The 57671-nt window shown below is 68.8% G+C and carries 35 protein-coding genes (2 of these 35 running past the window's edge); 8 read left to right on the plus strand and 27 right to left on the minus strand.

Annotated features, from left to right (window positions below; genetic code table 11):
* Positions 1–1218, minus strand: the start of a protein-coding gene (locus Ssi02_RS10395) for an NIDO-like domain-containing protein (RefSeq protein WP_204024259.1). It extends 1386 nt beyond the left edge of the window; only the first 1218 of its 2604 coding nucleotides appear in the window; its start codon is at positions 1216–1218; its stop codon lies off the left edge, out of view.
* A 1199-nt stretch (positions 1219–2417) separates the two neighbouring features.
* Here Ssi02_RS10395 and Ssi02_RS10400 point away from each other — a divergent pair.
* From Ssi02_RS10400 to Ssi02_RS10415, 4 genes are all read left to right on the plus strand, one after another.
* Entirely contained in the window at positions 2418–5816 is a 3399-nt protein-coding gene (locus tag Ssi02_RS10400) for a S8 family serine peptidase (protein WP_239128771.1), read from the plus strand.
* Positions 5817–6262: 446 nt separating this feature from the next.
* The gene (locus tag Ssi02_RS10405; RefSeq protein WP_204024263.1) at positions 6263–9787 is read left to right on the plus strand and encodes a S8 family serine peptidase; all 3525 of its coding nucleotides are present in this window, start codon (positions 6263–6265) and stop codon (positions 9785–9787) included.
* 70 nt (positions 9788–9857) lie between these two features.
* Positions 9858–13394 (plus strand): S8 family serine peptidase, encoded by a 3537-nt coding sequence (locus Ssi02_RS39260; RefSeq protein ID WP_204024266.1) that lies wholly within the window; start codon positions 9858–9860, stop codon positions 13392–13394.
* Between the two features lie 69 nt (positions 13395–13463).
* Positions 13464–16976, plus strand: a complete 3513-nt coding sequence (locus Ssi02_RS10415; protein WP_204024267.1) for a S8 family serine peptidase — start codon at positions 13464–13466, stop codon at positions 16974–16976.
* 136 nt (positions 16977–17112) lie between these two features.
* On the opposite strand, the gene Ssi02_RS10420 is transcribed toward Ssi02_RS10415, so the two are convergent.
* The 18 genes from Ssi02_RS10420 to Ssi02_RS10505 all read right to left on the minus strand — a co-directional run bounded on the left by Ssi02_RS10420 (position 17113) and on the right by Ssi02_RS10505 (position 35831).
* Complete coding sequence (locus Ssi02_RS10420; RefSeq protein ID WP_204024270.1) at positions 17113–17541, minus strand: hypothetical protein; 429 nt, start codon at positions 17539–17541, stop codon at positions 17113–17115.
* Entirely contained in the window at positions 17531–17782 is a 252-nt protein-coding gene (locus Ssi02_RS10425) for a hypothetical protein (RefSeq protein ID WP_204024271.1), read from the minus strand. Before Ssi02_RS10425 ends, Ssi02_RS10420 begins: the two co-directional genes overlap by 11 nt.
* Before the next feature lie 479 nt (positions 17783–18261).
* Positions 18262–18669 carry a helix-turn-helix domain-containing protein gene (locus tag Ssi02_RS39770; RefSeq protein WP_204024273.1) on the minus strand — a complete coding sequence of 136 codons (408 nt, stop codon included), beginning with the start codon at positions 18667–18669 and terminating at the stop codon, positions 18262–18264.
* Positions 18670–18838: 169 nt separating this feature from the next.
* Entirely contained in the window at positions 18839–19300 is a 462-nt protein-coding gene (locus Ssi02_RS10435) for a hypothetical protein (protein WP_204024275.1), read from the minus strand.
* Positions 19301–19464: 164 nt separating this feature from the next.
* A complete protein-coding gene (locus tag Ssi02_RS10440) occupies positions 19465–22857 on the minus strand; it encodes a polymorphic toxin-type HINT domain-containing protein (protein WP_204024277.1) in 3393 nt (1130 codons plus the stop codon).
* Positions 22854–23582, minus strand: coding sequence for a hypothetical protein (locus Ssi02_RS10445; protein ID WP_204024279.1), 729 nt, complete (start codon positions 23580–23582; stop codon positions 22854–22856). The genes Ssi02_RS10440 and Ssi02_RS10445 overlap by 4 nt, the downstream gene beginning before the upstream one ends.
* A gap of 77 nt (positions 23583–23659) precedes the next feature.
* On the minus strand, positions 23660–24490 hold the full coding sequence (locus Ssi02_RS10450; RefSeq protein ID WP_204024281.1) for a hypothetical protein: 831 nt from the start codon (positions 24488–24490) through the stop codon (positions 23660–23662).
* Positions 24491–24987: 497 nt separating this feature from the next.
* The gene (locus Ssi02_RS10455; protein ID WP_204024283.1) at positions 24988–25392 is read right to left on the minus strand and encodes a DUF4279 domain-containing protein; all 405 of its coding nucleotides are present in this window, start codon (positions 25390–25392) and stop codon (positions 24988–24990) included.
* 22 nt (positions 25393–25414) lie between these two features.
* Entirely contained in the window at positions 25415–25933 is a 519-nt protein-coding gene (locus Ssi02_RS10460; protein WP_204024285.1) for a hypothetical protein, read from the minus strand.
* Between the two features lie 11 nt (positions 25934–25944).
* The gene (locus Ssi02_RS10465) at positions 25945–26475 is read right to left on the minus strand and encodes a hypothetical protein (RefSeq protein ID WP_204024286.1); all 531 of its coding nucleotides are present in this window, start codon (positions 26473–26475) and stop codon (positions 25945–25947) included.
* 154 nt (positions 26476–26629) lie between these two features.
* Positions 26630–27988: a sensor histidine kinase gene (locus Ssi02_RS10470; protein ID WP_204024287.1), complete on the minus strand. Its 1359-nt coding sequence runs from the start codon at positions 27986–27988 to the stop codon at positions 26630–26632.
* A gap of 5 nt (positions 27989–27993) precedes the next feature.
* Entirely contained in the window at positions 27994–29343 is a 1350-nt protein-coding gene (locus Ssi02_RS10475; protein ID WP_239128772.1) for a sensor histidine kinase, read from the minus strand.
* A 170-nt stretch (positions 29344–29513) separates the two neighbouring features.
* Positions 29514–30533 carry a M24 family metallopeptidase gene (locus Ssi02_RS10480; protein WP_204024290.1) on the minus strand — a complete coding sequence of 340 codons (1020 nt, stop codon included), beginning with the start codon at positions 30531–30533 and terminating at the stop codon, positions 29514–29516.
* Positions 30534–30536: 3 nt separating this feature from the next.
* Positions 30537–31451, minus strand: a complete 915-nt coding sequence (locus Ssi02_RS10485; RefSeq protein WP_204024292.1) for an ABC transporter ATP-binding protein — start codon at positions 31449–31451, stop codon at positions 30537–30539.
* A gap of 61 nt (positions 31452–31512) precedes the next feature.
* Positions 31513–32283 (minus strand): ABC transporter ATP-binding protein, encoded by a 771-nt coding sequence (locus tag Ssi02_RS10490; RefSeq protein WP_204024294.1) that lies wholly within the window; start codon positions 32281–32283, stop codon positions 31513–31515.
* Positions 32280–33143: an ABC transporter permease gene (locus tag Ssi02_RS10495; RefSeq protein ID WP_204024296.1), complete on the minus strand. Its 864-nt coding sequence runs from the start codon at positions 33141–33143 to the stop codon at positions 32280–32282. The genes Ssi02_RS10490 and Ssi02_RS10495 overlap by 4 nt, the downstream gene beginning before the upstream one ends.
* Positions 33140–34240: an ABC transporter permease gene (locus Ssi02_RS10500; RefSeq protein WP_204024298.1), complete on the minus strand. Its 1101-nt coding sequence runs from the start codon at positions 34238–34240 to the stop codon at positions 33140–33142. The genes Ssi02_RS10495 and Ssi02_RS10500 overlap by 4 nt, the downstream gene beginning before the upstream one ends.
* The gene (locus Ssi02_RS10505) at positions 34215–35831 is read right to left on the minus strand and encodes an ABC transporter substrate-binding protein (protein ID WP_204024300.1); all 1617 of its coding nucleotides are present in this window, start codon (positions 35829–35831) and stop codon (positions 34215–34217) included. Before Ssi02_RS10505 ends, Ssi02_RS10500 begins: the two co-directional genes overlap by 26 nt.
* A gap of 130 nt (positions 35832–35961) precedes the next feature.
* On the opposite strand from Ssi02_RS10505, the gene Ssi02_RS10510 reads away from it, so the two are divergent.
* Entirely contained in the window at positions 35962–36588 is a 627-nt protein-coding gene (locus Ssi02_RS10510) for an Lrp/AsnC family transcriptional regulator (RefSeq protein ID WP_239128773.1), read from the plus strand.
* 350 nt (positions 36589–36938) lie between these two features.
* On the opposite strand, the gene Ssi02_RS10515 is transcribed toward Ssi02_RS10510, so the two are convergent.
* Together Ssi02_RS10515 and Ssi02_RS10520 are read right to left on the minus strand one after the other, a co-directional pair.
* Entirely contained in the window at positions 36939–38165 is a 1227-nt protein-coding gene (locus Ssi02_RS10515; RefSeq protein ID WP_204024303.1) for a retropepsin-like aspartic protease, read from the minus strand.
* Between the two features lie 410 nt (positions 38166–38575).
* Positions 38576–38950 carry an avidin-fold protein gene (locus Ssi02_RS10520; protein ID WP_239128774.1) on the minus strand — a complete coding sequence of 125 codons (375 nt, stop codon included), beginning with the start codon at positions 38948–38950 and terminating at the stop codon, positions 38576–38578.
* 340 nt (positions 38951–39290) lie between these two features.
* Between Ssi02_RS10520 and Ssi02_RS10525 the strand changes: the two genes are divergently transcribed.
* Positions 39291–39992, plus strand: coding sequence for a YoaK family protein (locus tag Ssi02_RS10525; protein ID WP_204024305.1), 702 nt, complete (start codon positions 39291–39293; stop codon positions 39990–39992).
* Here Ssi02_RS10525 and Ssi02_RS10530 read toward each other — a convergent pair.
* Entirely contained in the window at positions 39982–40674 is a 693-nt protein-coding gene (locus Ssi02_RS10530) for a response regulator transcription factor (RefSeq protein ID WP_204024401.1), read from the minus strand. The two genes, Ssi02_RS10525 and Ssi02_RS10530, sit on opposite strands and share 11 nt — an antisense overlap.
* Positions 40675–40703: 29 nt before the next feature.
* Positions 40704–41849 (minus strand): sensor histidine kinase, encoded by a 1146-nt coding sequence (locus Ssi02_RS10535; protein ID WP_204024307.1) that lies wholly within the window; start codon positions 41847–41849, stop codon positions 40704–40706.
* 194 nt (positions 41850–42043) lie between these two features.
* On the opposite strand from Ssi02_RS10535, the gene Ssi02_RS10540 reads away from it, so the two are divergent.
* A complete protein-coding gene (locus Ssi02_RS10540) occupies positions 42044–43456 on the plus strand; it encodes an MFS transporter (RefSeq protein WP_204024309.1) in 1413 nt (470 codons plus the stop codon).
* Positions 43453–45522, plus strand: coding sequence for a DPP IV N-terminal domain-containing protein (locus Ssi02_RS10545; protein ID WP_204024311.1), 2070 nt, complete (start codon positions 43453–43455; stop codon positions 45520–45522). The genes Ssi02_RS10540 and Ssi02_RS10545 overlap by 4 nt, the downstream gene beginning before the upstream one ends.
* Before the next feature lie 48 nt (positions 45523–45570).
* On the opposite strand, the gene Ssi02_RS10550 is transcribed toward Ssi02_RS10545, so the two are convergent.
* From Ssi02_RS10550 to Ssi02_RS10565, 4 genes are all read right to left on the minus strand, one after another.
* Positions 45571–49098 carry a S8 family serine peptidase gene (locus tag Ssi02_RS10550; protein ID WP_204024314.1) on the minus strand — a complete coding sequence of 1176 codons (3528 nt, stop codon included), beginning with the start codon at positions 49096–49098 and terminating at the stop codon, positions 45571–45573.
* A gap of 77 nt (positions 49099–49175) precedes the next feature.
* A complete protein-coding gene (locus Ssi02_RS10555) occupies positions 49176–52688 on the minus strand; it encodes a carboxypeptidase regulatory-like domain-containing protein (protein ID WP_204024316.1) in 3513 nt (1170 codons plus the stop codon).
* Positions 52689–53039: 351 nt separating this feature from the next.
* A complete protein-coding gene (locus Ssi02_RS10560) occupies positions 53040–56579 on the minus strand; it encodes a S8 family serine peptidase (protein ID WP_204024318.1) in 3540 nt (1179 codons plus the stop codon).
* 69 nt (positions 56580–56648) lie between these two features.
* Positions 56649–57671, minus strand: the end of a protein-coding gene (locus tag Ssi02_RS10565; protein WP_204024320.1) for a carboxypeptidase regulatory-like domain-containing protein. Its footprint extends 2469 nt past the window's final position; the window shows 1023 of its 3492 coding nt (coding positions 2470–3492); the start codon falls outside the window, past its right edge — the gene reads right to left on this strand; its stop codon occupies positions 56649–56651.

The raw sequence follows: 57671 nt of genomic DNA on the forward strand, positions 1-57671 counted from the left end.
CGCGCCGGGGCCTCGCTGGGAGAGGCGCGAGATCGTGCCGTCCTGCTCGTAGATGCCGACGCTGTAGTTCGCGGCCTCGGCGCCGGGACCGCTTGTGGTTCCGCAGCCGCCGTCCCAGAGGTCTCCGGAGGGGAAGACCGCGAAGATGCCCGCGGTGGTCCACGCCTCGACCAACGGCTGGTACCACCACGGCGCCCAGCTCTGGGTCTGCCACGAGTTGGAGACGATGTCGGGCGCCAGGTCGGGCCGCGGGTTGTGGCCGCCGAGGTCGGTCGGAGCCAGCATCCACTGCGCCGACGCGAGCAGCGCGGAGTCGCCGCACCTTGAGACCTCGTCGCACGCCTTGGCGGCGATCCACTTCGCCCCCGGAGCTACCCCGACGCGGAAGCCGAGCGCCTCGCCGCCGACCATCACGCCGAGGTTGCCGGTGCCGTAGCTCCTGTCGTCGCAGGGGGCTTCGGTCGGGCACAACCGGTCCGGGTCGAACCAGCTGTAGTTGTGGTCGACCGTGCCGTTGGCCTTCCGGCCGCGATATTGCGACTCCAGCGCGGGGTGGTCGAACTTCGCGCCGCTGTCGATGTTGCCCACGACGATGTTCTCGCCGCGTGTGCCGAGCTCGTTCCACACGCGGGGGGCGTTGATGCTCTCGAGGTTCCAGGAGAGAACGCTTGCCGCCTTGGCCTTGCTGGCCGGCTTGCCTTCCCGCTTGGTTTCCGCCTTGTATTCCGCCTCGGCCTCCGGCTTCGGTTTGGCGGCGGGGGGAGCGGCGTCGGCGGGGAACTCGACGGTCTCGACTGGGTCGATGCCGAGCACCTGCGGCAACTTGGCGATCGTGTCGGCGAGGGCGCGGTCGCCGCCCTTCACCTGAACGGCGTTGACGACCCAGTAGGGCGTGAACTCCGCGCCCGCCGCCGTCAGGAGCTTGCGGAGCTCGGCCTGGGAGGACTCGGCGTGTGTGGTCTTGGCCTCGTAGACCAGGCGGGCCTTGTCGGTCTTGGTGACGGCTCGCTTCGCCGAGGACAGGTCGGCGGAGTTGTTGAGACGCACCCAGAAGGCCGCTTTGCCGTCGCCTGCCAGGTCGGCGTGGACGGACTTGTGGATCTTGTCGGGGGAGAGAGCGGAGGAGCCGGCGAGGGCCGGGGCCTGGGAGACGATGAGCACTAGTGCAGCGGTGGTCGCACCTAAGGTCGTTCTCAAATATCGGCGGGATTTGCTCACACGCACTCCTTCGTAGGGCATGGCTGCCCAATAGGCGATGAATGATGATGAAGAACCCCCGATGAGAATATCGATGCTGTTGTGACCACGTTTCAAGTTGTGAGTTGGTAACAATTGATATGGTGCGCGCAAATGCGGGAAATGTGGTGTCCATATTGGAGTCTTTTCCTGCGCATCGGCCCGCCCCGCCGGCGGTGACGCCCCGGTGACCGCCGCCGCGAGGATGTCGAGGTGTCCCCTCACATGTTGTTGTCGGCTGTCGTGCCGCTCGACGTCGGTGGCTGCGCCGCCGTGGCCGGCCCGCCCGCATCCGTCGACGCCGGGGGAGGTCTGTCCCCTGAGGGCAGGTGCCGACCTCTATGGTGCGCGTGGTGAATAGTGGAGCCAATATGCCGATATTTCAATATTTAATGGTTTAACAATCGGCGAGTGTGGGCTGATGGGAGAAAGGTGCCGTCCCAATTGGGGCGGCTCTGCTCTATCCTGCGATTCGCGCCATGTCAACCCGTAAAAGTCGGCGGCCCCGGTTTGCGGCGGGATTGGCGCCTGCCTGGCTCCGCCGTACGGGGATGCAGGTTCGGCGCTCGTTAGAACGGGCCAATTCCGCCGGCAAGGCCGCGGCGCGAGGGTGGACCGGTCGCTGTCAAGTGTTCGGCGGGCCGGTGGGAGCGTCGCGCCCGGGGTCGCGGTGCGCCGCGCGCCCGCCTGGACCTGGGGAAACGTTATCCGGCCGCACCGCTCCCGAAGGACCGGCGGACTTCGAGTCTGACGCGTGCCTCAGGTTCGATATTTATGCATGTTTCCGCAGACAGCCCTGGTCAGGGGAAGGGGGAGCGTGTCGTTTCCGCAGGTCGCGGATGCCCCGGAGGGAGGGGGCCTGCGGAAATCGGCAATGGTCGCGGACGCAGGACTTCCCAATGAGAACGGTCCATTTTCAACACTTCTTACGACATTTAGATCGTTATCAAAACAAACCTTGAAATGTTGACATATAGGGATCACCATTCTCCACGTGAGTCGTAAAGATCAACAAGACCCCGCGACGGGACACGCCCGCCTCGCCTGAAGGAGATTGTGTGTCCAAATACCCTCGAACTTGGCAATCTGCCCTTACTGGAACAGTAGCGTCGCTTGCTCTTCTGCTCCCCCAGAGCGCGGCAGTCGCGGCGGCCCCCGAGCCCGACAAGATCCACGCGGCGGTGCGAGCCGACCTGGCGGCCGACGACAAGGCGACCTTCTGGGTGCACCTCAAAGGAGCGGCCGACCTCAGCTCCGCCACCAGAGCGAAATCCAAAACGGATAAAGCCCAGCAGGTGTACCGCGCCAAGACCGAGTACGCCAAGGCTTCCCAGGCCGAGCTCATCAAACTGCTCAAAGCCTCCGGCGCCGACTACAAACCCTTCTGGATCGCGAACGCCGTCCAGGTGACGGGCAACGCCAAACTGGCCGATGAGGTCGTCAGGACGCCGCAAGTGGTGCGCATCGACCCGGTGCGCGACATCAAGCTGCCCGACCCCATCCGCGGCAAGGAGACGGCCAAGGTCAACGCGATCGAGTGGAACATCGATCGTGTCAACGCTCCGAGGGTGTGGAACGACCTGGGCGTCCGCGGCGAGGGCATCGTCGTGGGGAACATCGACAGCGGCGTGCAGTGGGACCACCCAGCCCTCGCCGCGAAATATCGCGGCAAGAAGCCCGACAACACCGTCGACCACAATTACAACTGGTTCGACCCCGCGGGCATCTGCTCCGCCGGCACACCCTGCGACAACAACGGCCACGGCACCCACACCATGGGCACCATGGTCGGCGACGACGGCGCCGGCAACACGATCGGCGTGGCCCCCGAGGCCAAGTGGATCGCCGCCAAGGGCTGCGAGACCAACGGCTGCTCCGAGGCGTCCCTGCTCGCCTCCGGCCAGTGGATGCTCGCCCCCACCGACCTCAACGGGCAGAACCCCCGCCCGGACCTCGCCCCCGACATCGTGAACAACTCGTGGGGCGGCGCCGGCTTCGACCCGTGGTACAAGAACATCGTCGACTCTTGGGTGGCGGCGGGCATATTCCCGTCGTTCTCCAACGGCAACGTCACCGGCGCGGGCTGCAACTCCAGCGGCTCCCCGGGGCAATACATCTCCAGCTACAGCTCCGGCGCGTTCGACATCAACAACGCCATCGCGAGCTTCTCCACGCGCGGCAGCGGTGAGAACGGCGAGATCAAGCCCAACATCGCCGCCCCCGGCGTCAACGTGCGCTCCTCGGTGCCCGGCGGCTACGGCGCGTTGTCCGGCACCTCCATGTCGCAGCCGCACGTCTCGGCCACCGTCGCCCTGATGTGGTCGGCCTCGCCCGCGTTGCGCGGCGACATCGCCGCCACGCGCGGCCTCCTCGACCGCACCGCGATCGACGTCGACGACACCCGCTGCGGCGGCACCGCGGCCGACAACAACATCTGGGGCGAGGGCCGCCTCGACTCGCTGGCCGCCGTCCAGGCGTCGCCCGCCGGCTCGCTCGGCGGCCTCACCGGCACCGTGACCAGCGGCGCGGCCCCCCTCGCCGGGGTGAGCGTCGCCGTCACCGGGCCGCTGTCGCGCTCGGTCGTCACCGGCGCCGACGGGACCTTCTCCCTGCCGCGCCTGCTCGTCGGCACCTACCAGGTCACGGCGCGCAAGTTCGGGTACGGCGACGCCACCGCCTCGGTCACCGTCGTCGCCGACCAGACGGCCACCCAGAACCTCGATCTGACCGCGAGCCCGTCGAGCGCGGTCTCAGGCACGGTCACGGTGGTCGGCACACCCGAGGCGGGCGCCACCGTCGAGGTGGCCGGCTCCCCGCTGAGCACGACGACCGACGCCGCCGGACGCTACCGGCTCACCGTGCCCCACGGCGCGCACGACCTCAAGGTCGGCGGCGGCAGCCGGTGCGCGGGCAGCTCCACCGTGGCGATCCAGGTGGCCGCCGACCTCACCAAGGACGTCGACCTGCCGCGCCGCACGGACAACTTCGGCTACATCTGCTCACCGGGCGCCGAGCCGTACATCGCGGGCACGACCCGGGAGGCGCTCACCGGCGACGACGAGACCCAGCCGATCACGCTGCCCTTCGCCTTCCCGCTCTACGGCGCGGCCTACAGCAGCGGGTGGATCAGCAGCAACGGCTACGTGAACTTCGTCGGCCGCTCCAACACCGCCACCAACAGCGCATTGCCCGCCACCGCTGCCCCGAACGCGGGCGTCTATCCCTTCTGGGATGACCTGGTGCTCGACACCGAGTCGGGTGTCTACACCGCCACGCAGGGCACGGCGCCGCGGCGCACTTTCGTCATCGAGTGGCGCAACGTCAGCTTCTACGACGATCCCACCCGCCGTGTCTCGTTCTCCGCGCTGCTCGGGGAGGACGGCTCCGTCGACTTCCGCTACCAGGGCCTCGACGGCGACCTCGAGTACGGCGGAAGCGCGACGGTCGGCGTGGAGAACGCCACCGGCACCGACGGCTTCGAATACTCCCGCAACGCCCCGGTGCTGCGTGACGCCCAGAGCCTGAGGATCATCGCCGGCCGGCACGGACTGGTCACCGGCGTCGTGACCGACGCCAATGACAACGACCCGCTGGCCGGCGCTGTCGTCAGGGTCGGCGAGACGTCCTTCACCACAGGCGCCGACGGCCGCTTCTTCGGCCAGGTGCCCACGGGTGACTACCGGGCCGAGGTGTCCAAGGAGCACTACGGCACCGTCTTCCAGGACGTCTCGGTCACCCCCGGTGCTCTGGTCACCGCCAGCACCGCCCTCATCACCGGCCGGGTCACCGCCGACGTGGACGACGTCACCCTGGTGATGCCGGCCGCCGTCACCCGGACGGGGTCGGTCAAACTCACCAACCTCGGCGGCGCCACCGCCTACACCATCGTCAGCGATTCGGCGCAGACCTGGCTCACCCTTACGCCCACCTCGGGTGACCTCGCCAACGGCGGCACGGTGACGCTGAAGGCCACCGCCTCGTCGGCCGGTGTGCCGCCGGGCACCGTACGCGTCGGGAAGTTCATCGTGCGCTCGGCCAGCGGGCGCAGGCCGGAGATCGAGATCACCGTCAAGGTCGTCGTGCCCAAGCACCAGGTGGCCGTCGAGGTGGGCGGCAGCCGCGACGTCGCCGACTCGGTCGGCGACCGCTGGACCGCCGACCGCAGGTATGCCGCAGGCTCGCACGGCTACATCGGCACCGGAAGCGGCACAAGGGTGCACACCTCCAGCCGCACCATCAAGGGCACGACCGAGCAGGAGCTCTACAAGCGGGCCCGCGAGAACATGCTGGAATATCGCTTCGACAACGTGCCGAACGGCGTCTACACCGTTGAGCTCGGCTTCGCCGACACCAAGTCGTCCCACCCCGGAGGCCGTGTCTTCGATGTGCTCGTCGAAGGCCAGCTCGCCATTCCGGCGCTCGACCTCGCCCTTGAGGTGGGCACCCACACCGCGAGCCCCAGGCAATATACGGTGCGGGTCAGCGACGGACAGCTCAACGTGCGTTTCGCCAAGCGCACCGGCAGCACGATCGTGAACTTCATCCGGATCTCGGAGCGGCCTGACAAGACCATTCCCTAACCCTTTTCGCAGAAATTCGCGGCCCGCACCGCCATACGGTGCGGGCCGCTTTCCTGTGCGTGCTCGGCGTACGGCGAAGCCATATTAGACCGCGACAAGCGGGAGCGCCGCCGTGAGATATGGCCGCACGCTTTCGAATCCCCGCCCCATGCCCAGGACAGGCGCCGGACGGCACGACTGACGTGCCGCCCGGCGACCCGGTCGCGATTTTGGACGAACCACTCCGGCGCCGAGGGTGCGAAACGGCGGCAATCAGGCCCTGTCCAGGGCGTGCCGCAGGAGTTCACCAATAACAACGATCCATATTTCGTTTTCTTACGACGCTCTGATCGTTATCTTGCCGTCCTTGAAAGGGCGGCAAGATCCACTCAAACTCCAACGCATGGCCAGTAAAGATAATCCGCAATTATCCGCGGAACACGTCCACCCCATGTGAAGGAGGGTGCGTGCCCTATTCCCCGCGATATCGGCGAGCGTTTGCTGCCGCAGCCGCCGCCACAGCACTTTCCCTTATGCCTCCCTCGGGCATCGCCCAGGCGGCGGCCCCTGAACCGGGCAAAATCCACGCGACCGTCCTGGCGGACCTGGCCGCCGACGACAGAGCCACCTTCTGGGTGCACCTGAAAGGCGCCGCCGACCTCAGCGCCGCCGCCACGGCGGCCACCAAGGACGACAAGGCGGCGGCGGTCTACCGCGCCAAGACCACGTTCGCCGCGGCCTCCCAGGCGGAGCTCCGCACCCTGCTCACCGCCGCCAAAGCCGATTTCACCCCCTATTGGCTCGTCAACTCCATCAGGGTGACCGGCGACTCCGCACTGGCGGAATCCATTGCGAAATTCTCCCAGGTCACCCGCATCGACCCCGTCCGCACCGTTCAGCTCCCGAAGCCCGAGCCCGCCAAGGCCAAAGCCCGCGTGAACGCCGTCGAATGGAACCTCGACCGCGTCAACGCCCCCCGCGTCTGGAACGAACTCCGGGTGCGCGGCGAAGGCGTCGTCGTGGCCAACATCGACACCGGCGTGCAGTCCGACCACCCCGCGCTGGCTGCGCAGTACCGCGGCACAAAGAGCGACGGCACCGTCGACCACAACTACAACTGGTACGACCCCACCCGGGTCTGCACCGCCGGTGTGCCGTGCGACAACACCGGCCACGGCACCCACACCATGGGCACGATGGTGGGTGACGACGGCGGCGCCAACACCGTCGGCGTGGCGCCCGGGGCGAAATGGATCGCGGCCAAGGGGTGCGCGACAAGCGGGTGCGGCGAGGCCGCGCTGCTGCTGGCGGGGCAGTGGGTGCTCGCTCCCACCGACCTCAACGGCGCCAACCCGCGCCCCGACCTCGCCCCCGACATCGTCAACTTCTCCGTGTCGTGGTGGAACTACTACCCCGGCTACAAGGAGACGGTCGAGGCGTGGAACGCCGCCGGCATCTTCCCCGCGGTCGCCAACGGCAACAGCGGATGGACCTGCCAGAGGAGCGACTCACCAGGTCAGTACGCCCTGAGCTACAGCGCGGGCGCGTTCGACGCGAACAACGACATCATGGAGACCTCCTCTCGCGGCCCCGCCCAGGACGGCGAGGTCAAACCCAACATCGCCGCCCCCGGTGTGGACGTGCGCTCGTCGACGAACAACGGCGGATACGCGTCCATGTCCGGCACCTCGATGGCGGCCCCGCACGTCGCGGCTACAGTGGCGCTGATCTGGTCGGCCTCTCCCACTCTGCGCGGCGACATCGCCGCCACCCGCAAGCTGCTCGACCGCACCGCCGTCGACACGGCCGACCGGCAGTGCGGCGGCACAAAGGAGAGGAACAACGTCTGGGGTGAGGGCAGGCTCGACGCCTTCGGCGCGGTGAAGGCCGCCCCCGCAGGAGAGCCCGGAGCGCTCCGCGGCACCGTCACCAGCGGCGGCGGGCCCGTGGCCGGCGCGACGGTGAAGATCGGCGACAGCCTCGGCACCACCGTCGTCACCGGCGCGGACGGCACCTACACCGTGCCCCGGCTGGCTGCCGGGCAGCACCGCGTCACCGCGGGCGGGTTCGCGCTGCGCGACGCCGCGGAGACCGTCACCGTCACGGCGGGCCAGACCGCCACCCGGGACTTCGAACTGGCGGCGAGCCCGCCCGGCGCCCTCTCGGGCACGGTCACCGCCGGGGGCGCCCCCGTGGCGGGTGCCACGGTGGCCGCGGCCGGCACCTCGTCCTCCGCGATCACCGACGGCACCGGGCGCTACCGGCTCCCCCTCCCGCACGGCACCTATCAGGTGACGGCCACGAGCACCTCCGGCTGCGCCGCTCCCCTCACCGCGACGGCCACGGTGGACGGCGACTCCACCCGCGACCTCGTCCTGCCCCGCAAATCCGACAGCTTCGGCTACGAGTGCGAGCTCGGCACGGAACCCTATGTCGCGGGCACCGATCGGCAGCCGATCACCGGCGCCTCGGCCAGCAGGCCGATCACGCTCCCCTTCCCCTTCCCGCTCTACGAGAAGAGCCATACCAGCGGCTGGATCCACTCCAACGGCTATCTGAGCTTCGGCCCCCGGCTCTCCGAACGGAGCAGCAGCGGCCTGCCCTCGGCCATCACCCCCAACGCCGCCGTCTATGCCTTCTGGGAGATTCTGCGGGTGGACAACGAGGCGGGCATCTACACCGCTACCCTCGGCACCGCTCCCAACCGCACCTTCGTCGCCGAATGGCGCAACGTCAGCGTGTACGGAAATCCGACGCAGCGCATCTCCTTCTCCGCCCTCCTCGGCGAGGACGGCTCCATCGGTTTCCGCTACCAGGGCCTCGACAACGACCTCGAATACGGCGCCACGGCCACCGTGGGCCTGGAGAACTCGACGGGCCGGGACGCCTTCGAGTTCTCCAGCCACAACCCCGGGCTTCGCGGCGTCCAGAGCCTGACGTTCACCCCAAGCAGGCACGGGCTGGTCACCGGCCTCGTCACCGACGCCAACGACGGCGGCCCGCTGCCGGGCGCCACCGTGCGGATCGGCTCGGAGGCCACCGTCGTCACCGGCGCGGACGGCAGGTTCCTCGGCCAGGTCACCGGCGGCGACCACCGGGTGGAGGTGTCCAAGGAGCTGTACGGCACAGCCGCCCGCAACCTCACCGTCGTCCCGCACCGGCGCGTGTCCGCCGACCTCGCGCTCACCACCGGGCACGTGACCGGCGAGTCCGACGAGCTAACCCTGGTCATGCCGGCCGGCGTGACCCGCAGAGGCTCCCTCAAGCTCACCAATCACGGCCGGGCGGCGACGGTGTACACAGTCGTCAACGATCCCGGGCAGAGCTGGCTGAGCCTGACACCCACCGGCGGCGACCTCGCCTCGGGCGCGTCGGTGACGCTGAACGCCACCGCGTCCTCGGACGGCGTGGCGGCGGGCACCGTGCGCACCGGCAAGGTGCGGGTGCGCTCCGCCAGCGGCAGGCTGCCAGAACTCGTGCTCACCGTCAACGTCGTCGTGCCGAGGCACCAGGTGGCCGTGGACGCCGGCGGCGGCGGAGACGTCACCGACGCCGCCGGCGACCGGTGGACCCCCGACCGCGCCTACCAGGCCGGCGGGCACGGCTACATGGGCACGGGCACCAGGGCGCACACCGCGAACCAGGCCATTCTCGGGACCGGTGAACAGGAACTCTTCAAGACCGCCCGCGAAGGCATGCTCGAATACCGTTTCGACCAGGTGCCGAACGGCGTCTACACCGTGGAACTCGGCTTCGCCGACACCCGCGACACCCGCCCCGGCGCCCGCGTCTTCGACGTGTATGCCGAAGGCCGGCCCGCCGTGCCCATGCTCGATCTGGCCCTCAGCGTCGGCACGCGCACCGCCCTCACCAAGCACTACACAGTGAGGGTCGCCGACGGGCAACTCAACCTGCGCTTCGTCAAACGCGCCGGCGACACCCTTGTCAACACCATCCGCATCTCGGAGCGGCCCGACAAGACCCTTCCCTGACCGGCAGCTCTGCGGGGCGGGCCCGCGAGCCCGCCCCGTGTGATCGGGACACCCGCGTAAAGGAGATCGTGTGTCCAAACCCCCCTCATTCCTGCGAACAACTCTGCCCGGGGCCGTAGCCGCTCTCGCGCTGGTGTTCTCTCTATCGCCCTCGCAGAGCGTGGCCGCCTCGGCCGCACCGGAGAGAAGCAAGACCGACCGTGCGGTGCAAGCCGATCTGGCCGCCGACGACCGGGCGAAATTCTGGGTTTTCCTCAAAGGCCAGGCCGACCTGTCCGCGGTCGCCGGGAGCACCGGCAAAATCGCGAAGACCACCGCCGTCTACCGCGCCAAGAAGCAGCACGCCGAGTCCGCGCAAGCAGGACTCCGCCGCCTCCTCACCGCCGCCAAAGCCGACTTCACCCCTTTCTGGATCGCCAACGCCGTCCTGGTGACCGGCGACAGAAAACTGGCCGCCGGCATCGAGCGGCTGCCAGAGGTGGCGAGCATCTCTCCCGACGTCGAGGTCGCCCCGCCCACACCCCTGCCCGGCGCCAAGACGCCGAAAGTCAACGCCGTCGAGTGGAACGTCGACCGGGTCAACGCCCCACGCGTCTGGAACGAGCTGAAGAACCGCGGCGAAGGTGTCGTCGTCGCCAACATCGACACCGGAGTGCAGTTCGACCACCCCGCGCTGGCCACGCAATACCGCGGCAGGAATCCCGACGGCACCGTCGACCACAACTACAACTGGTTCGATCCAAGCCTGGGCTGCGCCATTGGCACCCCGTGCGACTGGAACGGCCACGGCACCCACACGATGGGCACCATGGTGGGCGACGACGGCGCGGGTGACACGATCGGCGTCGCGCCCGGCGCCAGATGGATAGCCGCCAAGATGTGCGACACGGTGTGCAGCAGCGCGGACATGCTCAAAGTGGGAGAGTGGCTGCTCGCCCCGACGGACCTCAACGGCGCCAACCCCCGGCCCGACCTGGCGCCCGACATCGTCAACAACTCGTGGGGATACAGCGGCTACTATCCCTGGTTCCGGGTCGTCGTCGACACGTGGATCGCCGCGGGCATCTTCCCGTCGTTCAGCAACGGGAACGTCGAAATAGCCCGCTGCAACACCAGCGCCTCGCCCGGCCTTTACGTCGGCAGTTACAGCGCGGGCGCCTTCGACGCGGCGGGCACCATCGCCTCCTTCTCCGCGCGCGGCACCGGCGAGGCGGGGGACATCAAGCCGAACCTCGCCGCGCCCGGGGTGAATGTGCGCTCATCGGTGACCGGAGGCGGTTATGCCTCCTATTCCGGCACCTCGATGGCCGCGCCTCATGTGTCGGCCACCGTGGCGCTGATGTGGTCGGCCGCCCCCGCGTTGCGCGGCGACGTGGCCGCGACACGCGCACTGCTGGACCGCACCGCCGTCGACGTGGACGACACCACGTGCGGCGGCACCGCGGCCGACAACAACGTGTGGGGCGAAGGCCGCCTCGACGCTTACGCCGCCGTGCGGGCTGTGCCGTACCAGCAGCTGGGCGGCGTGACCGGCACGGTGACGAGCGGCACGACCCCCGTCGCCGGCGCGGGCGTCACCGTCACCGGCCCGCTCACACGCACGGTCCACACCACCCGCGAGGGCACGTTCACACTGCCGCGCCTGCCGGCGGGGGACTATCGGCTGACCGTGGACAAATTCGGGTACGGCACCGCCGCCGCGACGGTCACCGTCGCCGCCGACCAGACCCCGGCACGCGACATATCCCTGGACGCCCTGCCGTCGGGTGTCGTGTCGGGCACCGTCACCGGCTCGGGCGGCCCCGCGGCGGGCGCCACCGTGGCCGTGCCCGGCACCCCGGTGCGCTCGGTCACCGACGCCTCGGGCAGGTATCGGGTCACCCTGCCACACGGCACATATGACCTTAAGGTCACCCCGGAACAGCGATGCGCCGACGACGCCACGGCGTCCGTGACGGTCGGCGGCGACGTGACCAAGGACGTCCACCTCGGGCAGCGGACCGATGCCTTCGGATACACATGCACCGTCGGCACCGAACCCTATGTCGCGGGCACCGAGCGGCTGGGCCTGTGCTGCGCCTGGCCGAGCCGGGGGACGCAGCTGCCCTTCCCGTTCCCGCTCTACGGGAAGACCTACAGGGACATCGCGATCTACAGCCACGGATTCATGTGCTTCGAGTGCTCGCCTTTCTATCCCTATGACTACCGGTTGCCGTCTCCCACCCGGCCCAACGCGGCGATCTACCCCTTCTGGGATTGGCTCGAAGTCGACGCGAACTCCGGTGTCTACACCGCGACCGTGGGGACCGCGCCGAACCGCACCTTCATCGTCGAGTGGCGCGACGTGTATTTCTACACGGCGAACCACCGGCGGATCTCCTTCTCCGCTCTGCTCGGGGAGAACGGCTCGATCTCCTACCGCTACCGCGGCCTCCAAGGCGACCTGGAATCAGGCGCCACCGCGACCGTCGGCATCGAAAACCACGACGGCACACAGGGAATCGAGTATTCCTTCAACGCCCCCTCACTCCGCGACGGCCAAACCCTGACCTTCACCCCCGGCCGGCATGGAGTGGTGCAGGGTCTCATCACCGACGCCAACGACGGCAAACCCCTCGCCGGCGCCACCGTGAAGTTCGCCGACGGCCAGACCCGCACCACACTCGCCGACGGCAGCTTCCACGCCCAGGTTCCCATCGGCGACCAGCGAGTCGAGGTGTCCAAAGAGCACTACGGCACCGTCACCAAGGACATCTCCGTCGCCTCCGGCGCGGTGGCCGACGCCGGCACCACCCTCGTCACCGGCAGTGTCGCGGCCGGCACCGGCGAGGTCACCCTGGTGGTGCCCGCCGGCGCGCAGCGGACCGGAAACCTGACGCTGACCAACCTCGGCCGCGCCTCCACCGCCTACACGGTGGAGAGCGACCCCGGTCAGACCTGGCTCACCGTGACCCCCGCCACCGGCGACCTGGCCCCGAACGCCGCCGCAACACTCAAGGTCAACGCGTCGGCGAACGGTCAGCAGGCGGGCACCGTACGCACCGGCAAACTCCGGGTGCGGTCGGCCAGCGGCAGGCGGCCCGAATTCGAGGTCACCGTGAAAGTCGTGGCGCCCAAACACCAGGTGGCCGTCGACGCCGGCGGAACCCGCGACGTGGTGGACGCCGCCGGCGACCGCTGGACCGCCGACCGCCGGTATACGGCGGGTGCACACGGCTACGTCGGAAACGGCAACACCAGGGTGCACACCGCCACCCGGCCCATCGCAGGAACCGGTGAACAGGAACTCTTCAAACGGGCCCGGGAACGGGTGCTCGAATATCGCTTCGACAACGTGCCGGACGGCGTCTACACGGTCGAGCTCGCCTTCGCAGAAACCCGCGGCAAACAGCCCGGGCAGCGTGTCTTCGACGTCTACGCGGAAGGGAAGCTCGCCGTCCCCGGCCTCGACCTCGCCCACGAGGTCGGCGTACACACCGCCACCACCAGGCAATACACCGTGTGGGTCGCCGACGGCCAGCTCAACGTGCAGTTCGCCGCGCTGACCGGCGACACCATCGTCAACGCCATCCGCATCTCCGAAAGGCCCGACAAGGTCATCCCGTGATTCCCCCCGGCGCACGGCCCGTCCGCCCCGGGGGCGGGCCGCGCGCCGCTCCAGCCCGAAGGAGACCACGTGTCCGACAGTCGCCGCCGATCACTTCTGATCGGCGTCGTGGCCACCTTGGCTTTACTCGCCCCACCGGGCATCTCGCCCGCCGCATCCGCCCCCGACAAGATTCACCAGGATGTACGGAAGGACCTGGCCGCCGACGACAAGGCCGCCTTCTGGGTGCGTATGAAGGCCACCGCCGACCTCAGTGCCGTCAAGAGCACGGCCACCAAGACCGAGAAAACCCAGCAGGTCTACCGCGCCAAGTCCCAGACCGCCGAGACGTCACAGGCCGCCCTGCGCGAACTCCTCAAGAGAGCGGGCGCCGACTTCACCCCCTATTGGATCGCCAACGTGGTGCGTGTCACCGGCGGCGCGAAACTCGCCGACTCGATCGTGAAACTCCCCGAGGTCGAACGCATCGAGCCCGTCCGCGACATCCCCATGCCCAAGCCCCGGCCCGCCGAGAAGACGGCAAAGGTCAACGCGGTCGAATGGAACCTCGGCAACATCAACGCGCCACAGGTATGGGCGGAGGCGAAGAACCGCGGCGAGAACATCGTCGTGGCCAACATCGACACCGGCGTGGAGTTCGACCACCCCGCCGTCGCCGCGCAGTATCGCGGCAGGAAAGGCGACGGGCGCGTCGACCACAACTACAACTGGTTCAACCCCTTCCGTGACTGCACATCCGGCAAACCCTGCGACGACACAGGCCACGGCACCCACACGATGGGCACCATGGTGGGCGACGACGGCACCGGCAACACGATCGGCGTCGCCCCGGGCGCGAAATGGATCGCCGCCCGGGCGTGCTACAACGATTGGTGCTACAGCGAACAGCTCCTCGCCGCCGGCCAGTGGATGCTCGCCCCCACCGACCGGAGCGGCGCCAACCCCCGGCCCGACCTGGCCCCCGACATCGTCAACAACTCCTGGGGTGGGACCCGGATCGACCCGTTCTACAAACAGGTCACCGAGGCGTGGACGGCGGCGGGCATCTTCTCCGTCTTCTCCGGCGGCAACATTGATGTGATCGGCTGCAACTCCGCCTTCTCCCCGGGCGCCGACCTGTCCAGTTACAGCGCGGGGGCGTCCAACGTCAGGAACGGCATCGCGAGTTTCTCCGCACGAGGCACCGGAGAGGCCGGGGACATCAAGCCCAACATCACCGCCCCCGGCGTGAGCGTGCGCTCATCGGTGACCGGAGGCGGTTATGCCTCATACTCCGGCACGTCCATGTCGGCCCCTCATGTGTCGGCCACCGTGGCCCTGATGTGGTCCGCCTCACCCGCCTTGCGCGGTGACGTGGCGGCGACCCGCGCACTGCTCGACCGCACCGCGATCGATGTGGACGACACCAGTTGCGGCGGCACGGCGGCCGACAACAACGTGTGGGGCGAAGGCCGCCTGGACGCGTATGCGGCTGTGCGGGCTGTGCCGTACCAGCAGCTCGGCACGGTGACCGGGAAGGTGACGAGCGGCAGCGAGCCGGTGGCCGGCGTCGAGGTGCAGATCCTCGGCCCGCTGAACCGCACCGTCAGCACCACCCGCGAAGGCACCTTCACCCTGCCCCGCCTGCCGGTCGGGAATTATCGGCTGACGACCAACAAATTCGGGTACGGCATCGCCAACGCGGCCTTCACCGTCACCGCCGACCAGACCACCACCAAGGACGTGACCCTCACCGCGCTGCCCACAAGCGTCGTAACCGGCACCGTCACCTCCCAAGGCGCCCCCGCCGAGGGCGCCACCGTGACCGCTGTGGGCACACCCGTCAGCGCGGTCACCGACTCCGCCGGCCGATATCGCCTCACTCTGCCGAGGGGCGCCCACGAGGTGAGGTTCGCCGCCTGGCATCGCTGCGTCGACACCGTCACCGCCTCGATCGAGGTGAACCGCGACCTGATCCGCGACACCGACCTGCCGCAACGTGTCGACCGCTTCGGCTACACCTGCACGGTGGGCAACGAACCTCACGTCGAGGGCGTCGACCGGGTGTGGATCTTCATGGACGACGAGAGGGAGCAGGTGGAGCTGCCCTTCCCCTTCCCGTATTACGGCAACACCTACACTCGCGCCACCGTCGGCGGCCGGGGGGGCCTGAACTTCAAGGGATTCCTGCCCAGCGGTTTGTGGGGGCTCCCGTCATGGGCCGGCTCCGACCTCATCGCCCCCTACTTCGGCAACGGCGGCGTGGATCCGCACTATTCATCGGTCTACACCGCCGCACTCGGCACCGCACCGAACCGCACCTTCGTCATCGAATGGCGTGAGTTCCAACGGGGGAACCGCCCCTTCGGGCGTGTGTCGTTCTCCGTCCTGCTCCACGAGAACGGCACCATCGGATTCCGATACCGCGGCATCAGGACCGAGGCCGACTCGGGGGTGTCCGCCATCATCGGCATCAGTGACTCCGACGGGGTGCAGGCATTCGAATACTCGAACAACCAGTCGTCGTTGCGCGGCGACCAGAGCCTCACCTTCACCCCCAGCCGCCACGGCGTCGCCACCGGCGTCATCACCGACGCCAACGACGGCAAACCCGTGGTGGGCGCCACGGTGAAAATCGACGGCACCCCCACCTTCACCACGGGGGCCGACGGCGGGTTCCGAGGCCTCGTCCCCATCGGCAACCACCGCGTGGAGGTGTCCAAAGAGCACTACGGCACGATCATCAGGGACATCACCGTCACCCAAGGCACCCTCAGCCGCGTCGACAACGCCCTGCCCACCGGTGACCTCGTCCCCAGCGCCGACACCGTGACCTTGGTCATGCCCGCCGGCACAGAACACACCAGCCGTTTCCGCCTGACCAACCGAGGAACCGGCGCGACCGACTACACAATCGCCACGGACCCCACCCAGCCATGGCTGACCGTCACCCCCGGAACGTCCACGTTGCCTCCCGGCGCCACCGGCACCGTCACGGTCACCGCCTCCTCCTCCGGCATGCAACCGGGCACCGTACGCACCGGCAAACTGACGGTGAGCTCGGCCAGCGGCAGAAAACCGGAATTCGACGTGAACGTGCGGGTAGTGGCCCCCACCACCCACGCCGCCGTCGACACCGGCGGCACCCGGGAGTTCGTCGACCGCCTCGGCGAACGCTGGTCGGCGGACAAGGCATATGTCGCGGGAGGTGAGGGCTATCTCGGCAGCGGCACCCGGGTACACACCTCCACCGCTCCCATTGCCGGCACCGCAGAACAGGAACTGTTCAAACAAGCCCGCGAACGCATGCTTGAATACCGCTTCGACAATGTGCCGAACGGCGTCTACACCGTGGAACTCGGCTTCGCCGACACCCGCGCGAGCCGCCCCGGCCAACGCGTCTTCGACGTCACCGTGGAAGGCCAACCGGCCGTCTCCGCCCTCGACCTGGCCACGTCAGCCGGCCCCCGCACTGCCGTCACCCGGCAACACACGGTGACGGTGGTCGACGGCCAGCTCAACGTGCAGTTCGGCAAACGGGTGGGGGACACGATCGTGAACACCGTGCGTGTGTGGAAGTGGCCCACGGGGGTCACACCGTAGGCGGCTGTCCCACGGCCAGCCCTACCCTGTTCGGGGTGGGGCCGGCCGAGTCGTATCTTTCGAGCGTAGAAGCAAGTCGGTGGCCGGAAGGGGATAACTTTCCGGCCGCCGGACGATGGCTGTCCTCAACACGGTGCTAATCGTCGAGCTGAGACACCTCAACGACTACCAACTGTCCCCCTAGCGCCTGCACCGTGGACTTCCAGCGGGCGGCGTCAGTCGTCAGGATCGGGCAGTTGCGCAGCACCGCCTGAAGACAGGTCTGCACGTCCCACAGCTCATCGGGCTGATCGCCCTCCAGCCGCATCCGCGCCAGATCGGTGGCATCGTCAAAGGCTGTGAGCCCAGCGAAGTCGGCGGCGTCCAGTCTCCCGACGCCCCGGATGACGGCGAGCTGATCGTTGGTGGCTGCGGCCTCCACGGTGGCACCGGTGACGGCCAGCGCCGGAACGATCAAGGAGACCTGTGCGGCGTCCAGTTGCTGCAGCAAGGCGATGACGTCGCCGTCGCCGTGCCCCGCCTGGGCGAGCAGAGCCGCGTCCAGGACGTAGCCGTCAGCGGCCATTCAGGATCTCCTGCGCTTTGCGTGCCCGGCGCCGAGCGCGCTCGACAACGGCGGGGTCGGCATGTGCTCTGTCGACGGCGGCTCGCCAGGCGAGGTCGGCCTGCCGCTCGGTGTCCATCCGGTGCAACGCGGCCTCGTTGAAGTAGGCCGACACCGAGCGGGCCCGCCCGGCCTCGACCTGTCCTTGCACGTAGGCGTGGACGGTCTCGTCGACAGTGATGGTGATCGGCTTGGTGCTCATATAATCATCATATGCCAGAGGGTGACGTCGCTGGAGGAAACCCGGACCCAGCTGACCGCTCGTCGCCCGGCGTGTGCACCGGCCGAACTGGTGACCGGTTTGACAGGCGGTGACCTTCGCCGTGCTCGCCAATAGGCCTTGCTTCTCCCGTCCGCGCGCCCCTGGTGAAACGGCGGCCGCCTGTGGGGGGCGACCTTCTCAACGTGAAACTGCGTCCTGCAGCCACTCTGCCTTTCGTCGGTAAAGGTGCCTACGTCGCAAGGCGATGACATCGCAGTCGCCGTGTCCCGCCTGGGCGAGCAGGGCCGCGTCCAGGACTTAGCCCTGCAGTTGTGCAACACGGAGCAGTGACCTGTGGCTTTTGGTGCTGCAGGCCGCGCCATTCGCACGATACATACCAGGACCAACTCTCCACACTCTCTGCGAGGCCGAGGGCATCGCGCTGCGCTCGGGCCGCACCCTCCGCAGGCCCGAAGTGTTCAACGAGCTATTGACCAGCGGGATTGCTTCCACCAGCTGAGGGCAGGTATAGCTGACTGCTTGCCAAGCAGTGCAGGCGATAGAACTCGACCGCCTGAGCGGTCAGGCTGAGACCGAACTTCCCCAAGGGAAGACCATTTCCTGCTCATCCTGTCACGAGCGAACTCATGCAGCCGATTGTTCCGTACGAGTTTCCGGAGTTTTGGGCGTTTCCGCGTTTCGGGGGCGCGCTGTTGTGCCGCTGCCGCTCGATATTCGGCTGCTCCGCCGTTCCTTTCCACTTCGCGGGCGATGACGGAGTGGTGCCAGCCGAGGAATCGACCGATTTCCCTGCAGGATCTCTGAGTGGTGAGTTCTCGGGAAATAGCCTCACGCTCTTCCGCCGAGAGTGGGGTATTCCCTTTCATGGGGGACAGCTTCAATCAAGTCGAGATATTAGACATTATCTCACGACCGTCACAGTCGCCGCTTGAAACCAAGATCCCATAGAAGTTCGACTCGACGGGAAGGGCAGAATTCCCCCCACCTCCGCCGAGCGAAGAAGTGCTCCCAGTGCGAGGTTCCTTTTTGCCTGCTTTATCGGTTCTTGCGTGCTAGGAGTTCCTGAATGTCATTGCGTAGACTTGCGTACCATCCGCTAATTCTGTAGCGCGCGTTGAATTTCAGTGACCACATGCGTAGCCATAGCGGCAGAGAGCCATGTGCGACGTAGATACATATGTCTGCCGCGTAGAGCTCCGCCGTCTTCCGTAGATCCTTGTCCTTGAGCATGAGACGCAAGTGTGCGAGTGACCCCTTGTCGACAGAGTGATTTATTCTCACCATGTGAGACAGGGCAGTAAGTCCCTGGTTGATCGTTTCGGGCCTGCCCGAGGCGAGTGCGCGGACCGCCCGTGGAGCCACGATGGCGACATCCGGGCAGTTCAACGCGAGTCCTATGACCGCAGCGCCGACATGGTGTTCCTTGCGGTCGAAGGCGGCATCCACCTCGCTGGGGTCGTCGCATCCGATCAACCCTTCGCCGGTCATCCAGTTCACGTTGCTCCGTTATTTTGGCGGTAATTTAATTATATCATAATTAGCACAACCCCCTCCCGGCCGGCCTGACCCTGTTGGCAGTGGAACACTGTTCCCGATCGGAGGCGAGCCAGAAGGGGGATGCACCTCATTGTTGCAAGCGTTTCATATTGGAAGGAGCGCTGCTATCTTAGCTTCCCGTTGGATTTGAATATTTTGGCCTTTATGAGAGCGGATCTCGAAGTTTGGTCCAAGAGATTCCAGGTGACCACATAGCCATGCCATGTGGCATCCCTTGTTTGGGCGAATACTATAATTTCGCCGGTGGAGCGGTCGTAAGCGACTCGCCTTCTCACGCTGATGTGTAACGAGCGATTGAGCATGGCTTGTGCGTTCGTCGGTTCTGGCCCAATCCTGCTACCCAACTTTCCGTTGGCGTGCTTGGGGTTCGCCTCGTAGTGCAACTGCGGCCCGAAGGGCATATCGTTGCACGGATCGGAGTTGTGTACAAGAATGCCAGAGGACCCGGCTCGAACATAGTACGTATGAATATCGTCGACCGTCAGGTTGTGGACACGCTGACTCTGAGTGCTCCACTTGGCGATGGCCACGACCTTGACAGAGGCGCCTGCCGTGTTCTGGAGCCATGCCCCGGAGGGTAGGCTGGTGGCTTCGACCCATTCCTTGCGGTCTTGTAGCCAGAAGGGATGGTTATCGGTGGCAGTGATCACCCCAATGGCACTGCCAGCCTTGCCGTCAGCGGCGACGGTGATCTGCACGAGATTCTTAGCACCCTTGCTGCTGATGAGCGCAGTAACGGCTTTGGCCCCGGTTTTACCTGTTTTGGGGTCGGTGGCTAGGACCTTGTCGCCAACTTCGATATTCTCGATCGGCTTTCTCGTGCCATCGGCCATGACAACGACCGTACCCGGCACAAAACTGGACTTGCAGGCCTTGTCGAATTCACGTTGAGCGCTACTGGCCCGTACACGGGCCGCCTTGAGTCTGTCGGTGGCTTTCCACCAGCCTTTAAAGGCGCTGACTGCTGTGGTGAGGTGACGTCCGATCTTCTTGGCGAGTCTGCCTGCGGCTGCCCACTCCGTGGGCAAAATGAATTTTCGGGCGATCTTGGCAATAACGCCGCCCGCGAGTGAGGACAAGACATTGAGCATGGTGTCGAAGCAGGCGTTGCGACTGAACTTGGTGAGGCACTCGATGCCCGCGGTGACGCCGAGTTCATCCATGAGGATCTTGCCGAGGGACTTGAGCGCCTTGACCAGACGGTCCCATTGGCGGTTCATTTCGAGCTGGGCTTGGCGTGCGTCCCACTTGGCTGCCTTGAGCAGGCCCGCTTTGCAGCGTTTGCTGTTGCGGTCGGTGCAGGCGTACTCATCGTCGTGGCGGGGGGCCAGACCGTCGGGGTCGGACAGGCCGATGGGGTTGTTGCCCGCATAGGCGTAGGGGTTCATCCACTGCGGCCGGTCCAGCACCAGCAGCGGGTCGGTGGAGATGAACCTGGCTAAAACCGGGTCGTAGTAACGGGCACCCAGGTAGGTGAGACCGGTGGAGCCGTCCTCGGTCTTGCCGAGGAAGCCCCGGTCGGTAAAGGGCAGGTCGTCGGTTCCGCGGCGTTTGCCGTACGGCAGGTAGCGCTCACGGGAGACAGCGGCGGTCGGGGTGTCGTCGATGGCTAGCTGGGTGGTGCCGTGCAGGCCGGAGGCGAGCCATTTGAGGGTGCCGGGGCTGCGCAGGGCGACGGTGGAGCCGTCGGGGCCGTTGTAGTAGCGGGTGGCGGTGACAGTGCCGGAGGCGAGCCGCAGTTCCATGGAGCCGAGGTAGAGGGTGGTTCCGCCGGGGTCGCGGCGGATCAGGCGTTCGCCGTCGGTGTCGTACACCATCGACGTGCTCTGCCCGGCGACGGTCGCACTCTCCAACTGGCCCAGGGCGTTCCACGCGTAGGTGGACTGGGTGCTCGCGACGGTGCTGGCGGTCAGCCGGCCGGCGTTGTCGTAGGCGTAGGTGTCGGTGTGCATCGACCCGGACCCGAAGACGTCGATCTGGGTGACGGCGTTGGGACGGGCCGCGCCTGGCGTAGTGGGATAGGTGTAGCTGTAGGAGTAACCCAGGATCGGGTGAGTCGACGCGTTGCGGGAGGTGATGTTGCCCGTCTCGTCGTACCCGTAGCTTTCGCGGTAGGGGTCGACACCTTGGTAGTCCGCTCCTCCGCCGCAGGCTGCCGCGCGGGTGGTGTAGGCCTGGGTGAGCCGGTGCAGACCGTCGTAGGTGAAGCATTCGGATTGGCCTGGGCTGCCGCCTGCGGCGGAGGCGGCATCCAGGATGCGGGTGATCTCTCCCCCGGCGTTGTAGGTGAACTGGTCGTCCTGGGCGGTGGTGGGAGTGGCCGTGTCGGCCTTGGCGGTGGTCGTCAACCGGGTCAGGTAGCCGGTGCCCTCGTTCCAGGTGAAGTCCCGCTTGACCTGGCCGTTTGAGCCGTAGGAACGCTCGGACAGGCGGCCGGTGGCGGTGTAGAGCGAGTCCTTGACATAGGTGGTGGTGCCGCCCAGATTCGAGGTGAGCCCCTTGGGCAGGCCGAGCCCTGTGTAGGTGAGGGTGAGGTTCTCCGCCGACAGCCCGCCCGCCGCGGGCATGCCGTACCCGGTCATGTTGCCGGCCTTGTCGAAGCTCGCGCTGAAGTCGTAGTTTCCGGCCAGCGCTCCTTCGGCGGCCGGGATGCTGGTGCGGGTGGAGGTGGGCCGGTAGGCGTGGTCGTAGGCCAGGACGCTGTCGGTGTAGGCGTTCCCGCCCGCATAGCGGGTGGCGCTGGTGAGGTGGCCGTAGGCGACGGTGTCGTAGACCCATTCGGCCAGCTTGGTGCCGGTGTTCGGCTCGCCCGACCACTGCGAGGTCCGGCGGCCGAGCTCGTCGTAGACCGTGGACACCTTCGCCCCGGTGCCGTCGATGCTCCACAGGGGGCGACCGGCGGCGTCGTAGCCGGTGCTGCTGCTGCCTGCGTCGGGGTCGGTGGCCGCGGTTCGCTGCTGGAGCCAGTCGTAGGTGAACGTGCGCACGTTCCCGCGCGCGTCGGTCACCGAGGTGAGGTTGCCGCTGTGGTCGTAGGCGTAGGCGGTGTCGTGGTGGACGACCGCGTCCTTCCACTCCTCCTTCTTCACCGTCTGCCCGGCCGCGTCCGTCACCGTCACGTTCTTGCCGCCGACCGGCGGGGTCGTCTCGACGCGGTTGGCACCGGGATAGGCGTGCGTGGTACGGCGAAGCTCGGTGGACAGGTGGTAGTCGATGACCGCGGTCGGGCGCTCCAGCCCGTCGAACTCGGTCTTGGCCCACTGCGGCAGCAGCGTGAGGGTGGGGTTGAGCAGGCCGCTCCCGGCCGCGGAGCCGTTGTGCGCCGGCCCGGAGGTCACGGTGATGAGACCGCGGCCGTCGTAGGCCGTGACGGTGACGGCACGCCCGCCCTGGGGGGATTCGGTCTGCGTCTCACGGGTGCGGCCCAGGCCGTCCTCGTAGGAGTGGCCGGCGGTGTAAACCGCACCGGCACCGGTGCCCGACAGAAGCCGTCTCATGGTGGTCTTGATCGGCCGGACGGCTGGGCCATCCACCCGCCCGAAGGAATGTCATAGGCCACCGTGGCTGTAGCCGTACCTCCCGCGCGGGGCTCGCCGGGACCCCACAGGGCGGTGGTGCGGCCCAGGTCGTCGTAGTCGATCTCATAGGAGTAGTTGTTGGCGTCGGTCACGCGGGTGGGCAGGCCGACCAGGTAGGAGGAGACCGTCTTGGTGATGTGGCCCCGCGGGTTGGTGACCTTGACCTCTGTGGCGGGCCAGCCGACAGCGGGGGTGTAGCTGGTGGTGGTGGTCTTGTTGAGCGGGTCGGTCGAGGTCAGCGGGCGGCCGTAGTCGTCGTAGGTGGCCTTGGTGGTGGAGGCGGTCGCGGCGGCGGCGTGGTTGCGGGTCTCGGTGACGTTGCCGTCGCTGGGGGAGTTGGTGGCGGGGTCGGTCCCGCCGTCGTAGAGCGTGACGGTTTTGCCGATGAGGGTGCCGGTGGAGCAGTTGTCGCCTGTCCGCCGCTCCTGGACCGAGGGGTAGTCGATCAGCCATGCGGTGGTGTTGCGGGCGTAGGTGGTGCTCACACAGGTGTTGTCGGCGGCGGTCGAGGTGTCGCCGCGGTCGTTGACCTGGCTGGGCTTGCCGTAGGAGTCGTAGGTGGTGAACGAGTCGCTCCACCGCCACGCCGGGCGCTCCCCGTTTCGCTGGCGCTCCAGACCAGGCCGATGTTGGGGTCGTACCAATTTTCCACGTGGCAGCGGCGGAACTTGCGCTCGATGAACCCGGTGTTCAGGTCCCACCCGATGCCGACCGTTCCGGACTAGTTGTTGGTCCAGGAGCCCTGCCCGTCGACCGAGGACGCGTCGTACTGCAGAGCCAGGTCGGGCCCGGTCCCGGCGGGCGAGGGAGCCTCAGGCAGCGGCAGGCTGTAGGTGAAACCGCCGCCGGAGGTGCCGGCCTGCCAGGTGCCTGCGGGTTTGAGGTCGGTGGCCCCGAAGTTGCCCTCCGAGCCGGACATGCCCGCCATCAGCATGTAGACCGAACCCGCCTGGAGCGAAGCCTCTTGAGCGGCCTTGGCGCGAGTGGCCTTGTCCTTGCCCTTGAGGTCTTCAGCGGCTTTGGCGGCGGCAGGTTTGGCCGGGTCGGCCTGGATGTCGGCGATCAGGCGCCCGTTCTTGCGATCGTGCCGGGTCTTGACCACGTGATGTCCGACGGCGCAGGTGCGCGGCTTGGGAGTGGCCATGGCGCAGGCCGGCAGACGCACCAGTTGCAGCCGGTCGGCGAAGTTTCCGCCGTGCGCCTCGCGGAAGCCCTGGTAGGCGAAGGCCACCTGCACCGGTCCGGGCTCGGGAGCCTCATCGGCGCGGGTAACGCGCGCCGCGACACCGATGCCACCTAACTTGGCGATCTGCTGAGGTTCGTAGGTCTGTACGGCGACGCGATCGGGAGCCTTTCCGGCGGCTTTGGCCTTGACGCCCTTGCCCGGGGCCGCGACGAGAACGGGAAGGTCCGCGGCCTGGCTGAGCGTGCCCCGGACGTCGACCTGGGCCTGGCCGGCGGTGGGCCACACGGGCTTCTGGGGTTTGGCCTTGGGGGTGAGGTGTTCCGCGCCTTTGGGAAGCTCGACGGGTTTGATGCGCTTGCCGTCCACGGAACGTTCGGGTGCTGGTGAGTCGGCTGCCTTCGCCTGAGGTGTAAGGCGATCGGGCACAGCCATTCCGGAGAGGATCATCACAGAGCTGATGCCTACGGCGGCCAGGGGTAGCAGTAATCGAGGTCGTCGATGGCGCATACCTGTCCTTCATTCAGTTGTCGGGCACGCTGCCGCCCACTCCGGGCAAGGGACTTTCACCTATAAAGTGGACATAAGGGCGTGATCACCGTGAATGTTGATCGCATTGACAGGGGTGGTCAAATGCCGGACGGTGTCGTTCCCGATACGCTCCGTGGTGGGCGTGTATCAGTCGGAGGTGCCTGAGTCGATCACCAAGAGGGGGTTACGCAGCGCAGTCTGAGGGATACATTCGCGAAAGCTGTGTGATTTACATCACATGGATTTGAAGGCGGATGGTCCTGCGGATTGCGGTTGTCCCTATCTGGTCAGGCAGCCTTTCCCCTCATCTCCGGGGTCTGCCCGTGCGAGGCCGCTCAGACGAATAAGTACTGGTCGATCTCCAGACTTGCCCCGGCTGCGGCAAGCCAGGAAATTGCCGTGGAGGTCAATGATATTCCCTTCTCGTGTGGATCGTCGGCATCGCGGATTTCTTGAATGATTACCAGCGATGCCTCCCAGTTGTCGGACAGGCAGATCTCCCGGAATGAACGGGCTGTGTTGAGCCCCCATGAGCACACTTCGGCGATGGCATCATCGATGCCATCGGTCTCGGACTCCTGTCCGATTGATTTACTCCACTGACTGAACCTGTACTTCTTCCCGGTCCTCGTGGAGGTTTCTCCGGCTCTGAAGCTGCGATTAGGCGGTATTCCAGTGGCCCCGGTGACGGCGGCCGGATCGCCGTTGTCGCTTACCAGTCTGAGTCGTACTCTAAACAATGGGTGCCAATCCTGAGTCCATCTACAAGGCAGGCAGAGCGAAGGTGCTCATCTCTATAGCCCAAATATCGCCATTGCCAGGATAATCATTCCTCTCGGTGTCGCTATCGTCCACGGTCAGGGCGATGGTGTGCCCTTCATCCACGCTAAACGATCTATTTCCCGGCCCTGATCTGAACTCCTGAGGCTGTGGAAAGGCGTAGGTGACGTCAAGCACCGACAATACACCGGACCAGGGCGTGTAGTTCTCAAAAGCAATGCCATGTCTCATGAGTGCCTCGTGCAGGAGGTTCTCTTGTAACGCCAGCCTGTGTAGCTCTATGCGCATCCAGGTGCAGGTCCATTCGCGTTCTTCGCTGAACGTCGCCTCGATGAGACCATAGTCGCGACGCATGACGCGCAGGCCTGAACGCCCTCCGACCTCTTCGGCAAAATCCCGGCCAAGGCCTTCTGCAATAGCCTCCCTGCTCGCTCCGGCCGACACTCCAAACACTTCCCCCGTGACGAGCGTTCGAGCCAGTAGTTCGGCCCCTGTCATCATGACCCCTCATTCTATTGATTATCAAAAACCACTACATGATATCCCTCCTGGCCGTGCCTGATGAGCCGCCAGTTTTCGATGGGGAAGGACGTGGTCGGGATGGCCTCCAGTCGAATATCCGGCGTGATTTCCAAGGTGAGGCTACCCAATTGATCGACTGCTGCTCTGGTGACGAGGTGGTGGCTAGAGAGAAGAGGGCGGATAACCGACACCTGTTGGTCGAACCAGTTTGCCCCCTGTCTGTCCCACTCGAAGGCGTCCAGGTCAAAGCTGGGATCCCAGTAGGATTGTGGGTCGCGGGCGGGGTAGTCCATGTCGTTAGAGGCAATTAGCGTCTCGGTCGAATTGCATATCCGCCATGGACATTGAATATGCAGCGAGAACCGGTTGACAGTCCTTCGTGTGCCGCGGTGATTGGTAACGATAACCTCGTCACCGAATCCGAACCACGCCATCGAGGCGGCACGTCCAATGTCTCGCCACGCTAGACCGACGAGCGCGGCGCAGCCTTCCGATGGCGACACAAACTTATGTTCCGACATGGATGGCGGCCTTCATCTTCACCGGGAACCAAGGCGAGTTCAGGGTGCACCTGGATCGACGATCACAAACTCCTCAAAAGATCGCGAACGAGGCCCTCACCGTACCGAGGTAGCACGTGTTGCCGCCATCCAAAATGCCGCAGCAAGGTGCCCCCTACTCCTGCCGCAAAGGCACCCGCAACACGAACCGTGCCCCCGACATGCTGTCCTCCGCCGTGAGGATCCCCCCGTGGGCCTCCGCGATCTCACGAGCGATGGGAAGCCCCAGCCCCGTCCCCCCGGCGTCCCGGTTGCGGGCCGCGTCGAGCCGAGTGAAGCGACGGAAAACCGTTTCCCGCTGATCGGGAGCGATGCCGGCCCCGTCGTCCAACACCTCCAAGACAGCCGTCTCCCCATCGGTCCGGACGGTGACCCGGGCCTGGCTGACGGCATGCCGCTCGGCGTTGTCCAAAAGGTTAGTGAGCAGCCGAAGAAGCCGAAGCTTATCCCCAGTGACCCAAACATCCGGCTGAAGGTCACGAACGATCCCAATACGCCGATCCCGCCGCTGATCAAGCTCCGCCGTGACGATCTCCGTGAGGTGGACGGGGTCGCGTTGCCCGGGGGTGCCCGCGTCGAGGCGGGCCAGCATGAGGAGGTCGGAGACGATGGCCTGGAGGCGGTCGAGGCTGCCGAGCATGGCGCGGGCGGTGTCGGGCCAGTCGGCGTCTTCGGGGTGGAGGAGGGATTCCTCGACCTGGGTGCGCATGGCGGTGATGGGGCTGCGGAGGTCGTGGCTGGCGTCGGAGGCGAAGCGGCGTTGTTGTTCGACGGCGGCGTGGAGGCGGTCGAGGGTGCGGTTGACGGTGAGGGCCAGATGGCCGATTTCGTCCTGGTACATGGGGACGGGGACGCGGCGGCCGAGGTCGGTGGCGGTGATTTCGGTGAGTTCGGAGCTGATGGCCTCGACGGGGGCGAGGGCGCGGGCGACGGTGCGGGAGATGCCGGCGGCGGTGAGGCCGGTGATCAGGGTGCTGGCGCCGACGAGGCCGGCGACGAAGACGGGGCTGACGTACGGCGGGGGCGCCTCGGTAGCGGCGTAGACGGTCCATTGGCCGTCTTGGGCGTAGATGCGGAAACCCACGATGATCAGGCAGGTTTTGGGGACGGCGGGGCTGTCGCAGGATTTGATCACCGAGCGGCTGTCGGTGCCGGCGGGATTGACGGTGGACAGTGGGGGGCGGCCGGTGAGGGGGGCGCTGGAGCGGACGACGCGGTCGTTGACGTCGAGGATCTGCACGAGGTTGATCTGTTCGACGGGTGTGGGGTTGAACTGCCGGGCCAGGCCGTACCTCTCGACCTGGGTGGAGATGCGGCGGGCGGTCGCGGCGACGCGTTCGGTGGCGTGTTCGGTGGTGATGGCCTGGCCGGTGAGCATGGCGAGGACGGAGGTGCCGAGGCAGAGCGCGCCGACGATCAGTGTGGAGAGGAAGGTCAGCCTGCTCCGCACCGACCAGTTGTAGCGTCCGAACATGCTGATCATTCCTCCGGGTGGAGAGGAAGCCGGAGGACGAAGAGGGCACCGCGATCGCTGTCCTCGACGGTGAGGATGCCGCCGTGGGCCTCGGCGATCTCGCGGGCGATGGGGAGGCCGAGCCCGGTGCCGCCGGCGTCGCGGCTGCGGGCGGCGTCGAGGCGGGTGAAGCGCTGGAAGACGACTTCGCGCTCGCCGGGGTCGATGCCGGCCCCGTCGTCCTGCACTTCGAGCACCGCCGTCTCCCCGTCGGGGTATACGGCGATGCGCACGTGATCGATCGCGTGGCGTTCGGCGTTGTCGACCAGGTTCGCGAGCAGCCGGGAGAGCCGCAGCTTGTCGCCGCGCACGGGCACGCCCGGCTGCAGGTCGCAGTCGAGTTTCTTCTTGCGGGGGCGGCGGTCGAGCTCCTTGGCGACGAAGTCGGTGAGGTCGATCATGTCGGTCTCTCCGGGGGTTCCGGCGTCGAGGCGGGCGAGGAGCAGCAGGTCGGACACGATGGCCTGGAGGCGGTCGAGGCTGGTGAGGAGCGCGTTGGCGGTCGCCTGCCAGTCGGTGTCCTCGGGAAACATGAGTGCTTCCTCGACCTGGGTGCGCATGGCGGTAATGGGACTTCGGAGGTCGTGGCTGGCGTCGGAGGCGAAGCGGCGTTGTCGTTCCACGGCTTTTTCGAGCCGGTCGAGGGTCTCGTTCACGGTGATGGCGAGGGCACGGATCTCGTCGCGGTAACGGGGGAGGGAGACACGCTGGCCGAGGTCGGTGGCGGTGATCTCAGCGAGTTTCTGGCGGATCCGGGCGACGGGGGCGAGGGTGTTGCCGACCGTGCGATAGGTGCCGAGCGTGGTGATGGCGGTCAGGAAGAGGGATCCGGCGATCAGGGCGGCGAGGATCTGCGGCCCGACGAACCAGGGCACGACTGGGTCGGCGGCGTAGATCGCCCAGTCGCCGTCGGGCTGGTAGATGCGGAAGGTCACCATGATCATGCATTGATCGGGGAAATCGGGACTGTTGCAGACGATCTTGTCCTGGCGGGCGGAGAGCTCGTCGGGCCGGAAGGACGCCATGGGAGGTTTGTCGAGGAGGCCGGGGGTGGCGGAGATCACGGTGCCGTGGGCGTCAATGACCTGGATCGCCCGGATGTCGTCGATTTTGAGCAGCGCGGGCAGCACCCCCCGCTTGGTGAGGTGCACGACTTTCAGCGCCTCGGCCACGATGTGGTTGGTCCGTACATTGACGGCCTGATCGTGGAGCCCGAGCATCGCCAGCACCGACCCGGCGGCACACACCAGTGCCATGACGACACCGGCCGCCAGGGTGAGGCGGGTCCTCACGGACCACGCGAAGCGTGTGATCACACGAAATCCCCCCGAGATCTGGTGATCACACTAAGGGGACACCGTTCGAATTGCCGGAGATACACCGGCAAGACCTGGCAAAACTACAGGTCACAGGCGTAAAACCTGCCAGTTTGCCGGTTCAACGCTCATATCGCTTATGTCCTGGAGATCACCTGGCAAGGCAATGTTCAGCGCTCCAGAACCGGCAACGACCCCGGTAGCGGGTTCAACGCCTGGGCTGGCCCGGAGTCCATGCAGACCACGGTGAACCTCACCACCGCCCCATACAGCTCAGGCAGCACCACACCCGGACCGATCGACAGGGCCATCCCCGCCGCGAGCGGCGTGTCGTCGCCGGGCACGAGCCACGGCGCCTCCTCGGGCGAAAGGCCGACCCCGTGCCCCGCACCCGCGGTCGCGTAGTCGCCGAACCCGCTCCCCTCGATGGCCTCCCGGGCCGCCAGGTCCACCTCGGCCGCCATCGCCCCCGGCCGGACCGCCTCGCAGGCCGCCGCCGACGCCGCGATCACGACGGAGTGCATCGCCTCGTAGTCCTCGGGCGGCTCGGCGACGGCCACCACGCGGCTCGGCGAGGCGACGTAGCCCTCCCAGCGCCCGCAAACCCCGACGAGTACCGCATCGCCGGGATTGATCACCCGATCGGTGGGCGCCCGGTCCGGGCAGGACGTGTGCTCGCCGGACGCGACCCGCACCCCCAGCACCTCCTCGCACCCGGCCTCCGCCAGAAGCATCCGCAGCGTGCGCGCCATCCGCCGCTCCGACACCCCGAACCACGGCAGCTCCAGCGCCGCGTCCAGCACCGCGTCCGCCGCGAGCGCGGCCCGCTCCAGCGCCGCGAGCTCGGGTGGCCGTTTCCGCATCCGCATCGGGGCGAGTACGGCGGAAGCCAGCACAAGGTCACCCTCCAGCCCAAGCGCGAGCAGCTCCGACGCCCGCATCTCCGGGTCGATGCCCACCCGCCGCGCCGCCCCCAGCAACCCGGCCACCGGCTCCGGCCCGTCCACCTCCACCGGCGGCCCGGAGGCGGGCACCACGAGGAACCCATCCCATCGGCCACCCAGATAGCGGAAGTCGGGTGACGGCCGCAGCACCAGCGCGTCGATGCCGGAGGCGGCCATGCGGCCCTGGAGCTCCACCCAGCAGGCTTCCGCCGTACCGGTCTCCGGCAGCTTCCGGAAGTCGTCCATCGCTCAGGCCGGTTCGTGGAGCCAGCAGGCGACGGGCGTGAAGTCAGGCTCCTTGGCGCGGCACACGTCCATCGCCACCGGGCACCGCGGGTGGAACCTACATCCACCGGGCGGGTCCGCCGGATCGGGGACGTCCCCGGCGAGTTCGGCGGGCAGGTGGCCCGCGCCGTCGGCGGCGGGGATCGCCCCGAGAAGCGCCTTCGTGTACGGATGACGGGGGTTGGCCCACACCTCAGCGGTCGGCCCGGTTTCCACGATCTTGCCGAGATACATGACCGCGATGCGGTCGGCGATGATCCGCACCACCGACAGGTCGTGGCTGATGAACAGCAACCCCGCGCCGGACGACACGGCCAGTTCGCGCATGAGGGTGGCGACCTTGGCCTGGGCGGAGGCGTCGAGCGCGGAGATCGGCTCGTCGCCGATGAGCAGGGCCGGCCGGGCCGCGAGCGCCCGCGCGATGGCGATGCGCTGCCGCTGCCCGCCGGAGAACTCGTGCGGATGGCGGCCCTCGAAGCCGCGCGGCAGCCCGACGCGTTCCAGCAGGTCGGCGGGGGTGGTCGTGGTGTCGCCCGCGACGGCGAGGCCGTCGGCGATCTGCGCGCCGATCTTGCGCCGCGGGTTCAGCGACGAATAGGGGTCCTGGAACACCATCTGGATGCCGAGCAGCGACCGGTGCCTGCGGCGCAGCCCGAGCGGGCGCACCGGGCCGCCTTGGAAGGTGATGTTTCCCGAGGTGGCGGGCACCAGCCCGCACACGGCGCGGGCCAGGGTCGACTTGCCGCACCCCGACTCGCCGACGAGTCCCACGACCTCGCCGGAGGAGACGGTGAGCCCGGCCCCGGCGACGGCGCGCACGGCGGGCCGCCCGGGGGTGCGGTGCTCGACGACCAGGTCGTCCACGGTGAGCAGGGTCATGCGGTCTCCCCTGGCAGTGCGTCGAGCGCTGCCGGGACGGGGGCCGGCTTGGGCGGGCGGGTCATGCGGTCTCCCCGGGCAGTGCGTCGAGCAGGGAACGGGTGTAGGCGTGCGACGGGGTGCGCAGCACCCGCTCGCGCGGCCCGGTCTCCACGACCAGGCCGTCCTTCATTACGCTGACCTCGTCGGCGACCGCCGACATGACGCCGAGATCGTGGGTGACGAGGAGTACGGCGAGGCCGAGATCGTCGCAGAGGCTTCGCAGCAGCCGCAGGACGCCGGCCTGCACGGTGACGTCGAGCGCGGTCGTGGGTTCGTCGGCGATCAGCACCTTGGGCGAGCAGGCCAGCGCGACCGCGATCGCGATGCGCTGCCGCATGCCGCCGGAGAACTGGTGCGGATAGCGCTTGAGCGCCGCCTCCGCGCCGGGGATGCGCACTTTGCCGAGCAGTTCGAAGGCCTTGGCCCTCGCCGTGGCCTTGTCGAGGCGAAGGTGGTGGCGCATGTGCTCGGTGAGCTGGCGGCCTACCGTCAACATGGGGTGCAGGCTGGTGGCGGGGTCCTGGAAGACCATGGCCACCTCCTTGCCGCGCACCTGGTTGAGCTCGCGGACGGGCATGGTGAGCAGGTCGCGCCCGGCCAGATCGACGCGGCCGGACGTGGTGGCGCCGTGCGGCAGCAGCCCGAGGGTGGCGAGGCCGGTCATGGTCTTGCCGGAGCCGCTCTCGCCCGCGAGCCCGTGCACCTTGCCGGGCTGGAGCGCCAGGTCGACGCCGCGCAGGATCTTGGCGCCGCCGATGGACACCTGGAGGTTCGAGATGGTCAGGGTCACAACGCACGCACCTTGATCGCCCTGGCGGTGCGCGGGTCGAGCGCGTCGCGCAGGGTGTCGCCGAGGAAGTTGAACGCGAGCACCACCGTCAGGATGGCGAGACCGGGGAAGGTCGCGACCCACCAGCTGTCGAACACCTCGACGCCGGAGGAGACCATCGCGCCCCACTCGGGGGAGGGTGGCTTGGCGCCGAGGCCGAGGAAGGACAGTCCGGACAACAGCAGCAGTGCCGTACCGATGTCGAGGGTGGCGAGCACCAGGATGGGGCCGGTGACGTTGGGCAGCACGTCGAGCCGGAGCGACCGCCAGGCGGAGAAGCCGAGCAGCCGCCCGCTGAGCACGAACTCGCGTTCGCGCATGCCCATGACCAGGCCGCGGGTGACGCGGGCGTAGGACGGCCACGCGACGACGAGCACCGCGAGCACGGCGTTGGTGAGGCTGGCGCCGAGGGCGGCGGCGACGACCATGGCGAGGATGACGGTCGGGAAGGCGAACACAAGGTCGGCGAACCGCATCACCGTCTCATCCACCCACCTACCGAAATAGCCGGCGCAGGCGCCGAGCAGGCCGCCGATCAGCACCGACAACACCACCAGCAGCAACGTCAGCGGGATCGACACCCGGGCGCCGTAAAGCACCCGGCTGAAGATGTCGCGCCCGAGCTGGTCGGTGCCGAACCAGTGGTCCGGGCCGGGCGGTGCGAGCCGCGGCAGCTCTTGCGCCAGCGGGTCGTACGGCGCGAGCAGCGGAGCCGCCACCGCGACGATCAGCCAGGTGAGCGCGATCACCCCGCCGACGACCGCCAGGGGACGCCGCCACGCCTCGGGCAGGCGGCGGCGCCTGCGGGAAAGGCGGCTCACGACAGCCTCACTCTCGGGTCGATCACGCCGTACAACACGTCGACGATCAGATTGATGACCAGGTAGACGGCCCCCACGACCAAGCCGACGCCCATGACGGCGGGCAAGTCGAGCGCGGTGGCGCTCTTGTAGGCGTATTGCCCGATGCCGGGCCAGGCGAAGATCGCCTCCACGAGCACCGTGCCGGACAGCAGGCTGCCGAACGCGAGACCGGCCACCGTGATGATCGGCACCAGCGCGGAGCGCAGCACATAGCGGAACAGGATCGTACGGCCGGGCAGCCCCTTGGCCCGCGCCGCCCGCACGTAGTCCTGCCCCAGCACCTCAAGCACCGCCGACCGGGTGAACCGCGTGAGCAGGCCGATCGTGTAAAGCGCCAGCACGAGCGCGGGCAGAGCCAGGTGGCCGGCGGCCGAGGCGAACACGTCCCACTGCCCGGCGAGCACCGCGTCCACCGTGTGCAGGCCGGTGACCTTTGGCGGCGGCGTCATGCCCGGGTCGAGCCTGCCGCTGCCCGGGGCGATCTGCAGCCGGAAGAAGAAGATGTAGAACGCCACCAGCGCCAGCCAGAAGGTCGGCACCGAGATGCCGATGAGGCTGGTGACGCGGAGCACCTGGTCGGCGAGGCGGTCGCGGCGGAGCGCGGCGATCACACCGAACGCCACACCGAGGATCAGCGACACGACGATCGCCGCCCCCGCGAGCTCGATGGTGGCCGGCACGAACTCCGCGAGGTCCTCGGCGACCGGCCGGTGGCTCTGCTGGCTCGTGCCGAGATCGCCTTGGAGCACCCCCGACAGGTGGAGCAGATATTGCTTGGGCAGCGGCTCGTCCAGCCCGTGTTCGGCCCGCCACTGCGCCACCAGCGCCGGGTCGCCGAGCGCCCGCTGGCCCAGGTTGGCCGTCGCGGGGTCGCCCGGCACGAGGTTGGTCAGCACGAACGTGACCAGCGTGATGCCCACGGCCAGCAGCAGCGCGGTGGCCACGCGGCGGACCAGGAACCTCGTCAGCGGATGGCGGTGCACACCCGGGCGGGCGGCACGGCGACCAGCCGTGCCGCCCGCCGGGGCCTTACCTGGCGCCGAGGTCGGCGACATCGACGGTCCACACCGGGTGGTACTCCAGCCCGGTGACGGAGGCCGCCGTCACGATGTTCTGGGTGGGCTGGATGAGCGGGATGAACGGGCTCTGCGCGTTCAGCTTCGTCTGCAGGTCGGCGTAGGCGGTCTTGCGCTTGTCGTCGCCGACGATGGCGGCGACGCGCTCGCCCTCGGCCTCAAGGGCCGTGTCCGCGCCCTCGGCCCAGCCGGCGCGCAGGCCGACGAGCTTGCCGGGGAGGAAGACCAGGTAGTCGCTGGGGTCCGGATAGTCGGGACCCCAGTACCACAGGCCCATCTCCTCCTTGCCGTTGCGATAGTTGTCGAGCGCCGTCGTCACCGGGGCCGGGGTCAGGTCGACGGTGATGCCGACCTCCTTCAGGTTCGCCTGGATACGCTCGGCGAGCGGCTGGAAAGACAGGCCGTTCACGGTCAGCTCGCTCGGATACTCCAGCTTGACCGTCGGGTTGGTCAGGCCGCTCTCCTTGAGCGCCGCCTTCGCGCCCTCGACGTCGCGTGTGGCGCCGGCGTCGGGCGGCAGCGCGCCGAGCATCATCGACGGGATCACGCCGGGCGCCTGCACGGAGCCCTCGCCCGCCAGCTCAAGCAGGCCCTTGTAGTCCACGCCCTTGCGCACGGCTTCCACGAACTTGGGGTTCGAGGTGATCTTGCTGATCTTCGGGTTCTGGCTGTTGAGCAGGAAGATCATGTTGGCCGACGGGGTCTTCTTGACCTGGAGCGTCGCCGGCATGTTCGCGACCTGGTCCCCCGACAGGTTCAGCGCCACGTGGCTGTCGCCGCGCTGCACGTTCAGCCGCTGCGTGGCCGCCTCGACGTTGCGGAGCACCACCTTGTCATAGACCGGCTTGTTCTGACCCCAGTAGTTCGTGTTCTTCTTCAGCACGACCTGGCCGGTCAGGTTGAACGACTCGATCATGTACGGTCCAGAGCCCGCCGAGGCCGAGTTCAGATACTTCTCGGCCTTGTCCGAAGCGTCGGCGGTTGCGCCGTTGGCCTTGGCGACCTTGGAATTGAGGATGCCGAGCCCCGGGTTCGGCAGGATGTACGGCAGAGCCGGGTTGGGCTTCGCCGAGGTCAGCGTGACCGTGTCCGCGCCGGGGGAGGCCACCTCGACCCCGTCGAGCAGGAACGACGGGCTGCCCTTCATGTCCCGCACCCGGTTGAGGGAGAACACCACGTCCTCGGCGGTCACGGGGGAGCCGTCGGAGAACGTCGCGCCCGGGCGCAGCTTCAGCGTGACGGTCTTGCCGTCGCCGGACAGTTCGTAGGACTCGGCCAGGGCGGGCACCGGCTTGGTCACATCGGCGCCGTCGAACGTGAGAAGTGTCTCGTATGTCGCCTTGCCGATGATCAGGCCGGTGGGCTCGTAGGTGCGCCCGGGGTCTGCCGTCTTGAGATCGAACGACGTGTCGATCACGAGGGTCTTGGCCCCGGAGCCCGCCCCCGCGCCGCCGCTCGCGGGCGCCGTGGAGGAGCCGCCGCCTGAGCAGGCGGCGAGGGCGAGCGCGCCGGTGAGCATGACCGGCAGAAGCGCCGCCTTCGTTGCCAGGCGCCGCGAACGGGTCGCCATATTAGGTCCTCCGAACAGGTGGGTGATTTAGACGTTTCGTGGTGGATCGTCCAGGATTGTCCCTCGGAAAGTCCAGGACATATGTTGAAGTCAAGACGTATGTGTCATGGAGAGGTGTCAGATGGGTGAAATGTCGCGAACGGATCCGCCGGGGGCCGGTAGATCTGGACGGATCGGCATCGGGCTCCAGCTCGACGCCACACACCTCAAGATCCTTGAGGTCCTGCGCGAACACGGCCGCATCTCCGTCGCCGAACTGGCCGAACGCGTCGGCATCTCCCGCGCCAACGCCTACACCCGCTTCGAGGCCCTCCGCGCCGACGGCGTGATCAAACGCTTCACCCTGGAGGTCGACCACGTCCGGGCCGGGCTCGGCATCACCGCCCTGATCTTCGTGACCGTCCGGCAGCAGATGTGGAAGCAGTTCCGCGCCCAGCTCGCCCAAATGCCCGAGGTCGAGTACTGCGCCATCACCACCGGCCAGCACGACGCCATGATCCAGGTGAGAATGTCCGACGTCGCCGCCGTACACGCCATGGTGACCGATCGCCTCGCCAACATCCCTGCCGTCAAGGCCACCGAGACCGTCTTCATCCTGGACGAAGTGCTCCACCGCCCTTACGTCCTCCCCAGCGACCAGCCGGCCCGCACGGCCACCACCCCCCGCCCGGAACCCCGCCGCCGCGAACCGGTCCCGTTGGGCAAGATGCGCTTCGTCGGCGCCGCCGAGGGCCGCGCGACCCTCCAGCGGGACTGAGAGCGGTCAGTCGGTCACGTTTCTGGGGGGATTCGGCGCCTGCCTGGGAGGTCTGCCCCAGCAGGGCGGCGAGCCGGGTCACCTGCTTCGCACCCGCGTCCACGAGGCCGTCTGCGCCCCTCGCCACGGCCTGGTCGCATGGGACGACCTGCCTTGACCCGCCCTGGTGCCCTGTCTCAACGAATCTGGCCCAAGGGCATGCCCGCGACCTGGGACGGACCAGTCTCCATGAGACACCGTCGGTCCAGTCGTCTCCCTGAAGGTGGTCCACCGTAGGCCTGATCGCCAGCCTGATCAGTCAAGGAACGGCTGTCGCCGCATGTCCGGAATGTGCGGGCATGACGTGGGGGTCATGCGGGTGTGGCGGGGTGTCGGAAGGTGTATTCGTGCCGGTCGAAGTCGAGGGTCCAGGTGTACTTGTCGAGGAAGGAGTGGGACAGCAGGCCGTCGATGCGCACACCTCCGAACGACGCCCAGGGCATATGCCGGGTCGGTGTCGTGGCCACGAACTGATCGCTCTGGCGCAGCGGGCCCAGGTGGATCGGCTCGTCGACGCTGAAGTGCGGGCGGGCCGCGCGAGCCCGGTGCACACCCCAGGAGCGGTATCGCCGCGCGGTCGTGTAGAGGCAGGCCTGGCGGGGCGGTGAGCCGTCCTCTTGCCCGATGTAGACCAGTCCGGAGTCGATGAAGAAATTGAGGTCCTGCCGGGTGCCGAAGCCTCCGCGGGCGAACATGTAGTGGTCCGCCCACAGGTAGAAGGGGATCCGGGCGACCTCGGGCCGGCCGTTGAGAAGCGCGAGGTGCTCCGCCGCCTGCTGTGGGTCGCGGCGTGGTGACAGGAGCAGGCGCCGGCGGGGATAGTCGATGGTGGTGAGAAAACGCTGCAGGACGTTGGTGCCGATGATGACGAGGTCCTGGTCGTCGCTTAGCGTCGGCATGGCGTCCACCGGCACATTGGTCAAGACGGCGTCGCCAAGCGTCAGTTCCTTGGCCGTCCCGGTGTAGCGGTCGGTGCGGGTCGTACCGTGGTGGTTCCTTCCGCCGTAGGTCAGCTGGATGCCCAGTGCGTCGGCGCGTGTGGTTCCCATGACGAGGAATGTGCCGCCGGTATCGATGTGGGCGTGCACCGGGTGGCCGTTGACCGTGGCGTCCACCGCGGGCAGATAGGGCGCCAGCACGTGATCGGCGAAGGGAAGAGCGGCCGTGTGGTCGAGCCTACTGCTCAGTGGGTGATTCATCCGCGACACGAGGCCGGGAGGCGTCGGCCGCTTCCCCCGGCGCCGCTGCATGTGGTCGTAGGCCTCGGCCGGCCGGTCCAGATGCAGCAGAGCATGCGCCGCGGGTTCGTCCAGTTCCGTGCAGGCCGGATCCAGGTGGTGAAGGGTGTCGTAGTGGGTGAGCGCCTGCTCGTAGTTTCCGCGCACGTAGCCGGTCAGGAACCGGAGGTGTGCCTGCTGCCGATGGCCGGCATGTGCGGCCAGGCGCTCGGCTTCGTCGATGTCCCCACGCGCCCAAGCCCGCCACGCGGCGCGGGCGGGCGCTCCTCGGGCGAGCCACCCGCGGGAGACCCGGCTCATGTCCCGGCCTCCTTGGCTGCCTGATCGCCTCCGGCGCTCAGGTTCTGGGCGGCCGCGATGGCGGTGAGCAGTGGGACCGGCGCCTGGGCGGCGAGTCGCTGCCTTGTCGTGTCCATTGGCACTCTCAGATCCATCGAGAGATTATCTGAAATTCCGGAATTCCGGAATAGTGTACAGGTGCCTATCGTGCGGGGGCAACGACCTCGACCTGCGCGACCGGCGGCTGTGCTCCGCGGCGGCGTTCAGGTTGCCGGTCAATGTGAGACGGCAGGCCTTTGGCCGGGCTCGGCCAAAGGCCTGCGAGCGAGACGAGAGTCTGCCCCGCGACTCTTCAGTCCTCTACACGCCCGCATGTGCTTGCGGGGTTTGAAAGTCGAGCCGGGAACGTCTGATCGGCTGTGCCGTACAGGTCAGCGGAGTTCGTCGCAAATGCTCTCGTGCAGCTTGTCGTCGCCCGCGAAGCGGAACTCCTCCACCAGGCGCAGCCGTCCGTCGCTCAAGGGCTCGATCCGGCTCGTGCTGTGCCCGCCGCTGCGGCCCCCGGCCTTCAGCAGGTGCACGTAGTCGATCTCCAGCCGGTCGCCGGCGCGCGTGCCGACGAAGCGGCCGATGGTCACGGTGTCGCCGGTATAGGTGCCCCAGACGACGCCGTCCTGCTCCTCGTAGACGAACTCGGTCGGTGTGCGGGGGTTCACCGCGCTGGCGGTGGAACTCACCATGGCGAACCGGCGTCCGTTGAGCAGGTGCCTCTCGTTGTGGAAGGCATGAGGTACATGGGAAGTCATAATGCCCATAGTGATGATATTTCCGGACACTGTTCTCAGTCCTGGACGTTCCTCCTGTCAACCGCCCCCCGGCGCAGCATCCGTCCAGCCGGGCGGGCCCTCCCGGCCCTCACACGATAAAGATCTTCGTACGGCAGAGGCCTCGTTGGCCGTTCCCGCCCGTACGAACATGGCCGTGCCGTAGGAACGTGGTGCCTTCGCCGCCCGCAGAGTCCGGCCCGCGCTCGCCCCTGGGGGTGGAAAGGATCCGTCGGACACCCTCTCGCCGGTCGTCTCCTGAGAGCCTCGTTCTCACGTCCCGCACGGTCGCGGAGGCGTCGGGGCGAGCCTGGGAGGCGAGATGGCGTCCGATAGCGGTGGCGCGTCGTCCGTTCCCACGCGGCACCCGCTGTCGATTTTGCTGATCACGTTGACGGTGGTCAGCGGGTTCGTCGACGCCACCAGTTATCTCGGGCTCGGCCACGTGTTCACGGCGAACATGACAGGCAACGTCATCATCGCCGGGCTCGCCACCGCGGGTGCGTCTGAGTATTCCGCGGTCAACAGCCTGCTGTCGCTGGGAGTGTTCATAATCGGCGGCATCGGCGCGGGCCGTTTGCGGGTCTTCTTCCGCGAGCGGTCGCGGGTGGCGTGGGTCCGGTGCGCGCTGGTCGCCGAGGCGTCGCTGACCGCGGCCGCCACGGTGGTCGCCTTCGTCGCCGAGGCGGCGACCTACGTGCTGATCGCCCTGCTGGCCCTGGCCATGGGCATCCGCAACGGCACCGTGCGGGCCCTCGCCGTGCCCGACCTCCCCACCACCGTCATCACCCGCACCCTGGCCGGCCTCGCCGCGGAGTCCCCCCTCGGCGGCGGCACCAACATCCGCGCGGGCCGCCGCCTCCTGGCCGTCACCGCGATGTTCACCGGCGCCCTGACCGGCGCCGCCTTGCTCCTGACCTTCGGCCTGGCCTGGCCCCTCCTGGCCGCCACCCTGGTGGTAACCACCGCCGCCCTCCTCTACCACGAACCCGAATCGCCCCACCCACCCCCGACTACCGGCTGACCAGGCCCGCGTCGTAGGCGAGGAGGGCGGCTTGGGTGCGGTTGGTGCAGTGGAGTTTGGACAGGAGGCGGGAGACGTAGCCCTTGACAGTGGTTTCGCTGAGGTGGAGGCGGGTGCCGATTTGGGCGTTGGAGAGGCCTTCGCCGAGGCAGGTGAGGACTTCGGTTTCGCGGGTGGTGAGGGTGGCGACAAGGGAGCGGGCCTGGTGGCGGGAGGGGGCGGCGACCGAGAAGGCGGCCAGGAGGCGGCGGGTCAGTGTGGGGGAGACGATCGCGTGGCCTTCGGCGGCGACGCGGACGATGTCGATGAGGTTTTCCGGGTCGGTGTCCTTGAGGAGGAAGCCGGCGGCGCCGGCGCGGAGGGCGCGCAGGGCGTATTCGTCCAGGTCGAAGGTGGTCAGCATGACCACCTTGGGGGAGTTCGGCAGGGCGCAGATGCGTTCGGTTGCCGTCAGGCCGTCCACGCCGGGCATGCGGATGTCCATCAGGACAACGTCTGGCTTGTGCCGTATGACGGCCTCGACCGCTTCGGCGCCGTCGTGGGCCTGGCCGACGATCTCCAGGCCGGGGGCGCGGGAGAGGATTGTGTGCAGGTGAGCGCAGACGAGGCGTTCGTCGTCGACCAATAGCACCCGGATCGGCGCGCTTACGGTGCCCGCAGGCACGCGGGCCGGCTCGTTCATGCCGTCTTCGGGCACGCGGGTCGGCTCGGTCACGCCGCCTCCGGGAGGGTCGCGACGACCTCGAAGCCGCCGTCGGGGGTTGTGCCGGCCTGGAAGCCGCCGCCCATGAGCTCCACCCGCTGGCGCAGGCCCAGCAGCCCGGTGCCGGAGGAGGCGGGCAGGCCGAGGGGCGGGCCGCAGGTGGGGGAGTTGCTCACGCTGACCCGGATGAGGCCATCGTGGCGCTTGAGGCGCACGGCCACGGCGGCGCCGGGGGCGTGTTTGCGAGCGTTGGTGAGGGCCTCCTGGACGACGCGGTAGGCGGTGCGGCCCAGCGCGGGCGACAGGGTGATGCCGTCGTCCTGGTGCAGCTCGACCCGCATGCCCGAGTCGGTGACCAGCCGTGACACGTCAAGCAGCGACGGCGGCGGGGCCAGGGCGGCGGGGCCCGGGTCGTGCAGCACGCCGACCACCTCCCGCAGCTCCGACAGGGCACGCCGCCCGGTGGCGCGGAGCTCCTCGGCGGCGTCGCGCACTTCGCCGGTCGGGGCGGTCATCCGCAGGGAGCCGGCCTGGAGCACCATCAGGCTCACGTGGTGGGTCACCACGTCGTGCATCTCGCGGGCGAGCCGGGTGCGCTCCTCCGACCTCGCCTGCTCGATCAGCATCATCTGCTCGCGTTCGGCCCGTTCGGCCCGCTCGGCGAGGGCGCGGTGCAGCCGCCGCTGGCTGTCGACGTAGAGGCCGAGCAGCGTGGCCGGCACGACGGCCAGGCCGGAGACCGAGATCAACTGGACGGCGGCCTCCACACTCGTCGTCTCCCACAGGTGCGCCGTGACGACCAGCGTCAGCACCGCCATCGTGATCAGCAGCCGCCGGTCCCCCCGATAGGCCCCGAGCGAATACAGCGCGAACGGCAAAGCCACCGGAACCGTCGCCGCATATCCAAGCGGCACTATCAGCGCCACCACCGCCAGTGGATGGCGCCGCCGGAACAGCAGCGCCGCCGCCGCGATCACCTGCGCCCACACCTCCAGCCCCGGAGGCGTCGGGACCATCCGCATCGGCACCGCGCCGCTGATCACCAGCGTCGAGGTGACACCGACGAACCCCACAGCGGTCGCGAGCGCGGCGTCCGCCGTGAACGCCCGGAGATCCGGCCACGGCAGGGCTGCTGGGCTGACATGCGGCTTCACGCCGCCAAGGTACCTGCCCGCGCGGCGGAGCGGAGAGCCCCGGTGGCGCGGACACGACGAAAGTAGGTGGCCTCTCCACACTTTCGCGTGCCCGCCTCACGCCTTTCGCGGCTCGTGAAGCCCGGCGCCGCCACGGGATTCTCGGTGGACATCCCTCCCAAAGCCCCCGGGTCACCTCCGAGAAGGAACCGCTTATGCACGAGCCCCCTCCCGAGGCGCGGATCTCGCGTGACGACCCCCCTCCCGAGGCGCGGATCTCGCGTGACGAGGCCCGTGCCGTACTCGGCGTGACCGGCGCCGACGACGCCCCGCCGCTGATGCGGACGCTGCGGGAGCACGGCACCGGACTCTACTTCGTGTCGGCCCTCGGCCTGCTGGCCGTGGTGGACAATTTCATGACGCAGGCGTTCGGCGTGGTAGCGCCGGAGGTGTCGCGTTCGCTGGGCGTCGACGCCGGCACCCTGTCGGCGATCGTCGCGGCGCAGAGCATCGCGGCAGGGGTGGGCCCGCTGATACTCGCCGCTGCGTTGCGGCGCTATCCGCGGCGGGTGCGGATCGCCCTCGCCACGGCCTTCGGCTGGAGCATCACCACCCTGTTCACCGGGCTCGTCCAGGGCCCGGCCGCGCTCACCGCGCTGATGCTGATCAACGGCGTCACCACCGGGGCGGTCGCCGTGCTGCACCCGCCGCTGCTCATGGACGCCTACCCGCCGCCGGCGCGGGTGCGCGTCATGTCGCTCTACGCCGCCTCGTCGCCGCTCGCGGGCATCCTCGCGCCGCTGCTGATCGCCGCGCTCGCCGCGTGGTCCGGGCTGGACTGGCGGGGGGTGTTCATCGTGCTCGGCGCGTTGTCGCTGGCCGCGGGGCTGTACGCCGTGGGCCTCAAGGAGCCGGAACTCGGCCGCTGGGACGCCCTCGAACTGACCAGACGGGCCGGCACCGGCCGCGTGGTCGAGGCGGAGGGGCTGTTCCGGACCCTTCGCCGTGTGTTCCGCGTCCCGTCGATCCGCCGCATGGCCGTGGGATTCACCGCGATCGGCGTGCTGGCTGTGCCGTACGGAATCTATGTTTCCACCTTCCTCGACTCCAAGTGGCATCTCACCGTCGCCGAGCGCGGCCTGTTCACCGGTGCGGCGGCAGCCCTCACGATCGTGGCGCTTGTGCTCTTCGGCAACCGGGCGGAACGGGCCTTCCAGGCCGGGCCCTCACGGTTCATGCGGCTCAGCGGCGGCGCGCTCGCCGTCGCCGCGGCGGCCTTCGGGCTGTCCACCGTCGCACCCACCTTGTGGCTGGTGTTGTCGCTGCTCGCGCTCGGGCAGGCGCTCATGGCGGTCGTCGGGCCCTGCCTGTTCACCGGGGCGCTGTCGGTGATCCGGCCCGCCGACCGGCCGCACGCGATGGCGGCCATCGGCCTCATCCTCGCCTTCGGCGGCCTCCTCGGCGCCGGGCTGCTCGTGCTCGCCGAGCTGGCCGTCGGCATCGAGGGGGCGTTGACGCTGCTTATCGTCCCGGCAGCCGCCGGATCGCTCTTCATCGCCACGATCCACCGCACGCTCATGCACGACCTTGACGCACTGATCAACGAAACGATTGGAGAATCCTCGTGATCGACAGATATCGCCGGGCGGAACGCCTGCACATGTCGCGCCACGACCAGCTTGTCTTCCGCGCGCTGGTCACTCCTCACTGGGAGGGCGACTCGTTCTGGTACAAGGTCAACACGCCTGAAGGGCCGGAGTTCGTCCGCGTGTGGCCGGAGAAGCGGGAACGGCAGGTCATCGCCGACCCCGGGGCCGAGGAGGCCCCGCCGCCCATGATCACCGGTTTGGTGACCTCACCCGACGGCAGGTACGCCGTAGGCGTCGAAGGCGAGAACCTCACCGTCAACGGCACGCCCGTCACGGCGGACGGGGTCGCCGGCTGGGGCTACGGCCTGCCCAGCGACCAGAGTCGCATGCCGGTCGTCGCCCGCCAGCAGGGCCTCCGGACCCCGCCGCTGGTCGTCTTCGCACCCGGCGGGCGCAGGTTCGTCACCTGCCGCGTCGACCAGCGGCACGTGCCCACCCTCACCCTCACCCAGTCGTGCCCGCCCGGCGCCGGGCAGCCGAGACCCCTCGTGCACACCATGCACTATGAGATGCCAGGCGACGAACCGCCGACGATCACCCACCTCATCCTGGACGCCGAGACCGGCGAACGCGTCGACGTGGACATCGAACCCCTCACCTTCACCCACGACGCGCCACTCGGCGTCGAACGGGTCTGGTGGAGCGACGACGACACCCTCTGGCTGCTTTACAGCACCCGCGGCTACAAGAGCGCCCGCCTCTACCGCATCGACGCCCGCACCGGCGCGGCCTGCGTCGTGCTGGAGGAGACGGCTGAGACGATCATGCACTACAGCCCGACCGTCATCGACTTCCCCCTCGTGCGGACCTTCGGCGACGAGGTGCTGTGGTTCTCCGAACGCGACGGCTGGGGCCACCTCTACCTTTACCGCGACGGGGAGCTCGTCTGCCAGGTCACCCGGGGCGAGTGGCTCGTGCGGGCGATCGTCCACCTCGACGAGGAGCGCCGCGAACTCTATTTCCTCGCCGGCGGCCACGACCCGAACCCCTACCACCGCGGGCTCTTCCGCGTCGGCCTCGACGGCACCGGCCTCACCCGCCTCACCCCCGAACAGGCCGACCACGACGTCACCGCCTCACCCGACGGCCGCTGGTTCGTCGACACCTACGCCACCCCCGCGGAACCACCCGTCACCGTGCTGCGCGACCGCGACGGGACCGTCGTGCTCGAACTCGAACGCGCCGACATCCGCCGCCTTCTCGAAGCCGGCTGGCGTGCCCCCGAACCCTTCACCGTCAAAGCCGCCGACGGCGTCACCGACGTGCACGGCCTGCTCTACCTGCCCGGCGACTTCGACCCGTCGGCGAGCTACCCGATCCTCGACTCGGTCTACAACGGCGGGCAGCTTCCGCGGCTGGCCCGCCTCAACCTCCGCGGCTATCCCGTCGATCCCTACCTCCTCGACCAGGCCGCCGGCGCCCCCATGTTCGCCCAGCTCGGCCTCGCCGTGGTCGTCCTCGACGGCCGCGGCACGCCGTACCGCTCCAAGGCCTTCCACGACGCGGGGTACGGTGACCCGACGCTTCGCGTCGGCCTCGCCGACCACGTCGCCGCCCTCACCCAGCTGGCCGCCGACCGTCCCTACCTCGACCTCGGCCGCGTCGGCATCGCCGGCCACTCGGGCGGCGGCACCGCCACCGCCGCGGCACTCCTCCACCACCCCGGCGTCTTCCACGTGGGCGTCGCCTCCGCCGGCAACTACGAGACCGCGGGCTACTACGCACTGTGGGGCGAGACGTACGGTGGCCCGCCGCCACGCGACTACGACCAGTGGTCCCTCGTCCCCCACGCCGCCGGCCTGAAGGGGAAGCTGCTCCTCCTGTGCGGCGAGATGGACGACAACACCCACCCCACCCTCACCCTGCGCCTGGTGGACGCCCTGATCCGCGCCGACAAGGACTTCGACATGCTCATGGTCCCCGGCGCCGCCCACGGCTACCTGCACGCAGAGTCCCACGTGCTCCGCCGCCAGTGGGACTACCTGGTCCGCCACCTCCTCGGCGAGGAACCCCCCACCGGCTTCACCCTGACTCTGGAGGGCTGAAAGAAGGGGCCCGCCCCCGTTGGGAGCGGGCCCTCGGGGTGGGCGGGGCTAGGGGGTGACCATGTCCGGGCGGTCGGAGACTCGGATGGAGTTGAGGATGGGTTTGCCCGTCCGGGGCAGGAAGCGCACGTTGAGCTGGCCGTCGGTCACCTTGACCGTGTACTGCCGGACGGTGGCGGTGCGGACGCCGACCTCCTGGGCGAGGTCAAGGGCGGGGACGGCCAGGTCGCCTTCGGCGTAGACGTCGAAGACGCGGCGTTCGGGGCGGGTGTTGCGGGTGTCGGCGAAGCCGAGTTCGACGGTGTAGTAGCCGTTCGCCAGGTTGTCGAAGCGATACTCAGACATGCCCTCACGGGCGCGCTGGAACAGCGCCTGGTCGGCGGTGCCCTTGATCACGGCCCGGGTGGAGTGGGTGCGGTTGCGGGTGCTGACGTAGCCGTGGCCGCCTGCGGTGTGGGCGCGGTCGGCGGTCCAGCGTTCGCCGGCGGAGTCGGTGACGTCGCGGGTGCCGCCCGCGTCGACGGCGAGGCGGGTGCCGGGCACGACCATGGTGACCGGGATGTCGATCTTCGGGTTGCGCCCGCTGTCCGACCGCACGGACAGGGTGCCCTTGCGATAGGTGGAGGCCGGCACGCCGGCGCTGTTCACGGTGAGTTTCACGGTGGTGGAGGCGCCGGGGGCGAGGGTGCCGTCCGCGGGGGTGGCGGTGAGCCAGCCGGCGGCGGGCTCGGTGCGCAGCGCGAACGGCGTGGCGCTGCCGCCCAGGTTGGTGAGCACGAGGTCGACGCTCTTGGCGGAGTTCGCCGGAGTGAGCAGGTCCGCTTCGCCGAGGGAGGCGCTCACCCGGCCGGTGATCAGTTCGGTGTCGAGCCACGTGTAGCCGCCGGTGGCGAGGGACAGGGGCCGGCTCTGCGCCCCGTAGTGCTCCTTGCTCACCGTGACCTGGTAGTCGCCCACCGGCACTTGGGTGAGATAGGTGCCGTCCTGACCGGTGGTGGCGGTGAGACCGTCGCCGACGGCGACCTTGGCCCCGGCCAGCGGCCTGCCGTCGTTGGCGTCGACCACGGTGCCGGCGAGCACGCCGTGCGGGCTGGCGAAGGTGATGCTCTGTCCATCGGCGAGCACGGCGGCCTCGTGCACGAAAGAGAACGACCTGGAGTCGCGGTGCTCGAGGCCGATGGTGGCGGTCGATCCCGTGGTCAGCGCGTCCTTCACACCGCGGTAGTGGAAGCTGATCGAGCCGTTCTCCCCGAGTGCCGCCGACACCGAGAAGCGCACGTCGCGCCGCTCGCTGAAGGTGACGTCACGCCACTCGACGACGAAGGTGCGGTGCGGCGCGGTGCCCAAGGTGGCGGTGTACATCCCGGCCTGGCCGTCCACCACCAGGTCGTCCCAGAAGGGCATAATGGCCGTCGAGCGATAGGGGCTGGGCAACTGCCAGTTGCGCCACGCGCGGTCGTTCCGGTCGAAGTCGAGCACTCCGCTGGTGCCGGCCCACACCTTGGTGTGGTTCTCACCGTAGAACGGGAAGGCGAACGGCAGAGCCACCGAGGCGGACATGCCGAAGCCGGAGAGCGGCAGCTTCTCGGTGCCGGCGACGTAGGGCCGCTTCCCGGCGACGCAGCCGTGGCCGAACGGGTCGGTGCGCCGGGGCAGATCGATGTCCCTGACCGTGTCGCCGGCGACGGTGACCTGCACGTCGACGGCGCGGCTGCACCGTCCGGCGGGCGGGGTGAGCTTGAGGGTGTAGGTCCCGGCGGGCAGGGACAACCGGTAGCCGCCGGCGGCGTCGGTGGCGGTGCTCTCCGGCGTGCCGGCGGCCACGACCGAGACGGGCGAGTCGGGGGTGCCCGCGTCGGTGACGGTGCCGGTCACGTTGCGCCGGGGCTGCAGGGTGAGGGCGAGGTCCTGCACGGCCGACTGGCCGGCGGCGATGGTCAGGGTGGCCGTGGCGTCGTCGTAGCCGAACTTGCGGGCCGAGAGTTCGTAGGTCCCGGCTCGCACGTTGGGCAGGGCGAAGGTTCCGTCGGCCTTGGAGACGATCTTCCGCTTCGACGGCCCGGTGAGGGTGACGACGGCGCCTTCCAGCGGTGCCGCCCCCGACGTTAGCGTGCCCCGCAGCCCGGCGTTGATCTGCGGCGCGTCGCGGACGGCGGCATACGCGTCGAGCTTGCCCTCGCCCCACACGTTGTTGCGGGCCGCGGTGCCGCCGCAACTGGTGTCCTCGACGTCGGCCGCGGTGTGGTCGAGCAGGTCGCGGGTGGCCGCGACGTCGCCCTTGACGTGAGGTGCGGCCGACCAGATCAGCGCCACGGCGGCGGCCACGTGCGGCGAGGCCATCGAGGTGCCGGATTTGCTGATGTAGCCGCTCCGGTTCGCCGAGCGCACGTTGACACCGGGGGCGGCGATGTTGGGCTTGATCTGGCCGTCGCCGCTCGCCCCGCGGCTGGAGAACGGCGCGATGGCGTTGTAAGTGTCGAACGCCCCGGCGCTGTAGGCCTCGACGTTGTCACCGGGTGAGCCGCTGGTCGCGCATTCCGGGCCGCCGTTGCCATTGGAGAAGGCGGGAAATATGCCCGCCGCGATCCACGCGTCGAGAATCGGCTTGTACCACCACCGGTTGACCGGGTTGCCGCCCCAGGAGTTGTTGACGATGTGCGGGGCGAGGTCGGGCCGGGGGTTCCGCCCGGTCCTGTCGGTGGGGGCCAGCAGCCACTGCCCGGCGCCGATCATCTCCCACTCGGAGCAGTGCTCGAAGTCGCAGATCCCGGCGGCGATCCATTTGGCGCCGGGGGCCACACCGATGGTGTCTTCGGGGGTGCCGCCGACCATGGTGCCCATGGTGTGGGTGCCGTGGTTGCTCCAGTCGCAGGGCTCGCCGGTGCGGCACTCGGAGCCGCCGTACCAGTTGTAGTTGTGGTCGAAGGTGCCGTCGGCCTTGCGGCCGCGGTACTTCTCGACGAGTGCCGGGTGCTTGTACTCCACGCCGGTGTCGATGTTGGCGACCACGATGCCTTCGCCCCGGGTGCCGAGCTCGTTCCAGACGCGGGGCGCGCCCACGCGGTCGATGTTCCACTCGACGGCGTTGACCTTCGGCACCTCCGTGCCGGGCGCCGCCTCTGGGAGCGGCAGGTCGCGATCGGCCTTGATGCTCTCGACCTCGGCCAGGGCGGCGATCTCACGTGCGAGATCCGCGTCGCCCTTCACCTTGATCGCGTTGACGATCCACAGCGGGGTGAACTCGGCCTTGCGCGAGGTGAGCAGCTCGCGCACCCCGGCCTGGCTCTTGTCGGCGTAGGCCGACTTGGCGGCGAGCACCTGGGCGCCCTTGTCGGCCTTGGTGACGGCCTTGGCCGCCGCGCCGAGGTCGGCGCCTTCCTTCAGGCGGACGATGAACTCGGTCCGGCCTCCGGCCGTCAACTTGGGCAGGAGGGATGACTCGATCTTCGCCGGCAGCGGCCCGGATTCGGGGACGGGGGCGGGCGCGGCTTGTGCTGTACCTTGCGGGAGCAGAAGTGAGAGGGCGGTGAGGGTGCCGAGCAGCACCGGTCGCCACCGCCTGGGGGAGCGTGACATATGGGTCTCCTTGCCGCACAGCGGGAGAGGACACGGCCGCGCGGAGGGGGCCGGCGGCCGTGCCGGTGTGCGGTCGCCTACGGCGCGGTCTTGTCGGGTCGTTCGGTGACGCGGAGGGTGTTGACGAGCGGAGCGCCCTTCTGCGCGGCGAAGCGCAGGTTGAGCTGCCCGTCGACGACCTTCACGGTGTAGCGGCGCGTCGTGGCGGTGTTCTGGCCGGCCTCCTGGGCGATGTCCAGCACGGGCACGGCGAGCCGTCCCTCGGCCAGCACGTCGAAGACGCGTGCGCCCGGCTGAGCGCCGCGGGTCTCGGCGAAGCCGAGCTCGACCGTGTAGACCCCGGCGGGCAGGTTGTCGAAGCGATATTCGGCCATGGCCTCGCGTGCGGTCTTGAAGAGCGCCGGATCGCCTGTGCCCTGGACGGTCCCGGCGGTGGACACCGCCCGGCTGCGCGCGCCGAGATAGCCGTGGCCGCCTGCGGTGTAGGCGCGGTCGGCCGACCAGCGCTCACCCTCCGAGTCGGTGGTCTCGCGTGTGCCGCCGGAGTCGACGGACACCTGGTGCCTCGGCACGGCGAGGGTCACCGGGATCTCCAGCGGCGCGCCTCCGCCGCCCGAGCGCACGAGCAGTTCGCCGCTGCGGACGGCGCCGGGGGAGAGCCCCGCGGCGGCGCCGGTGACGGTCACCGTGGCCGACGCGCCCGGCGCGAGCTCGCCGCCCGCGGGGGTCGCGCTCAGCCAGCCCCCCGAGGGGTCGGTGGCGACGGTGTAGACGGCGGTGGTGGTGCCCCTGTTGGTGAGTTTCACCTTGCGGCTCTTCGTGGTGCCCGCCGCCGCGGGAAGTTCCACCTCGGTGGCGGAGGCGACGAGGTCGTCGGCGGACAGGGCGGCGTTGAGGCGGGTCCAGGCGCCGGCGCTGACGGTGGCCGTCCGGGTGACGCTGCCGTAGGGCTCCTTCTCCACGGTGACGCGGTGGTCGCCCACGGGCGCATGCCCGAGGAAGGTGCCGTCGGCCTCGGTGGTGAGTACGGCGTCGCCGGCCTTCACCTTGGCTCCGGCCAGCGGCCTGCCGCCCGCGTCGGTGACGGTGCCGGTCAGCAGGCCGTGCCGGGTCGGGGCGAAGGTCAGCTCCTGGCCGTCGGCGACGACGTTCCGCTGACCCTCCGAGAAGTCGAAGGCGTCGGTGCCGGCCTCGTTCTCCAGACCGATGAGGGCACGATGGCCCGCGATGCCCCGGCCGCGATACTGGAATTTGATCGAGCCGTCCTCCCCGAGCAGCATCGCGAACCCGATGCGGTTGGTGAGGTCGCGGTTCACGTAGTGGTCCCGCCATTCGATGACATGTGTGCGGCCTGGTGCTGTGCCGTACGTAGCGGTGTAGACGCCGGCGTCGCTGGTGTTCCCGGAGGCGCCGGTGAAGGGGAACAACACCGCGTTGGGCACGGCCACCGACGGGATGCCGCGCTGGTGGATCTGGTCGAACTCCCCGAAGCTGACGTATCCCTCGTTGGTGACCCAGATCTTCCGATAGGTCCCTCCGTAGAAGGGGAAGGCGAAGGGCAGCGACGCCGTCACCGGCGCCCTGTTCCACCACTCCCCGGGCAGCCGGTCGGTGCCCTGGACGAACGGTGCGGTGCCGCTCGTGCACGCATATCCGAATTTGTCGGTACGGCGGAGCATTGCGATGTCCTTGACCGTGTCGCCGGCCACGGTCGCCGCGACGCTGGTCGGCCCCGTGCAGATGGCGGGCGGCGGCACCGCCTTCAAGGTGCGGGTGCCGGCCGGCAGTTCCACCCGGTAGCGCCCCGCCGCGTCGGTGGTCGCCTCCACCGGTGTGCCCGGCGAGGTGACGACGACCCCGGCCATCGGGGCGCCGCCGACGGTGACGGCGCCCGATACCGCGTGCAGCGGCACCGGCGTGAGCACCGCGTCGCCCGTCGCCGGCTGGTTCTCCGTGACGGTGACCGCCGCCGTGGCGTCGCCGTACCCGTATTTGCGGACGGTGATCCGGTAGTCGCCGACCGGCAGGCGCGGCAGCGTGTAGACGCCGTCGGCACCCGTGGCGATCGTGCGCTTGACCGGCCCGGTGAGGGTGACGACCGCTGTGCCGACCGGGGTGCCGCCCGAGGTCACCTTGCCGGACAGCAGGCCGATGCGGCCGATCGGCGCGGCGCGCACCGCGGCGTGGACGTCGAGGCGGCCTTCGCCATAGACGTTGTTCTTGGCGGGGGTTCCGCCGCACGTGATGTCGGGGACGTCCACCGCGGAGCCGTCGAGCAGCGCGCGGGTGGCCGCGACGTCGCCCTTCAGGGCGGGGGCCGCCGACCAGAGGAGCGCCACCGCGCCCGAGACGTGGGGGACCGCGGCGAAGTCGCCGCCGGAGACCTCGTAGCCGCCGTCCGCCGTCGACGTGCGCACGTTGAGGCCCGGGGCGGTGAGGTTGGGCTTGACCTCGTCGTTCTGCCCGGAGCCGCGGCTTGAGTTGGCCCACGCCTTGTCGGCCTGGTCGATCAGGCCCACGGTGTAGGCGTTGGCGCCCGCGGCGGGGGAGTGCACGGTCTTGCAGTAGTGCGGGGTGTAGGTGGAGGAGGTGAACGCCGGGAAGATGCCGGCGGCGATCCACGCGTCGATCAAGGGCGACGACCAGGAGTCGATGCCCCAGTCGCTCCAGGTGTTGTTGACGACGTCGGGAGCGAGGTCGGGCCTCGGGTTGCGCCCGTCGAGGTCGGTGGGGGCGAGCAGCCACTGGGCGGCGGCCAGCAGATGCGAGGTGTAGGTGCCGGGGTGGACGGCGATCCACTTGGCGCCGGGGGCCACGCCGATGGCGTCGGCGGCGGTCCCGCCGACCGCGACGCCCATGGAGCGTGTGCCGGCGGCGTAGAACGTGTCGCACGGGGCCGCGGTGGCGCAGGCCCGTGTGGGGTCGAACCAGTTGTGGTTGTGGTCGAACGTGCCGTCGGCCTTGCGGCCGCGATATTTGGTGACGAGGGCGGGGTGGTCGTATTGCACGCCTCCCACGCCGAGGTTGGCCACGACGACGCCGTCGCCGCGGGTGCCGAACTCGCTCCACACCCGGGGGGCGCCCACGCGGTCGATGTTCCATTCGACCGCGTTGACCTTGGGCACCTCCGTGCTCTGGGCGGCACGCATGGGGTTGGGGAGGGCCCGGTCGGGCTGGATGCTCTCGACTCCGGGCAGCTTCGCGATCTCGGCGGCGAGGGCGGCGTCACCGGTCACTTTGACCGCGTTGACGATCCAGTAGGGCGTGAACTCCGCCTTCTTCGCCGTGAGGAGTTCGCGGAGAGGGGCCTGTGAGGTGGTGGCGTGGGCGGATTTGGCCTTGAGCACCTCCGCGCCCTTGGCGGCCTTGGTCGTGGCCTTGCTCACGGAGGCTAGAGCGGCGTCTCCGGAGAGACGCACCAGGAACGTCGCGGGCGCCTTGGCGAGGGCCTCGGCCAGAGTCTTGTCGATCTTGCCGGGGTCGGGCGCGGCCTGGGCCACACCCGCCGGCAGCGTGAGCGCGAGGAGCAGGATGAGAACGGCGGCGGTTCCGGTCAGGAGCGCCCGCCACCGCAGGGGGGTGCGCGGCACACGGCCTCCTTCAGAGGGGATGGTGTTCCGCCGTCGGCGGTGACTTGGAATGATCTTCATAAGTCATGCGGAGAATGGTGGAGGGGGTGGTGTTGATATTTCAAGCCGTGGACCGTTGGAAGAACATTGCGTTTCGATAATTAAGGTTGTGGGAGCGTTCTCGGGAAATCGCTGACTTCGCGCGGGGCTCTGATCGGCTGATTTTCCGATTTATAGGTTGAGAATGGCGATCTAAATCGGTCCCATCGGTTGATCGAATCGCCGGTCCCCGTGGTTGATTTCGTGTTTTGCGCAGACACTCCAGAGGCCGTCCACGTCTATTCGCGCGGACGGCCCCTGGTCATGCGTTGCCTATGGGGTGGTTTTGTCGGGACGGTCGGAGACGCGGATGGTGTTGAGGATGGGCGTGCCCGTGCGCGGAGTGAAGCGCACGTTGAGCTGGCCGTCGGTCACCTTGACCGTGTACTGCCGGACGGTGGCGGTGCGGACGCCGACCTCCTGGGCGAGGTCAAGGGCGGGGACGGCCAGGTCGCCTTCGGCGTAGACGTCGAAGACGCGGCGTTCGGGGCGGGTGTTGCGGGTGTCGGCGAAGCCGAGTTCGACGGTGTAGTAGCCGTTCGCCAGGTTGTCGAAGCGATACTCAGACATGCCCTCACGGGCGCGCTGGAACAGCGCCTGGTCGGCGGTGCCCTTGATCACGGCCCGGGTGGAGTGGGTGCGGTTGCGGGTGCTGACGTAGCCGTGGCCGCCTGCGGTGTGGGCGCGGTCGGCGGTCCAGCGTTCGCCGGTGGAGTCGGTGACGTCACGGGTGCCGCCCGCGTCGACGGCGAGGCGGGTGCCGGGAATCACCATCGTGACGGGGATGTCGATCCTCGGGTTCCGCCCGCTCGCGGAGTTCACACTCAGCGTGCCCCTGCGGTAAGTGCCCGCGGGGATGCCCGCGCTGTTCACCGTGACCTTCACGGTGGTGGAGGCGCCGGGGGCGAGGGTGCCTGCGGCCGGAGTGGCGGTGAGCCAGCTCCCTGCGGGTTCGCCGCTCAGGGTGAACGGCGTGGCGGTGCTGCCGAGGTTGGTGAGGAGCAGGTCGGCGCTCTTGGTGGAGTTCGCCGGGGTGAGCAGGTCGGCCTCGGCGAGGGAGGCGTTCACCCGCCCGGTGATCAGCGCCGCGTCGAGGCTGGTATAGCCGCCGGCGGTGACGGTCGCGGGGCGGCTCTGGGCGCCGTAGTGCTCCTTGCCGACCGTGACCTGGTGGTCGCCCACCGGCACCTGGACGAGATAGACGCCGTCCTGCCCGGTGGTGGCGGTGTGGGTGTCGCCGACGGCGACCTTGGCCCCCGCCAGCGGCTTGCCGTCGTTGGCGTCGGAGACGGTGCCGGCGAGCACGCCGTGCGGGCTGGTGAAGGTGATGCTCTGCCCCTCGCCGAGCACGGGGGCGTTGTAGGTGAAGGGGAAACCGGTGCCGTCGCGGTGCTCAAGCCCGATGGTGGCCGAGGATCCCCGGGTGAGTTCGTGGCCGACGCCGTGATACCTGAAGCTGATCGTGCCGCTCTCCCCGAGCACCGCCGAGAAGGAGAACCGCACGTCGGGCTGTCCGTTGAAGGTGACGTCTCGCCATTCGACGATGAAGCTGCGGCGGGGCGCGGTGCCCTGAACGGCGGTGTAGACCCCCGCCCGGTCGTCGACGACCACGTCGTCCCAGAACGGCAGGACGGCGGCCGTGCGATGGTTGCTGGGCAGCGGCGAGTTGCTCCACGAGCGCCGGTTCTCGTCGAAGTCGAGTGTGCCGCCGATGCCGACCCACACCTTGGCGTGGTTCACGCCGTAGAACGGGAAGGCGAACGGCAGAGCCACCGACGTGGCCGCGCCCCGCCCCATGAGCGGGAGCTTGGCGGTGCCGGCCACGTGGGGCTCCTTGCCGATGACGCAGCCGTAGCCGAAGCGGTCGGTGCGCCGGGGCAGCGCGATGTCCTTGGTCGTGTCGCCGGTGACGGCGACCTCCACGTCGACGGCGCGTCCGCACCGGCCGGCGGGCAGGGTGAGCTTCAAGGTGTAGGTCCCGGCGGGCAGCGACAGCCGGTAGCGCCCGGCGGCGTCGGTCACGGCCTTCTCCGGGGTGCCCGCCGCCTCGATCGAGACCGTGGAGAGGGGGGCGCCCTCGTCGGTCACGGTACCGGTCACGGCGTGCCGGGGCTGCAAGGTGAGCGTGAGGTCCTGGACCGCGTTCTGGCCGTCGGCGACGGTCACGGTGGCCTCGGCGGGGTCGTAGCCGAACTTGCGCGTGGTGATCCGGTAGGTGCCGGCGCGCAGGTTGGACAGGGCGTAGGTGCCGTCCGCCTTGGTGACGGCCTTGCGCTTCGACGGCCCGGCGAGGGTGATGGCGACGTCGCCCACCGGTGCGGAGCCCGAGGTGACGGTGCCGCGCACCCCCGCGGTGAGCGCCGGCGCGGCGTTGACGGCGGCGAAGACGTCGAGCTTGCCCTCGCCCCACACGTTGTTGTTGGCCGCGGTGCCGCCGCAGCTGGTGTCGTCGACGTCGATCGCGGTGCTGTCGAGCAGGTCGCGCGTGGCCCCGATGTCGCCCTTGAGCCTCGGCACCGCGGACCAGATCAGCGCCACGGCGGCGGCGACGTGCGGCGAGGCCATAGAGGTGCCGGAACGGCTGTAATACGCGCTGCCAAGACCGGTTGAGCGCACGTTGACGCCGGGGGCGGCGATGTTGGGCTTGACCTCGCCGTCGCCGCTCGCGCCCCGGCTGGAGAACGGCGCGATGGCGTTATAGGTGTCGAACGCGCCGGCGCTGTAGGCCTCGGCGTTGTCCCCGGGGGAGCCGCTGGTCGCGCAGTTCGGGCCGCTGTTGCCGCCTGAGAACGCGGGGAAGATGCCCGCCGCGACCCAGGCGTCGAGAACCGGTTTGTACCACCACGGGTTGGGCGTCCGCCAACCGCCCCAGGAATTGTTGACGACGTGCGGCGCCAGGTCGGGGCGGGGATTGCGCCCGTTCAGGTCGGTGGGGGCCAGCATCCACTGCCCGGCCTCGATCATCGCCTCTTCCGAGCAGTATTCGAGGCCGCAGACCGAGGCGGCGATCCACTTGGCGTCCGGTGCGACCCCGACGGCGTCAGTGGGCGTGCCGCCGACCATGGTGCCCATGGTGTGCGTGCCGTGGCCGAGCCAGTCGCACGGCTCCGTGGGGGTGCGGCAGTCGGAGCCGACGGCGACCCAGTTGTAGTTGTGGTCGAAGGTGCCGTCGGCCTTCCTGCCGCGATACTTCTCGACGAGGGCGGGGTGGTCGTATTGCACGCCGGTGTCGATGCCCGCGACCACGATGCCGTCGCCTTTGACACCGAGTTCGTTCCACACCTTGGGCGCGTTGACGCGGTCGATGTTCCACTCGACGGCGTTGACCTTCGGCAGTTCCTTGCCGGGGGTCGCCTTAGGGCGGGGCAGGTCGCGGACGGGTTCGAGGCTGTGGACCTCGGGAAGGGCCGCGATCTCGCCGGCGAGCTTGGCGTCGCCCTTCACCTTGACCGCGTTGACGATCCAGAACGGGGTGAACTCCGCCTTGCGCGAAGTGAGCAGCGCGCGGAGTCCCGCCTGGGACTTGGCCGCGTAGGCCGACTTGGCGGCGAACACCTGGGCGCCCTTGTCGGCCTTCGCCGTGGCCTTGGCCGCGGCGCTCAGGTCGGCGCCCTCCTTGAGCCGGACGACGAAGCCCGCCGCGCGGCCCTCGCTCAGCTCCGCGCGGAGGGTCTTGTCGACCTTCGCCGACGTCGGTGCGGCTTCGGGGCCGGGGTCGGGCGCGGCTTGTGCCGTACCTTGCGGGGCGATCAGGGTGAGGGCGGTGAGGGTGGCGAGCAGCATCGGCCGCCACCGCCGGGGGGAGCGTGACATGGATGGGTCTCCTTGGCGCACACCGGCACGGCCGCTCTCGAACCGGCGGCCGTGCCGGTGCGCGGTCGCCTATGGGGCGGTCTTGTCGGGTCGTTCGGTGACGCGGATCGAGTTGACGAGCGGCGAGCCGGTCTGCGCGGCGAAACGCAGGTTGAGCTGCCCGTCGGCGACCTTCACGGTGTAGCGGCGCGTCACGGCGGTGTCCGCGCCGGCCTCCTGCGCCAGGTCCAGCAGGGGTACGGCGAGCCGTCCCTCGGCCAGCACGTCGAAGACGCGGGCGCCGGGCGCGGCGCCGCGGATCTCGGCGAAGCCGAGGTCGACGGTGTAGACGCCCGCCGGGAGGTTGTCGAAGCGGTATTCGGTCATGGACTCGCGTGCGGTCTTGAACAGCGCCTGGTCGCCGGTGCCGCCGATCGTCCTGGCGGTGGCCGCCGCCCTGCTGCGGGAGCCCAGGTAGCCGTGGCCGCCCGCCGTGTAGGCGCGGTCGGCACTCCAGCGTTCACCTTCGGAGTCGACGACCTCGCGGGTGCCTCCGGCGTCGAGTGCCACCTGATGCCTGGGGACGACGAGGGTGACCGGGATCTCCGTCGCGGTGCCGCGGCCGGTGCGCACCAGCAGCTTCCCGCTGCGCACGGCGCCGGGATGCAGGCCGGCGGCGTCGCCGGTGACGGTCACCGCGGCCGAGGCGCCCGGCGCCAGTTCGCCGCTCGCCGGGGTCACGCTCAGCCAGCTCTGCGCGGGATCGGCGGTGACGGTATAGCTCGCGGGCGAGGTGCCATTGTTGGTGAGCTTGACCGTGCGGCTCTTGGTGGAGCCCGCGTCCGCCGGCAGTTCGACCTCCGCCGCCGAGGCGCCGATGTCGTCGGCGGCCAGGGTCACGTTGACGCGGGTCCAGGCGCCGACGCCGACGTTGACCGTCTGGGTGACGCTGCCGTACGACTCCTTCTCGACGGCGACCCGCTGCTCTCCGGCGAGCGCGTAGCCGAGGAAGGCGCCCTCGGCATCGGTCGTGAGCACGGTGTCGCCGGCCTTGACCGTGGCCCCGGCCAGCGGCCTGCCGTGCGCGTCGACGACGGTGCCGGTCAGCAGGCC

Source organism: Sinosporangium siamense (assembly GCF_016863435.1).
In the GTDB taxonomy this organism is placed as follows: domain Bacteria; phylum Actinomycetota; class Actinomycetes; order Streptosporangiales; family Streptosporangiaceae; genus Sinosporangium; species Sinosporangium siamense.

Coding starts and splice junctions, on each gene's coding strand:
- Ssi02_RS10440 (WP_204024277.1), bottom strand. CDS start 22,857: ATGAGACGGCTTCTGTCGGGCACCGGTGCCGGTGCGGTTTACACCGCC.
- Ssi02_RS10480 (WP_204024290.1), bottom strand. CDS start 30,533: ATGGACGACTTCCGGAAGCTGCCGGAGACCGGTACGGCGGAAGCCTGC.
- Ssi02_RS10420 (WP_204024270.1), bottom strand. CDS start 17,541: ATGGCCGCTGACGGCTACGTCCTGGACGCGGCTCTGCTCGCCCAGGCG.
- Ssi02_RS10470 (WP_204024287.1), bottom strand. CDS start 27,988: ATGTTCGGACGCTACAACTGGTCGGTGCGGAGCAGGCTGACCTTCCTC.
- Ssi02_RS10460 (WP_204024285.1), bottom strand. CDS start 25,933: ATGATGACAGGGGCCGAACTACTGGCTCGAACGCTCGTCACGGGGGAA.
- Ssi02_RS39770 (WP_204024273.1), bottom strand. CDS start 18,669: ATGAAAGGGAATACCCCACTCTCGGCGGAAGAGCGTGAGGCTATTTCC.
- Ssi02_RS10520 (WP_239128774.1), bottom strand. CDS start 38,950: ATGACTTCCCATGTACCTCATGCCTTCCACAACGAGAGGCACCTGCTC.
- Ssi02_RS10500 (WP_204024298.1), bottom strand. CDS start 34,240: ATGTCGCCGACCTCGGCGCCAGGTAAGGCCCCGGCGGGCGGCACGGCT.
- Ssi02_RS10515 (WP_204024303.1), bottom strand. CDS start 38,165: ATGAGCCGGGTCTCCCGCGGGTGGCTCGCCCGAGGAGCGCCCGCCCGC.
- Ssi02_RS10425 (WP_204024271.1), bottom strand. CDS start 17,782: ATGAGCACCAAGCCGATCACCATCACTGTCGACGAGACCGTCCACGCC.
- Ssi02_RS10465 (WP_204024286.1), bottom strand. CDS start 26,475: ATGTCGGAACATAAGTTTGTGTCGCCATCGGAAGGCTGCGCCGCGCTC.
- Ssi02_RS10540 (WP_204024309.1), top strand. CDS start 42,044: ATGCACGAGCCCCCTCCCGAGGCGCGGATCTCGCGTGACGACCCCCCT.
- Ssi02_RS10550 (WP_204024314.1), bottom strand. CDS start 49,098: ATGTCACGCTCCCCCAGGCGGTGGCGACCGGTGCTGCTCGGCACCCTC.
- Ssi02_RS10510 (WP_239128773.1), top strand. CDS start 35,962: ATGTCGCGAACGGATCCGCCGGGGGCCGGTAGATCTGGACGGATCGGC.
- Ssi02_RS10530 (WP_204024401.1), bottom strand. CDS start 40,674: ATGAACGAGCCGGCCCGCGTGCCTGCGGGCACCGTAAGCGCGCCGATC.
- Ssi02_RS10560 (WP_204024318.1), bottom strand. CDS start 56,579: ATGTCACGCTCCCCCCGGCGGTGGCGGCCGATGCTGCTCGCCACCCTC.
- Ssi02_RS10525 (WP_204024305.1), top strand. CDS start 39,291: ATGGCGTCCGATAGCGGTGGCGCGTCGTCCGTTCCCACGCGGCACCCG.
- Ssi02_RS10485 (WP_204024292.1), bottom strand. CDS start 31,451: ATGACCCTGCTCACCGTGGACGACCTGGTCGTCGAGCACCGCACCCCC.
- Ssi02_RS10505 (WP_204024300.1), bottom strand. CDS start 35,831: ATGGCGACCCGTTCGCGGCGCCTGGCAACGAAGGCGGCGCTTCTGCCG.